Consider the following 57,671-nt stretch of genomic DNA (forward strand, 5'->3'; position numbering starts at 1 on the left):
GCAACACCAATGCAGGGTCGCCGCCGACGAGCACGCCGGCGACGCTGATCCCGGCCGGCTACACGGCGGGCAACGACGGCGACGTTGCCGGTACCGGCTACATCTCGACGGCGTCGAGCGGCAGCGCGCTGGTGACCATCAATCCGGCATTCGGCGCGGACGGTCCGGCGGCGAGCGGCAGCACCAGCTACGCGCTGTCGGCGGTGGCCGGCAACTCCGGCGTGACGCTGACGGACGGCACGCAGGTCAACCTGGTGCAGATCTCCTCGACCCTGGTGCTGGGCGTGGTGGCGGGGCAGCCGACCACGGTCGCGTTCGCGATCTCGATGGACGGCACGACCGGCGTGGTGACGGTCGAGCAGTATCTGTCGCTGCACAACCCGACCGGCGGGACCAGCTACGACGAGACGACGAGCCTGACCAACGGCGCGCTGTCGGTGATCGTGACGGTGACGGACGGCGATGCCGACACGGCCTCGTCGAACGCGGTGAACGTCGGCAGCCAGATCCTGTTCCATGACGACGGTCCGGCGGTGACGGCGTCCGTGAACGCTTCATCGCAGGTCGTGCTGGACGAAGGCAACACCAATGCGGGCTCGCCGCCGACGAGCACGCCGGCGACGCTGATCCCGGCCGGCTACACGGCGGGCAACGACCTCGACGTTGCCGGTACCGGCTACATCTCGACGGCGTCGAGCGGCAGCGCGCTGGTGACCATCAATCCGGCATTCGGCGCGGACGGTCCGGCGGCGAGCGGCAGCACCAGCTACGCGCTGGCAGCGGTGGCCGGCAACTCGGGCGTGACGCTGACGGACGGCACGCAGGTCAACCTGGTGCAGATCTCCTCGACCCTGGTGCTGGGCGTGGTGGCGGGTCAGCCGACCACGGTCGCGTTCGCGATCTCGATGGACAGCACGACCGGCGTGGTGACGGTCGAACAGTATCTGTCGCTGCACAATCCGACCGGCGGGTCGAGCTACGACGAGACGACGAGCCTGACCAACGGCGCGCTGTCGGTGGTCGTGACGGTGACGGACGGCGATGCCGACACGGCCTCGTCGAACGCGGTGAATGTCGGCAGCCAGATCCTGTTCCACGACGACGGCCCGAAGGCCAGCACGGTGACGGCGACGCCAGTGCTGGACGACGATGCGCAAACGCTGTTCCCGGGAAATCCGGGTGGCACGGGCGACGTCACCAACAACACGGTTGCGACGGGAGCTGCGGGCGCGCTGTTTTCGGCAGGCGCCGACGGACTGCAGGCGGTGAGCTTCACCGCGCCCTCGGGGCTGAAGGCGATCTATAAGGACGCCAATGGCCTGGCGGCGCAGGAGACGCTGCATTACACGACGACGACGGCTGCGGGTGGTCACACGATCTACACGGCGATCGGGGATAGTTCGGGCCACACGGTATTCACGCTGGATGTGGGCGCGGACGGCTCGTACACGTTCACGATGTCGGAGCCGCTGGTGTCGCCGACGATCGGCACGACGGAAGAGAATCTGTCGGTCCAGATCGGCTTCACGGTGACAGACGGCGACAATGACACGGCGACGGGCGCGCTGACGGTTCAGGTCAACGACGACACGCCGGGCATCACGGCCGGTTCAATCCAAGACGCGATCTTGAATACTGTTGCGGGTAGCGAGGTGCATGGCACTTGGCAGCCAGTGTTTGGCGCGGATGGACCAAACGCGGCAGCGGCGATAGCGATTGCAATCCCATCGACAGGGTCCGGTTTGACGTATGCTCAAACCGATTTGGGGATCATATCAGGTCATCATGTGTTTCAGATCGACGTTTCCGGTGGAACGTCGCCGTACACTTTCTACGAATATTCACAGTTTAACGCGGCGACACAACAGGCAGAGATGTTTGCCTTTACAGACGTCGGCTTGACGACTTCGTTCTTCACGCTGGATGTCAACGCGAACGGAACCTACGACTTCAATCTCATCAATACGTCCGGATTTGAACATACAGTCCTGGCAAACGCATCCACGGCTAAGCCGGGCAACTACAATCCGGAGATGTTCATCGTCGGAACGAGCTTCTATGACGGCGCTACGCTGCCTGCCGGCACCACGCCTGACATTAGCATCGACGGATTCGACGTCTCCGGCGGCGGTCATGTCGATGAGAACGTCTTTGTGAATGCCAACGGAATCGCGGTCCAAAATGGCAATTTCGAAGCCAACGAGCTGATGACCTTCCATTTCACAGGCGCCCAGACGGAGGTCCAATTTAGTCTCGGCAAGTTCCAGGCGGGCGGTACCTCTGAGTTTACCGTTTCACTGGATGGAGGGGCCACGCATACTTACGTTATCAATGCCAGTTCACCGATCATCGACATCAAAGCTTCGGATTTCGGCCTGACAAGCTTCCATGATATCGATTTAACGAAGATTGCTTCTGCGCTTGCCACCGATGACCCGACTGTGGACATTGAGACCATTCGGTACAACTCGGTAACCACTCTTGACACTACATCGCTTAACTTCGTTCTGACCGTAACTGACGGCGATGGTGATCAGTTCGCCAGCACTGCAGATCCCCTTACGATTTCCCTGATCGGCGGCGGACACACATTGACCGGTACCACCGGGCCGGAAGTGCTTGGAGCAACGAGCTCGATCGAGACGCTCAATGGAGGAACCGGCACCAACGATACGATTGACTATGAACACTCGACTGCCGGCGTGAACGTCAATCTCCAGACAAACGCCGTTAGCGGGGGCTGGGCGGCCGGAGATACCATCAGCAACTTTGAGAACGTGATCGGCTCGGCATTCAATGATACGCTGACGGCTCTGAACACCGGCAGCATATTGGATGGCGGCGCCAACAGCGCGGGCGGCACCGACACTCTAATCGGCGGAAATGGCAATGACGTGCTGATCGCGAGCCGCGCGGGTGTCGACAGCCTGACGGGTGGCGGCGGCAACGACACCTTTGTGCTACATGGGGACGGCGCAACCAATGTGTCGATTGCCGACTTCAATGCTTCCGGTACCGATGGCATCGTGGTCGACGTGGCTGACCAGGCTCTCACCATCAACACAGCCGCTCTCATCAACGCCGCGACGCAGTTTGCTTCTGGCAACGGCGCTCCGACCACTGGTGGAGTTGGCTGGACCGAAAGCACGAGTGCGGACAAGTTCTACCTGAATACCTCGGACAATACTCTGTGGTATTCGGCCAACGGAACTGGCTCTGATCAGGTCCTTCTTGCACACATGTCGACGGGCATCGCGCCTTCTGCGATCCACGTCGCTTGAGGTGTTGGATTGGACAGGTAGCATCAGAGCAAGAGCGGCAGTGAGCCTAGAGCAGGGCCACTGTCGCCCAGGGTGTCTTGGCGAGTCCAATAGCTCTCCTCACCGCTCGCTGCAGCGGGCATACCGCCCATTTCGCCGTCGACCGGCGCAGCCTTCGCGTAAGGCTTGGCGAACAGATGCACGCCGTCGTGATTGATCGCGAACAGCGGCGCGAAGTTCAGCTCGCCGTTGTCTTCACGCAGGCCCGCCCACCGGTTGTCCAGGATCAGCCAGCGGCCGTCGAGGCGAGCCGCGAGCACCGCGTGGTCCTGCCGGACGGTACGGTCGCGGACGAGGAGCAGGCGCATGTCGGCGTCCGGGAAACCCGCTTCGCGCAACGCGGCGTATTTGGCGATCGCATAGTCTTCGCAATCGCCTTTGCCCGTCGCAAAGCTCGCCAGTGGCGAACTCCAGCGGTCGAGCTCCCGATGCTGGACGAGATCGCTGACATAGCGGATCGCGGTGTTAACGCCGAGATTGGCCTCCTCGAGCTGAGCTCGCCCGGACTTCGCCTTGACCGCCCCGACGAGCCTAAGGAACTGCGCAGCGTTAGGCGGGCAGCTCGCGGCATCGGACCGGCAGCGTTCGAGTAGGGCCTGCTCGTTGGCGATCTCTGCTTCAACGGTGCGCCATTTGTGCCAGATGGCATTGTCGGGGGCCCGGAACGCGAAGAGGCCGAAGGGTTCATGACCGAGCGGCGGTGCGCCGGCAGGAGAGGCGGCCTCTGATTGGGCATCCGTCGCCGTGGGGGAGGGAGGCGTCAGCGCTGCCAGACGCATGGCATTTGGCCCGCGGCCACGCTCGCGGTCGAGCTTTGCCAGCACCGCGTTGATCGTGAAGAACGTCGCGGGCGCCTGAATAGTGTCCGCCCCGGGCGCGATCTCACGCGGCCCGGCTGGCCCGACATCGGTTGCAAACGCCACCGAGGTCGCAGCACCGCTGAGCGAAACCAGCATGGCCGCCGCAAACGCCAGAATGCCCTGCCGTCGCTGTCCACAACGCGACTTCATTGACCGTCCCCATATTTCGGGACGGCGCCGGCGTCTTTACGCGCCTGATCATCATCCCGACCTGTTTATCGGGAACCAGCGTGCGCGTGGGCGCGCTTAAGTCGGGTTAAGACCGGGGAGGGGACGGCCAGGAATGAGCCGGTGGGATGAACCGCGCCCCACCGGCAATGCTAAAGCTTGCGATCGCGTATTAAGGACGCATTAAGCAAGGCGGTCGAGGGACGGATCTAGTGCATGATCCGGAAAAGTGCGAAGCGGTTTTCCGATAAGATCATGCTGAAACAACAACCTAAAGCGCGATGACGATTCATCCCAATCTCATCGCGCTTTAGTGCTCGCGCAGGGCCTCGTCGCGCAAGGTGCGAGCCGGCTTCATGATGTAATCCAGAACGCTCTTCTTGCCGGTCAGGATCTCGACGGTCGTGATCATGCCCGGAATGATCGGAAGCGGAGTTTCCTCCGTGCCGAGATGGTTTTTGTCGGTGCGAACCATCACGCGATAGTAGGTCTCCGGCCGCTGCGCCGCCTCTCCCTTGTCGTCGAGGATCGTGTCAGCGCTGATCCGCTCGACCTTGCCGGCGAGATGACCATAAACCGAGGAGTCGTAGGCGGAGATCTTGACGACGGCATCCTGGCCAGGGCGGATGAAGGCGATGTCCTGCGGCCTTATCTTGCCTTCGACCAGCAAGGTATCGTCGAGCGGAACGATGTCCATGAGGTTCGCGCCGGGCTGAACGACCGCGCCGATCGTCGTGACGTTCAGCTTGTTGACGATGCCGCGAACCGGCGAACGCAGGTCCGTCCTGCGCACCCTGTCCTGGGCGGACTTGATGTTCTCGTCGAGCACGGCGAGGTCGGCCCTCGACTTGGCGAGGTCCTCGTCCGCCTGCGCCCGGAAGGTCGAGATCGTGGTCGCAATCTTCGCCTTGGCCTCGGCGATCTGGCCTTTGGCTTCTGCGGATTGACGCTCCAGCCGAAGCATTTCGATCTCGGGAACGACCTTCTGCTCGTACAGCTTGCGCGTCAACGCGAGCTCGCGATCGAGCAGGCCTGATGTTTGGGTCAGCCTGGCGATCTGTTGATTGAGAACGTCCACATCCTGCGCCACCTTGAGGGCGCGGGTCTTGAAGACGCTCCGTTCCGTCGCGACGGCAGCAGGAGCGACCTCCTCGATCTTGTCAGGGAAGACAATCTCGCTACGGCCCTTCGCTTCGGCGTCGAGCCGCGCGAGGCGGGCCGCCATCGAGGCACGGCGCTCCCGTATCTCGCCGAACTCGGAAGCGAACTTGGTGTCGTCGATCCGCATCAGGGACTGCCCCTGCTGAACCACGGCTCCCTCCTGGACCAGGATGTCGCCGACGATGCCGCCTTCCAGGGATTGCACGACCTGAATCTGCCGCGAGGGCACCACCTTGCCATTTCCGCGCTTGACCTCTTCGAGCACGGCGAAATGAGCCCAGATCAGGAATGTGGAGAGGAGGGCGAGAAACGCCCACAGCAGCATGCGGGAGGTCCGCGGCGTTCTCAATCGGACGGCCGCGCGGATATCGTTGGCGTAAGCGAAATCAGCTGACATTGGACTTCTGCGCCGGCGGGACTTGTTGAACCACTCTGGGATTGACGACCGGCTCGGCCGACGGAGTCTTGCCTTGCAGCAGGCTCAAGACGTGGTCGCGTGGCCCGTCGGCGACCAGCCGGCCGTTGTCGAACAGCAGCAGCCGGTCGACCATGGTCAGCAGTGAGAGACGATGAGTGGAGATGATGATGGTCATCTGCGCATCGTCGAGTTTCTTCAGCCGTTCGAGGAACTCGCTTTCGCTGCGGACGTCGAAATGGGCGGTTGGCTCGTCCAGAAACAGGATCTTGGGCTTGCGGATCAATACGCGCGCAAGGCCGATGGCTTGCTTCTGACCGCCCGAGAGGCTGCGGCCGCCCTCCGCGATGGGCATGTCGTAGCCCATGGGATGGCCTGCGATGAAGCTTTCGACGCCGGCCAGGCGCGAGGCCGCGAGCACTTCTTCGTCGGTCGCGGCCGGATAGCCCAAGGTGATGTTGTCGCGCAGCTTGCCGAAGAACAGATCGGTGTCCTGCATCGCAAAGCCGATGCCGGCGCGCAGGTCGGCGGGATCATACTGGCGCGAGTCGACGCCATCGACCAGGATGCGGCCATCCTGTGCCTCGTAGAAGGAGAGCAACAGGCGTCCAACGGTCGTCTTTCCCGAACCAACCCGGCCGATGATTCCAACGCGCTCGCCGCTCTGAATCTTGAAGGTGACCTTGTCCAGCGCCTTTCCGGGCGCATTGGGGTAGGTGAACGAGACGTTCTCGAAACTGATGGTGCCTTGTTCGATCTTCCTGGCGAGATAGGTTCGTTCCGGCGAACGTTCCCGCTCCAGAGTCATGAGTCGATCGATGGATTTGAGCGCCGAGAAAGTCTGAGTGCCGCGGGTGATCACGGATGCGATGCCCGCAATCGGCGCCAAGACCCGGCCGGCGAGCATGTTCGCCGCGACCAGGGCGCCGACGGTCAGGGTGCCGTTCTGGATCAGAAAGACGCCGATCACGATCAGGAGCAGGCTGGTCAACATCTGCGCCGAGTTTGCCGCCGTCAGCGCCAGGGATGACCAGAAGTGCACGGCCTCGCCGGAGCGGGCTGTCGCTGCAACCGAACGCTCCCAGGCCGTCTGCATCCGCGCTTCACCGCCCGAGGCGCGCACGGTTTCGAGGCCGGCGAGCGATTCCACCAGCACGCCATGGCGGGCCGCCGATTCGGCTTGCAAGCGCTTCATCGCCCGATTGAGCGGGCGTTGCAGCACGAGGCCAATTCCGATCATGACCGGCAGCATCAAGAGCGGCACCCAGGCCAGCGGCCCCGCGACAAGGAAGAGGACCGCAACAAACAGGATGGCAAACAGCAGATCGGTTGCCGAGACGACGCTGCCCGAGGTGAAGAACTCGCGAACGGAATCGAAATCCCGAAGCTGGTTGGCAACAATGCCGACGGATGTCGGCCGCTGCGACATCTTCACGGCCATGACGTGTTCGAAAATGTTGGCGGCTAGGACGACATCGATCGTCTTGCCCGTCACGTCGATCATCTTGCTCCGGACCATCCGCAGGATCAGATCAAAGACGATCGCAAGGCCCATGCCGATCGAGAGCGCAACGAGTGAGGGGATCGCTCCGTTCGGGATGACGCGGTCATAGACGCTCATCGTGAAGAGCGGCATGGCCAGGGCGAGGATGTTGATGAGCAGCGCCGCCAGCGCGATGTGTCCGTAGTTGCGCCAATGGGCCTTTACGACGGACCAGAACCAGTGCTGCCGGGGAAGACTGCCGGCCGCGACGGCTCGCGGGTCCGACTCGGCGGCTGCCCGGACCAGAAACGCGTAACCCGTATATCCCGCAGCGATGGTGTCGAAGGTCAGCATCTGCGGCACATACGGCCGGTTGCTTGGATCGATCACCCTGGCGGTACGCTTGGTTTCGTCGATGCTCAGCAGGACCAGCGTCGTTCCGTTCTTCATGATCAGAACGACCGGAAGAACGAGAGACGGGATATCCAGCAGCTTGCGTTTGGTGGCCTCGGTCTCGAGGCCCGCACGGCGCGCCGCGCGTTCGTAGAGCGAAACCGTCAGACGCCCATCGAGGATGGGCAGGCCGCCGAGCAAGCCATCGCGTGTCACGGCTCTGCCGTGATGTCCGGCCAGAAAGATGAGCGAGTCCAGCAGGGGATCGCTTTGTTTCGCTTCCATCCTCTCGGCCCGGGCCGACGCCGCGGACTCTTCGCCGATGTTGTTCGGGCGCGCACCTTGGGCCGAAGCCGTCTTTGTTTGACGAAACAGCAAGCTGATATGCCTTAAATGAAAAGCGATGACGCGAACTTGGCAAAGTCGTCGAAAGACTACGACAAACTGCGAGTTAATTCATTTACTTATTTGAGCGGTCGAGATTAACGATTAACAACCGCGCGCCCGGAAGGCTATCCGTGCGTTATCGGGGGTGGCCGAAATCAAAAAAGCCCGCACAAAGTGCGGGCTTTCCAATGGTCGTTCGACCGACGTTGCTATTTTGTAATCGGCGAGAATGCGGTCAGCAGCCAATGGGGCTTCTCGGCCGCGGCATATGAGCTGCGCTGGCCGGCCGAGCTGTCGAGCGCGATCGGCCCGCCGGAGCCTTGGCGCTGCGCAAACCAGGCCGACACGCCGGCAACCTTGGCGGACGAAGCCGGCTCCCCGGACCAGCGATCGCCGAAAGCCGACGTGGCAGGCTCGGTCGCAGCATAGGACAGCCGGACGGGCGCTGCCGTCGGCGCCGGGACAGCAGTCCGCAGCGGCTCCGAGCCGCTCTGCGGCAGCGTCCAGCGGAACGTGGGCGCCTTGTAATCGGGCAGGCCGAACAGGTTGAGATCGGTCGGAGCAGCGTCAACGGGGGGAGGGGCCTTCAGATATTCGATCAGGGTTCCCGTCGCAGCGAGCAACTGATAGTCGGCAAACACCACAACCGCGCGCGCCGAGGTCAGCGAAACCTGCGCATTGAAGAACTGGTTCTGGGCGTTCAGGAGGTCGATGAGCGAGCGCTGGCCGAGCTCATATTCCTTCTGGAAGGCGGCGATGGTCTTCCGGGCCGCCTCCAGCTCGCCGGTCAGCGCGGCAATGCGGGTCTGCGTGACCGTGCGGGCGTTCCAGGCCTTGTCGATCGACTCATAGGCATCCCGCTGCAGGCGGGCGTGCCGTGCGGTCGCTTCCGTGAACCGTTCGGCCTTTTCCGAGCGGTTCCAGGCGTCCTGGCCGCCGCGGAAGATGTCCCAGGACATCACCACCTTGCCGCTGTAGTCCTCATGGGTGACGGCGGGCGAGCCGGCGGCCGCAACATAGGGGAACGCGTTGTCGTAATGCGTCGCCCGACCCTCGAGATAGAATTTCGGGGCAAACAGGCCGTCCGTGGACTTGAAAGCGTGCTTGGCGGCGTCGACGTCGGACTGGGCCGCCGAGATCGTGGAGTTGAACCGCAGCGTGACCGCGAGCGCCTCATCCCGGCTGGCCGGCAGCCCCCTCAACGGGCCCGGGAAACGCACATTGTAAGGCTCTATGCCGACCACCTTGCGGTACTTCGCCCGTGCGTCCTCGAGACTGCGGCGGAATTCGGCGAGCGCCGCGCGAGCACTTTCGACGCGCTCCCTCGACTGCTCGAGGTCGCCTTCGCCGGCCCGGCCGCCCGAAAACCGGGAGTTCACGTTCGAGAAGATCTTCTCGTGATTGGCGACGTTCTGCTGGGCCCAGGTCACCAGGCGCATATAACGCACGACGTCGATGTAAGCTTCGGCGGCGTCGAGGGCGATGAGCTCGGTGCGTTCCTTGACGCGTGCCGCGGCGGCGTTCACGCGCGCATTTTGACGCCACACCTCGTGGATCGAGGTGAAACCATCAAAAAGAAGCTGACGGACGACGACGGATTCCTGGCTTCCGTTTCGCCACGGCCCTGATCCGGTCGTTGGAACCGCAATGCTCGGCGCTATGAAGCCGGGCGACTGGTCGAACTTTTCCGGTCCATAGCTGGCGTCGATGCGGACCTGCGGTAACAGCGTACTCTGGGTCTGGCGGAGCTCGCTCTCGGTTGCGCGGCGGTTTGCCGAGGCCTCACCCACCCCCGGGTTGGTCTGCATCGCCTGTTTCAAGGCATCATTGATTGAAAATTGCTCGGCTTTCGCGGGGGCGACGGCCAGGATGATCGTTGCGAAGGCTAAATGCGCCGGCTTCATGGTCCCCACCATAAACGTCTTTTAACAAATATTATTGCCTAGGAAGAATTAGCAAAATGCTACGGCACTACCTATGACATTTCAGTCACAGCTTGCAGCAATCGATCCGACGTCCGTTGCGCGAGCAACACGGGCCGGCTCAGGCGGCCCAACCAATACCCCCTCATCGACAACGATAACGGCCTGCTGCGTTGCACAAATTGTGCGTGTAACCTGCCCCTTAGCAGCCTGATTTTACTAATCAATTGCGCTGCCGCTGTGCTGCGATGTGAGGGTCGCTCCAGGCCCCCGGTTCCGGATATGGGCGGGAAGGGCAGGCAGAGCGGGGAATTTTGCCGCGGGTTGAATGCTTTCCCCGACTTCGGCGTTGGAGGCCGCCCCGGGTCGGCCGGCATCATCCGGCCTTTGCCGATTCGGATACCAGGGTGCGTAAACGGCCGACAGGTTGGACCTGCAATCGGCTTGCCTTCAATCGCCGGTCATCAACGCGTGGCCCGGACCTGCTCGCATACGTTTGGGCGATGTCCCGGGTCCATCCTCATGATACCTCGGGCAGCAGGCCTTCCGGAATAAACGGACGCGCATTCAAATTAAGGAGGGACAGGCAGCCATCGGGATGCAAACTTTGCTTAAGGTCTCAGACACATAGTGGATGCATTTCAGCGTGAGATTGAAAGGCATGAATTGTGAATCCAGATCTTCGAACCGAGCTCGAGGGCCTCATGGAAGATATCCACAAGCGCCAACGGCATATTGAGGACCAGGTTTTTCTCATCAACATTCTCGAGCGCGAGGGGCACATCACGCTCGACCAACAGGCCGCTCTTAGATTTGAACGCAAGCAGCTGGCGCTTCAAATGGAGCGGCAGACGGGCCTGCTTTTGAAAGCGCGGATCCGAGCTTAGCGCCATTCGTTCTCGGGCAACGTTCCCGGCGGAGGCTTGAGTTGCTCGAGCCCCTCGTCGATCGCCCGAATGTCGTCTTCCAGCCGTTCGATGGTCCGGATCGGATCGATGCCCGACACGGTCCGGAGTTGATCGAGCAACTGGCGCCGATGCTCGCGCAGCTCTTCGAGTCCGCGCCGGTCCTTGAGTGCCACGTGAGAGGCAACGATCAATTCGATGGATGATGGCAAGGCAATACCTATCGATTAAATGCGTCGATTAAAGAGTTTATTATAGAGCTTTATGTGGACCGGAAAAGATCGCCCTCATCCACACTTCGACGGTAGAGGCTGCCGGCGCGAGATTTGCCGGAGATCCTCAGCACCGATGCCCGCCTGCAATTGCGACTTGCCGGGAGCGGGCTGCCGTCACGTCGGGTTGGGCGCACAAATCACCTGTTCTTCTTGAGAGGGCGCCATGGCCTGACGGCAAAAGCCGCTCGATCTTGCTCTCCGCCGAAGCGCGGCCATGTCGCAGGACGTACATCGTGAGTCCACCGCGCGCGGCCTTTACGGCCGGCGTTACGATCATTAATTTCAGCTCGATATTTTTTGATTTGCTTGCCGAGTCAGCAGCCATTTCGCCAGGGCAATTGCAGACGATGTGTGATCGTTGCTCGATCTTCGACAGGAAGATTCAAAGATTCAAGGAGCTCGTCGTTCAGCTGTCTGATTTCGACGACGGCTTGGTCGAGCAGATCATGTGGAGAATAGCCAGACTGCGGCGCATGAAGGCTGCGCTTCATCCCGAAGACCGATAGCCCAATCTTCTTTATGACAAGTCTTCTTTAAGACCGGGCTCCGGGCGATGGCCGCCATTTGTTTGGTCCCGGCGCGAAATTCCAACAGCGCCGTCCGCTCGAAATCCAGTGGCGGACGGCGCTGCTCCAGCCCCGGGAGGGAAATGCAAAATCCCGGTTGTTCGAGTCTGCGGTTTCATTGATCTAGGTCAAACCAAAACCGCTTGTTTGGTAAATCACGCCGAGTGTATCGAACCGGCCCGCTGAGCATCAATCATTCGGTTGAGATTGCGGGAAGAAAAGGAAAAAGCGTTCATCTGAACGTCGATGAGTAGGGCCTTCTTTCGAGATTCCGCACAGCAATACCGGACGAGATCATCGGGCACTTATCACTGGGTGCACGCTCGACGGGTACGAAGGGGCTTGGCAAGATCGGGAAAAATAGGCAATATTCAATTTTTGGACTTTGCCATGCCAGCTTATCTCGTCCGCTCAATTGACAGTCATCGGATCGTCGGCCTTTTCTCCGCCGATCATCCCAGAAGTCTCGCCCATTCAGTCCAGGAATGGACCGAACGGGACCGCTGCGAATACGTCGAATTGCCAGCCGGCGGCCTGGTATGGGCGGGGTCGGCGGTTCGAGTGCCTATGCATCCTGGCATCGAGAGAGACGCTGACTGGAACTTGCCCGAATTGCCTTTCACGAGCGCGACGCTGTCGGATACCTGGCTCAATGTGCTCTACGGCTACACGCCCGGACTTCGTTGGACGAAGTTCAGGGCCAAAAAAGCACCGCAATCGACGTCAGCCGAACTTCCGGCGCCGGTGCGCTCGGCGCAGATCATTCCTCTGCGAAGACCGGCCACCTAGCAAACGGCCAAGCGAGGAGATGAGCAATGACGGCAGAGAAGCTGCGTAGCCACGTCACCTATTTGAGCGAATTGGGGCCGGACTCCGAGGGGCGCGACGTCTTCGTGGGCCTGACCTATGGAGAAACCGTCTGGTTGATCGATTATCGGGAGCGGCGTGCGCGCGGTGAGCCGGGATGGAGCCGGGATCAGGCGGCCGCTCGCGAATTGTCGGCAAGGCACCATACGGCACACATCGAGATCGTGATCGCACAGGCGGAAAAGCGTTTCGACAACCCGACCATCAACTAAAGCATGATCCAGACCCGCAGGGCCGCGATAGCGCAAAGTGTGAAGCGGTTTTCCGGAAAGATCATGCGTCAACAACAACCTGAAGCGCGATGACGATTCATCCAAATCTCATCGCGTTTTAGCTGGCTGGGTTCTGCTGCCGCTGCTCATCCCGGCGCTCTGATGACGAAGCCGTTCTGCGGATGCAGGTCATCCGCAGAATTCAACTTCCTCATATCCATTTCGACGATAGTCAGCGGCAGACATACGTCCCGTTGACCAGCACGCGAACGCATGCCGCGCCTGCGGCCGCAGCGCCGACGGCCGCGGTCCCGACGACCGCGCGTCGGGTGGTCCGGCGTGCCACGCCGGCGACCGACACGGGGGTCAGGGGACGTCCGACCCGTGCATCTGCCTGGCTGAAGGATAGTGACGGTCCCTGATTGGGTGACCCGCCAATGGAGACAGACATGCCTGCGCCGACCACGATGGTCGCAGCAAGCAGCTTACCGATCATACCATACGTCATGACGACCTCCGTCTTTGCGGCGATGGTGTCGACTGACCCACGGGCCGGCCGGCGCACCGTTGATCAAGATCAAGGGAAGAGTGGAAATCCACGTCGGGGGTCATCAGGTCAGCTTCAACGCCAAATGAATCGTTTGAGGGTCTCGCTTCGCCGCAGGGCTGAAGCCGAGCCTCTCGAAGACGCGACGCATGGCCGTATTGTCCGACATGACCTCCGCAGTCAGTTCAGTCAGCCCGGCCTCGCGCGCGAGCGCGATGAGATGTCGTGCCAGCAGCGTGCCGACGCCACGTCCCTGCCAGGCATCGACAACGACAAAGGCCATCTCTGCGCAGCCGGGCGTCGCGACGACGTAGCGGCCTCCACCTATGATGGCGTCTCGGCCCGCATCCTCCGCGCAGGCAACCAGCGCCACGTGATTCACGAAGTCGATCTCCATGAAATAGGCGCGCTCGCGGTCCGAGAAATGGCGCTTCGGTGCAAAGAAGCGACGCTGGCGTGTTTGCATGCTCGCCTGATCAAGCGCGGCGAGCATGCCGACCTCATCGTCCGGCCGGAGCGCCCGGATCTCGATCGGGAGGCCGTCAACTAGCGTCTCCCGGCAAGTGAAACTTGCTGGAGTCCCCATCAACGCGCGCCCTTTCTCGTTCAGTCGTTTGCCGATACGTGCTGCCTGACTCGGATCAGGCCTGCCGCGAAAGGCAGCTCGCCAGGCTTCCGCAGGGAACCTCGCACTCCGTCGCTGACCGTTGACCTAAATCAACGTCGGCAGTCCCAGCGCTCCTTGAATGGCTGGACGCGACGGCGAGGACGAACATGGCGATGGACGATCTGAAACTGCCGGATGGCCCGATGTCGGGCCTTGTGGCCTCCGCCGTGGAATACATGGTCGATGCGGGGCAGCGCAGTGTGCTGTTTCTGGACATCATGCGTCAGCGTGGCGACCAGTATCGCGAGCATGTCGCGCAGGTCGCGCCCCATGTGCTGCAATATGCTGCCGAATTGATCGCCGACGGCCGCACGCTGGAAGAGCCGGTCAATTACGCGCTGGTGCGCATCATTCCGCCCAAGGATGTCGAGATCGACATGAGCCGGCGGCCGTTCGTGGTGGTCGATCCGCGTGCCGGCCACGGGCCGGGCATTGGCGGCTTCAAGGCCGACAGCGAGATCGGCGTCGCGATGAAGGCGGGGCATCCCTGCTATTTCATCGGCTTCCTGCCCGAGCCGGTGCCGGGCCAGACCATCGAGCGCATCGCGCGGGCGGAAGCGAAGTTCATCGAGACCGTCATCAGCCGTCATCCCGAAGCCGACGGCAAGCCCTGCGTGATCGGCAATTGCCAGGCCGGCTGGGCCGTCATGATCCTGGCATCGCTGCGCCCGGAGCTGTTCGGGCCCCTGATCATCGCCGGCGCGCCGCTGGCTTATTGGGCAGGCGTGCACGGCCAGTATCCGATGCGCTATTCCGGTGGCCTTTTGGGCGGAAGCTGGCTGACGGCACTGACGAGCGATCTCGGCGCGGGCAAGTTCGACGGCGCCTGGCTGGTGCAGAACTTCGAGAACCAGAATCCCTCCAACACGCTCTGGACCAAGCAGTACAACGTCTACTCCAAGGTCGACACCGAAGCCGAACGCTATCTGGATTTCGAACGCTGGTGGGGCGGCCACGTCAACCTCAATGCCGAAGAGATCCAGTTCATCGTCGACGAGCTGTTCATCGGCAACAATCTCGCCGCCGGCCGCATCGAGATGTCGGACGGACAGAAGGTCGACCTGCGCAATATCCGTTCGCCGATCGTCGTGTTCTGCTCCAAGGGCGACAACGTCACACCGCCGCAGCAGGCGCTCGACTGGATTTTGGACTGCTACGCCGACGTCGACGAGATCAGGGCCTATGGCCAGACCGTCGTCTATACCGTTCACGAGAGCATCGGCCATCTCGGCATCTTCGTGTCCGGCGGCGTCGCCAAGAAGGAGCATGCCGAGTTTTCAAGCAACATCGATTTGATCGACGTGCTTCCGCCCGGACTCTATGAGGCGACGTTCGAGGCGAGGGACAGCGAGACGCTCAACGCCGATCTCGCGGTCGGGCAGTGGGTGATGCGCTGTGAGGCCCGCACGCTTGACGATATCCGCGCGATGGGAGGCAATTCGCCCGAAGACGAGAGGCGGTTTGCCGCCGCCAAGCGCGTCTCGGAACTCAATCTGGCGGCCTATCAAAAGTTCGTCCAGCCCTGGGTCAAGAAGATGGTGACCCCGCAGATCGCGGGCTTGGCGCGCAACATGCATCCGCTGCGAATGCAATATGAGGCCTTCAGCAGCCAGAATCCCTGGATGTCCACCGTGAAGGCGGTCGCCGATCGTGTCGAGGACAACCGCAGGCCGGTCTCGAAGGACAATCCGTTCCTGGCGTTCCAGGAGCAGATGTCGAAGCAGATTGTCCATGCGCTCGACAGCTGGCGCGACGCGCAGGAGGCTCTGAGCGAGACCATCTTCCTCAATGTCTACGGCTCGCCGTTGCTTCAAGCGGCCGTGGGCATCGATCCGAATTCCGCGCCCTCGCAGCGCCGCGAGATGTCGGCGGAGCATCGCGCGATGCTCGAGAAGCGGATCTCCGAGCTGAAATCGCGCATCGGCGAGGGGGGCCTGCGCGAAGCAGCGCTCCGTTCGCTGCTCTATGTCGGTTCCGCCCGCGGCATGGTGGACGAGCGAAGCATCGAGGCACTGCGGCAGGTGCGGCGGGACCATGCCGGCCCCCGGATGACGCTGGCCGAATTCAAGATGCTGGTCCGCGAGCAGTTCTTCATGCTGCTGCTCGATCGGGACGGCGCGCTGGCTGCGATCCCGAAATTGCTGCCCGACGACATGAGCCTGCGGCGCCAGGCCTTCGCGGCGATGCGCGAGGTGCTGTCGGCGAGCGAGGACATCGCCGGCGAGCGCGCCCATCGGCTGAAGCAGATCGCCGGGCTCTTTGGTCTCGACGGAGAGGGGGAGCTGACGTCGAACGTCGCCCCTTTCGACCCCAAGGCAGATTCCAAGGCAAGAGCGTCGTAACGCGGATTGGCGGAAGCGGGAGTGACATGATGTCGGCCGACACGACGGGGGCTCATTCCGGCAGCAAATACGATCGCCTGATCGCGGCGGCGAAGGCGGGGGCGCCGCTACCGACCATCGTCGTCCACCCCTGCGACGAGACCTCGTTGCGCGGCGCCGTCGACAGCGCAAGCGCAGGCATCATCCGGCCGATACTTGTCGGGCCCGAGAGGAAGATCAGGGATACGGCCGCCAAATTCGATTTCGACGTGTCCGGGTTCGAGATTGTCGATGCCGCGCATAGCGAGGACGCCGCGGCCAAGGGCGTCGAGCTCATCCATGCCGCCAAGGGCGACCTGCTGATGAAGGGCAGCCTTCACACCGACGAATTGATGCGCGCCGTCACGGCCAAGACCGGCGGCCTTCGCACCGACCGGCGCATCAGCCACGTCTTCGTCATGGATGTGCCGGCCTACGCCGAGACCATCTTCGTGACGGATGCCGCGATCAACATCTTCCCCGATCTCGACGCCAAGCGCGACATCATCCAGAACGCGATCGACCTCTACAACCAGGCCGGCTTCGGCAAGACCCCGCGGGTCGCGATCCTGTCGGCGGTCGAGACCGTAACCTCGAAAATCCCCTCGACGATCGAGGCCGCCGCGCTCTGCAAGATGGCCGATCGCGGCCAGATCACCGGCGGCATCCTCGATGGACCGCTGGCGTTCGATAATGCGGTCGACGTGGAAGCCGCGCGGATCAAGGGCATCACCTCCGAGGTCGCCGGCCGTGCACAGATACTGGTCGTTCCGGACCTCGAGGCCGGGAACATGCTGGCCAAGAACCTCGCCTACTTCGCCAAGGCGGACGGCGCGGGCATCGTGCTCGGCGCCCGCGTGCCGGTGGTGCTCACCTCGCGGGCGGATTCTCCTCGCGCGCGCATGGCATCCTGCGCGGTTGCCGCTCTCTATGCTCGCGCCCGGCGCCAGAAGGCGCCGACAGTGGCCGCGTGATGCCATGGATACGATCCTCGTCGTCAATGCCGGGTCCTCCAGCGTCAAGTTTCAAGTCTATTCGATCGAGGGCGAGGGGACCCTGCGGCGGCAGATCAAGGGACAGATCGATGGCATCGGCAGCCGGCCGCGTCTGCGGGCCGGCGGCACGAGCAACGGCCCATTGGTCGATCGTGCCTATCCGATCGAGGCCGTGCCGGATGTGCCGGCGGCAATGGCCGTTGCCGGCGACTGGTTGCGGAACGAGCTTCGGGTCACGCCGGTCGCGGTCGGTCACCGCGTCGTGCATGGCGGTCCGGACTATTCGCGGCCGGTCGTGATCGACCACGGCGTCGTGTGCCGGCTCGAGCGCTTGGTCAGTCTGGCGCCGCTGCATCAGCCGCACAACCTGGCGCCGATCCGCTCGCTTCTTGCGGGCTTCCCGACACTGCTCCAGGTCGCCTGTTTCGACACCGCCTTCCACCGCACGCACGATGCGGTCGCAGATCACTATGCCATTCCGCACCAGCTTCATGCCGAGGGCGTGCGGCGCTATGGTTTTCATGGTCTGTCCTATGAATACATCGCCCGAACGCTGCCCCAGGTCGCGCCCGAGATCGCCGGCGGACGCGTGATCGTCGCCCATCTCGGCAGTGGTGCCTCGATGTGCGCATTGAAGGACGGGCGCAGCGTCGAAAGCACCATGGGCTTCACGGCGCTCGATGGCCTGCCGATGGGAACGCGGCCGGGGCAGATCGATCCCGGCGTGGTGCTCTATCTCATTTCGGAGAAGGGCATGCCGGCTTCGAAGGTGCAGGATTTCCTCTATCGCGAGTGCGGACTGAAGGGCCTCTCCGGCGTCAGCAACGACATGCGGGAGCTCGAGGCGAGCACGGATGCCCATGCAAGGCTCGCGATCGATTACTTCGTCTACCGGATCGGGCTCAGTGCCGGCATGTTGGCTGCGGCCTTGCAGGGTCTGGACGCCTTCGTCTTTACCGCCGGCATCGGCGAGAATTCGGCATCGATCCGGGCGCGTGTGGCAGAGCAGCTCGCCTGGCTCGGTGTAACCCTCGATGCCGACGAAAATGCCCGTCATTCACGGCTGATCTCGCATTCCGGCAGTCGCATCCCCGTCTACGTCGTCCCGACCGACGAGGAGCTGATGATCGCGCAGCACACGCTTGCGATGCTGGTCAACGGCTCGTCGCAAAACACACGATCTGAGAGGGTGTCATGATCCCAGTATTCCCGGACAGTAAGGTGGCCCTGAAGGGAAAGAAGGGCCTGATCGTCGGCATCGCCAATGACCAGTCCATCGCCTGGGGCTGTGCGCGGGCGTTTCGTGCGCTCGGCGCCGATCTCGCCGTCACGTACCTGAACGATCGCGCCAAGAAGCATGTCGAGCCCTTGGCGCAGGCGCTGGAGGCGCCGATCTTCATGCCGCTGGACGTGATGGTCGAAGGCCAGACCGAAGCGGTGTTCGAGCGCATCGCCGCCGAGTGGGGCCAGCTCGACTTTCTGCTTCACTCGATCGCCTTCTCGCCCAAGGAGGCGTTGCACGGGCGCGTCGTCGATGTCGGCCGCGACGGTTTCCTCAAGACCATGGATGTCTCGTGCTGGTCGTTCATGCGCATGGCCCATCTCGCCGAGCCGCTCATGAAGAACGGCGGCACGCTGTTCACCATGACCTATTACGGCAGCCAGATGGTGGTGGAGAACTACAACGTCATGGGCGTGGCCAAGGCCGCGCTCGAGGCGTCGGTGCGCTACATCGCGGCCGAGCTGGGCCCGAAGGGCATCCGCGTTCACGCGATCTCGCCGGGCCCGCTGGCGACGCGCGCCGCGTCAGGCATCCCCGAATTCGACGAACTCATGGACAAGGCGCAGTCGAAGGCTCCGTCGCGCAGTCTCGTCAGCATCGACGACGTCGGCAACGCCACTGCCTTTCTGGCGCTTGACGGCGCCAAGCTGATGACCGGCGGCGTGCTCTACATCGACGGCGGGTATCACATCATCGACTGACGCGGCCCGCGTGTTGTCACGCCGAGTTGGCAGTCAGGAGGCTGTGGGCTGATCGTCACATAATGCCAGTGTTTTGCCCGACGGGTCAAACGCTTCGGCCGGCGGAAAAGGTCGGAAGAAAAAGTGCAATGCCGTCAATGCCCCCGCTACTGTGCATGGGGTTGTTTTCGACCTTTTTTGATTCAGCGATAGTGCAGCGCAATCAGCTCGGCGATGCAGGCGGGCTTCTTGCCGCCTTCGATCTCGATCACGAGATGATAGTTGACGCGCAGGCCGTCCGGCGGCACGTCCTCGGCTTCGGCGACCGTGACGCGGCCGCGCAGCTTCGAGCCCGCCGGCACCGGCGCCAGATATCTGATCCGGTCGGCGCCGTAGTTCAGCGTGTTGCGCAGGCCCTTCAGGCCGATCACCGAGCGGATGAAGAGGGGCGCGAGCGCCAGCGACAGCAGGCCGTGGGCGATGGTCTTGCCGCCGGGCATCTCCTTGGCTGCGCGCTCCTGGTCGACATGGATCCATTGCTCGTCGCAGGTCGCCTCCGCGAACTGGTTGATGCGCGCTTGTGACACCTCGACCCAGTCGCTGACGCCGATCTCGGTGCCAACGGCGGATTTGATGTCGTCGAAATCGCTGAATATGCGCATGGTCACTCCGTCAGATCTTCATTTCCGGGACAGTGTCGGGAATGGCGAGCTCGGCCTCCGTCACCGCCAGGACCTCGCCGATGCTGACGCCCGGCGCCGTTTCGAGCAGCGTCGCCTTGCCGTCGGGAAAGCCGATGACGGCCATGTCGGTGACGACGAGGTTCACCGGCCGCGCCGAGGTCAGCGGCAGCGTGCATTTGGCAACGATCTTCGACTTGCCCTTGGCCGCGTGCTGCATGGCGACGATGACGCGCTTGGCACCGCTGACGAGATCCATCGCGCCGCCCATGCCCGGGACCATCTTGCCGGGGATCATCCAGTTGGCGAGCAGGCCGTGCGCATCGACCTGAAGGCCGCCGAGCACGGTGACGTCGACATGGCCGCCGCGGATCAGGCCGAACGACATCGCGCTGTCGAAGGTCGCCGCCCCCGGGAGCGCACTGATCGGCCGTCCACCGGCGTCGGTGAGCAGGGGATGCGCCATTCCCTGCTCCGGTATCGGCCCGGTGCCGATCAGCCCGTTCTCGGACTGGAAGAAGACCTTGAGATCGGACGGAACGTAGTTCGCGACCAGCGTCGGGATGCCGATGCCGAGATTGACGAGATTGCCTTGGCGGAGCTCCTTGGCGACACGCCGGGCGATGATGATCTGCGGATCCATGGGGTCACCCGTTCGCAATGATGTAGTCGACCAGCGGTGCCGGCGTGACGACGTGATCGGGTGCGATGACGCCGACGGGCACGATGTGCTCGGCTGCGACAATGACCGTGTCGGCCGCCATGGCCATGATCGGATTGAAATTGCGCGCGGTCAGCGCATAGGCAAGATTGCCGAGATAGTCGGCGAGGAAGGCGTGGATCAGCGCGAACTGCGCGCGGATGGCGGTCTCCAGCAGAAACGGCTTGCCGTCGACCTCGATCTGGCGCTTGCCCTCCGCAACGAGGGTGCCGACGCCGGTCGGCGTCAGCACGCCGCCCAATCCGCATCCGCCCGCCCTGATGCGTTCGACGAAGGTGCCTTGCGGCACGAGATCGACCGAGATCTGCTTTCCAAGCATCTGCTGCTGGACCTTCGGATTGAGGCCGATATGCGTCGCCGTCAGCTTCGAAACCAGCGTCGCATCGAACAGCTTGCCGACGCCCTTGCCGGGCGTGGCCGCGTCGTTGCAGATCAGGGACAGGCCTGCCTTGTTCTGCCGGACGAGCTCATCCAGCAGACGTTCCGGTGTCCCGACACCCATGAACCCGCCGACCATGACGCTCGCGCCGGACGGGATCATCGCGACGGCTTCTTCGACGGAAACGGCCTTCATGGTCGGACCTCCGGTCGGCAGGCGTAGGTGAATTGTGGGTCGATGTTGGAGGCGGGCGGTCTCGCAGCTTTGATCTGCGTCAAAGCTGCAGGATCATTGCTGCGGGACGACGCCGATGCTTTCCAGCGTCTCGTTCCAGAGCCTGCGCACCTCGGCATGCCGCCGATCGAGCGCTGCGCTCACGGCGTCCCGGAAAGGAAGCAGATCCGGTCCCTTCAGAAACAGGATCTGCGCCTGCAATAGCCGGCCGCTCTCGAACTCGATGCGGCGCAGCGCCGTCACGAAAGGATCGTTGGCATTGGCGTCCGTCGGCAGCAGGGCTGCGGGCCGGATCCCGGCGTGAACGGCGTGCGCGAGGGTGGCGAGTTGGACCGCCTGCGCGCGGGCGTGATCGGCGATGCCTTCGATCGGCGCCGGAAGCCAGGCCATCTCCCAGGACGCGGCCATGGGGCCCAGCGCGAGGTCCGGAACCCAGGCGGTCGCACGCATCAGCAGCGAAACGATCTCGCTCTCGCGATAGAGCTGAGCGTTCAGCTCGGTGTGCCAGGCCGCGTCGAATTTCGCGGGAAGGGCGAGCGCGAATTGCCGCGCCAGCGCGCCATGGGCGGAGAGCAGAAATGCGGAGACCCGCGACTGCTGACGCGGCGGGACGCGGCCGTCGGCCTCCAGCGGTCCGAAGAAGGCGCTCATGTTGCCGCCCTCTGCACCGGGATCGCGCGCAGATGGTCATACCCGTCCGGGAACGGCGAAAAGCCTCCGCCGGCCTCTTCCGGCGCGATCAAGACCTGCTTGTTGCCTTGCCAGCGGCCGGCCATCACGTCTTCGGCAAAGCGCGCCAGCAGGTCGGCGGTGAGGGCCGCCTTTTCGAGCGTGAAGGCGTGATAGGCCCTTGGGATGATCACGAGCGCGCTGTCGGGAATCTCGACGCGCAGGGTCTCGTGCAGTGACCGCGGTGTGAGGAAGTCGAACTCGCCATTCAGGATCATGGTCGGGGCGGTGATGGAGCAGAGCTGCGGCGTCAGCGGCTTGAAGTCGAGAAAGGACTCCATCAGGTTCTGAAGCGCGTAGACGTCGTTCACCAGCCAGCCCTGCCGCTTCACGCCGTCGAGCTTGTCCAGCAGCGGCTTCAGCCATTGGTCCGAGAGGTTCATCGGCAGCAACAGATCCTGGAGATAGCTGGTGCCGCCAAGGATGAGGCCGGTGCGCAGGGCATTGCCGATCAGCAGCAGTTGCGGCGAAAGCTCCGCAAAGCAGCTCATCGGCACGAGCCCCGACAGCCGCGCGCCGTGCTCGATGGCATAGCGCAGCGCGATCAGGCCGCCGAAACTGATGCCACCGAGGAAGACCGGACCATCACCGAGCTCGCCGATCAGGCGATGCAGCACGGCGACGTGGTCGTCCTGATTAATGAACAGCGCGGGTTTGTCGGAAGCGCCCTGGCCGAGCAGATCGAATGTCGCGACGCGAAAGTGCCGTGCGACCAGCGCATCGCGATAGGCGCCCCACAGCTCGGAATATTGCGTGAGACCGTTGACCAGCACATAGGCCGGCGCATCCGCCGGTCCGTCGAGCTCATAGCGGATCCGATATGAGCCATGACTGAGGAAGGGCATTGCGGGCACCGGCCGGCGTGATGATGGCCGCGATCCTCGGCGCCGACGCGGGGATTCCATTGAGCTAAATCAAGCCTCCCGGGGGCACGCAACCTAGCGTGCGCGCAAAACACTGCCAGGAGGGAGGTCGCCATGACCGGGAGAACCGCGCTCGAGCGTTGCATCGTCAGCCTGATCCTGTTGCTGGTCGGGACCGCGCTTGCGGTGGCGCAGCCGTTCACGCGCCGCTCGTCGCAGGTGCAGCATGACGGTCTCAAGAAGACCTATGAGATCGCCAATTTTCGCCTCGGCGGAAAGTACGACCTGGCCGATCCTTCGAAATGGGAGAATGGCGGCGAGGGCGGCGTGACGCTGGAGTCACTCGGCGGCGGCAAGCTGCGCACCGGCTACATCGCGATCGGCAACGCGCGGCGCAATGCCGCCGGCGAGATCACCAATGCCGTCGTGATCAACTCCTATTATTCCGGCGACTCCACCGACATGTATGAGCAGTGGGTCAAAGGCGCCGCCCTGTCAGGCGGCGTCCCGGTCATCGGCCCGGGCCGGCCGATCGACACCGACCGCTACTACGTCATCATGGTCGATCCGCTCGGCACCTGGGGGGCGAGCAAGCCGTCCGACGGACTCGGCATCAAGTTTCCGCAGTACAGCTACTACGACATGGTGCAGGCGAATTACCGCCTGCTGCGCGACGAGCTGAAGGTCGCGCGCGTCGCGCTGGTCACTGGCGTCTCCATGGGCGGCACCCAGACCTATGTCTGGGGTGTGATGCATCCCGAATATATCGGCGCGTTGATGCCGATCGGCGGCACCACGCAGTCCGACGGCGAGGATCCCGTCGGCAACTGGACCTTCCAGATGATGACGGCCGCGATCGAGGGCGATCCGGTCTGGCAGGCGACCAAGGGCGACTATTACAAGCTGCCCAAGGAGAAGCATCCGGTGCCGGGCGTGGCGTTCGGCTGGTCGATCCTCGGCATGACGGGCTATGATTTTGCCTTCCGCACCACCCAGAACTGGGCGGCGGTCCAACCTGAAATCTTCTACTGGGATCCGCCGAACGAGAAGGCCGGATTGAACGTCATCAACCGCGCCAAGCTCTATGACGCGGTGGATCTGGTCTGGCGCAACCGGGTCGGCGAGACGCACAACGTCAATCCCTATCTCGGCCGCATCCAGGCCCGCACGCTGGTGATGCACATCACCAACGACCTCTGGCTGAACTTCAAGCTCGCCCAGAAGGCCGTCGACCGCGTGCCCGGCGCGGATCTGATCGCCGAGGAAAGCCCGGTCGCCCATTACGGCGTGTTCCCGCTGATCAACAATCGAAAGAACGATCCGAAGTTCGTCGCCTTCATGGACGACGTTGCGAGCCTCGATCGCGCGCAGAAATTCGTCGACAAGAATTATCGCGTGGCCGACGTCGCCCAGAACATCGATCCGAAGAAGTCGTTCTGGAAGGCGTATGTGACCTATCCCTATCCGGTCAAGTTCGGCAATGCCAAGGACAAGAGCGGCAATTCATGGGAAATCGGCTACATGGACGAGTATGCCGGCACCGACAAGGACCCGAAGGTGCTCGTCATCATCCACGGCAAGGGCGCATTCGGCGGGCACTACGGCAACATCATGCAGTATGCCTTGCGTAGCGGCCTGCGCGTGATCGTGCCCGACCTGCCGCATTACGGCATGTCCGGTCCCGGCAATCTCGACAAGAACCCGGCGCGCACCATGCAGGACATGCGCGAGGTCATCTACGACCTCGTCGTCAACCAGCTCGGCGTCAAGAAGGCCTATTATCTCGGCCACTCGCTCGGCGGTCAGTTCGTGGTCGGCTACGCGCTGACCTGGCCGGATGCGGTGCAGGGCCTCGCCCTGGAAGCACCCTCCGGCCTCGAGGAGTATCCGCGCGAGATCACGATCGCCAAGGACAAGAAGGCGCCTCTCTTCGCAGACGGCCTCGGTCGCGACTTCGACAAGTGGAAGCAGGTCTGGGACCAGACCGGCATCCTCGCGGCGGAGAAGGCGCGCGACGAGCAGAACATCCGCGACTTCTTCTATTTCAGGAAGCGCGATCCGAGCACCGGGACGGTGTCGGCGGCCAAGAGCGGGTACTTCTTCAGCGACAGCGAATATGCCCGCTTGCACACCGAGCAGCGCGTCGGGCTCACCAAGGGCAACCCGAAAGAGCTCGAGCAATGGTGCAACGTCTTCATCTTCGACATCTACACGATCGGAGCGGAGCTGCAGCAGGATGATCCGAAGAATCTCTATGAGCGCGTCATCCAGATCAAGGCGCCGATATTCCTGTCATTCGGCGACAAGGAGCCGTTCATCCCGACGCCGGCGTTCAACGGGCTGACGGATCTCGGGCGCGACGTCATCACACCCTTCATGTCGCGGATGACCAATGCCGGCAACCGGCCGATCCTCAAGATCTATCCGGAGACCGGACATTTCATCCATACGGATAACCCGGTCGAGTTCTCCGTCGACGTGGTTGATTTCGTCACCAAGGGAACGGTCGACACGTCGTCGCCGCTCGGCACCGACCGCATGATCAGGGGCGCGGTGGTGTCGGCGCTGCCGGTGGCGCCAACGCCTCCCGGCGCGGCGCCGACGGCGGGCCTCAACAAATAGGACGCTCTGATGCCGAGGGTGCAGGCGGGGGAGGTCCAGCTTGGCTGGCGAGCGTGGGGAGAGGGCGACGTCACCGTCGTCTTCATCCATGGCAACCTCGCCAGCAAGGACTGGATCGAGCTTGCAGCACCTCTTTTTCCAACGGGACTGCGCGTCATCGGCCTGGACTGGCGCGGGTGCGGTGACAGCGATCGGCCGAAGCCGAACGCGGACTATTCCAACTATTCCATGCAGCAGCACGCAGAGGACATGCTGGCGGCGCTCGATACGCTGGACATCGGCTATTGCCATCTCGCGACGCATTCGACCGGCGGCATCATCGCTGCACGCATGCTTCTGATGCAGCCGGAGCGCTTCGGACGCGTGTTCGCGCTCGATCCTGTGACGCCGCTCGGCATGGCCTTCAATGCCGACCAGATCGGCCTGTTCCGGTCGATGATGATGAACAAGGAGTTGACTCGCACGATCATGGCAACGGCGGCGTCCTCGCTGTTCGTGCCGGAGAGCATGGCGCCGAACGCCATCCCGCGTTTCCGCGAAGGGCTGGGCGAGATCGAGGCGCTGTTCGACCGCATCATCGACCAGACTTTTGGCGTCTCGGAAGGAATCTGGATCGGCACCCCCGTCAACCTCACGCGCGAAAAGGAAAGTCGCGAGCTCGAGCGCCGCATGCCGGAACTGCGGCACCCGCATATGGTGCTGTGGGGCGAAAGGGACGTCTGGATTGCGCCGGACGATCTTCGCGCGATGGCCAAGGCGATGCCGGATTGCCGTCTCGTGATCGTGCCCGGCATTGGGCATTCGATGAACCTCGAACGCCCCGCGCTCTATGCCGGCTATTTCGGCGCTTGGTTCGGAGGCCTGCCCTCCTAGGTGATCCTAGAACAAGGGAGGTCCTGGCGCCCACTCATGTCGCCAGTGCAAGGCTTGCCATCATCAGACCGATCGCAGCGATCCAGCCGCCGAGTGCGCGGACGGCAATGGCGCGCCAGGATGTTGCACTGTCCGAGCTCGTTCGCTTGAATACCGCGGTCAGCGCCATCGTCAGGGTGATGGCGGCGTAGCCGACGCAAGTCAATCCTGCTGCAAACAGCAGCCGGTCGGTTTCGGGCGCGAGGTCGGCGCCGTTCGCGGCGCCCCGGATCACGGCAACCGCGAAGGCCATCGCGCACAGCAGCACTGTGGGCACCTGCGCCGCGGCTGCGAGCAGCAGGCCGATTGCGAGCATCATTGCCGCATCCGCAAGCTGCGTGGACGCCGCGCCGAAGACCTGCCCGAGGAGCAAGCCGAACAGCAGTCCGAGCGGAAATACGGCGATGAGCCAGCGCCCTTTGGCGGCTCCGAGCGTACCCGCCAGCACGCCGGTCGCGGTCCAGAGCACGACATCCTGAAGGTCGGTGAGGGGATGCACGACACCCATGTAGAAATCGCCAAGGCGAGCCGCGACGATATGCGCCTCGGCGGCACTTCCGCCGGCGAGCAGCATCGCTGTCGCGATCAACAGGCGCGCGGAATTCAGCTTCATGCGAAGGCTCCGACGCCCTGCGCGAGGAAATAGCAGCCGATGGCGGCAATGCCGGCCCCAAGTCCCTGGATGAGGCGCTCGCCGGCGGGCCAGCGCGTCAACGTGCCGATCGCGATGCCGCACAGATGCAACAGGCCGGTGGCGGTGACGAAGCCGACGCCATAGGCCAGCGCATTCGCCGCGCGCGGCAGCTCGGCGCCATGCGCATGGCCGTGAAAGATCGCGAACATCGCGACGACGATCGCGGCCGCGGCAAAGGGCAGGCGCAGCCGGGCGGCAACGGCAATTCCCAGGATCACGGCGGAGACGGCAATCATCACCTCCGGCATCGGCAGCGGCACATGCAGCACACCCAGCACTCCGCCGATCGCCATGACGAGCGGGAAGGTGATCGGCAGGATCCAGATGGCGGGCGCACCGAGCTGCGCGCCCCAGATCCCGACGGCCACCATCGCGATCAGATGGTCGATGCCCGTGACCGGATGGAGCAGGCCGCTGGCGAGGCCGCCCGCCACGCCGGCCTGCTCATGCGCGAAAACCGGTTGCATCAGCGCGGACGAAACGATGGCGGTCATCAGGGGGAGGGGAAGGCGCAAAGACATTGTGTGGACTCTCGCTCAGATCACGGCGAACACGCGCGCCAGACGGCCGAAGAACCAGAACATCGAGACCGACCCGATGAGGTAGGCCGGAAGCGCCTCGCCCCAGCGCGGCACGACGGCATCGAGCCGCCGGTGCGCCCAGATCAAGGCGAGCACGAGCAGCACGAAGGCGAGCTGTCCGATCTCAACGCCGATGTTGAAGAACAGCAACGCTGCGGGAAGCAGGCGACGTTCGAGTCCGAGTCCGGCCAGCGCGCTTGCGAAGCCGATGCCGTGCACCAGGCCGAAGCTGAATGCCACGATCCAGGGATAGCGGGCGGTGAGCCCGATCTCGCCGCGCTGCTGCTTGACGATTTCCACCCCGACGAAGGCGATGCTCAATGCGATGCAGGCGTTGAGCGGGCGTTCCGGCACGCCGATCAGGCCGAAAGCTGCCGCGGCGAGCGAGGCGCTGTGTCCGATCGTGAAGGCCGTGATCGTCTTCACCAGACGCCAGCCGCCGCCGACGATCCAGATCAGGCCCAGCACGAACAGCAGATGATCGGCGCCGAGCAGGATGTGATCGATGCCGTAGTTCACATAGGTCCTGGCCAGCTCGAGCCACACCTCGAGTGTCGGCGCGCCGGTGCCGAGAACGGAGACGACCGGATTGGCCGTCGAGATCGTATAGCTGCGCGGCTCGCCCTCGATCGGAACGACCTTGATCAGGACGACCGACATGTTGGAGCCGAGATTGGTGATGGTGATCGGGCCCACCAGCCCCTTCGCGCCGCAGTTCATCTCGGGCAGGCGGAGAAAGCAGTGCGGCGGCACCCGCAGATCGACCCGCGATGCTCCGATCGAGGGCTCGATGCTCCAGCGGCCGACGAAGGCGCCGGGCCGGACCTCGCGGAATTCGAGCACGCCCATCGCCGCTTCATGCGCACGGAGCGCCGACGGCCGGATGAGTACGGCCAGCGCCAGCGTCAAAGCCAGCAGCGCCAATCGCAGATATTGGATCGCTCTCACGGCTCGTACCGCACTTGATAGGACGCCTTGAGCCGCTTGACCGCTTCCCAGGCTAGCTTGCGGGTCTCATCCGTATGCCAGATCCTGGCGGCCTCATCCCGGACCTTGTCGAGGCTGGCAAGATCCCCCGGGCGCCGGGAATCCAGCCGGGCGACGTGCCAGCCGTCCTTGGATTGCAGCAGCTTCCATTCCCCTTCCGGTATCGCCAGCAGTTGATCGCGGAAATTGTCGCCGAAGCCTGCGGCAAGACTTTCGACCGGCCGGGCCAGGACGGCGCGCGTGAGATGCTGCAGCTCTTCGGATTCGCGCTGCTGGACGATGTCGTCGAGCTGACGCTGCGCCGTCGCCCGGTCCGTAGGCGGGGTGATGTAGAAGGAGACGCGCTCCGGCTCGTCGAAGCGGGCGTGATTTTCCGCAAACCATGCCTGGAGCTGCTCGTCCGTAGGGCGCGGGACGCGGATCTGGTCGAAGATCAGCAACTGCATCTTGAAGGCAATCCGGTCGCGGATCGTCTCGTCGCCGCGGTCGACACCAAGCGCCTTGCCTTCGCGGTAGAGGATCTCGCTTGCGACCCAGCTGTCGATCATCTTCTGGAGCTGCTCACCGGACGGGGCGCGTTCCTTGTCCTCGTCGAAATTGTCGATGAAGGACTGGCGCATCGCCTTGGTGACCGTGATGACCTTTTCGTCCTTGGCGGGGGGATGCAGCACGGCGTCGATGCTGAAAATGATCGCTCCGAGCAGGGTGAAGTGCAGCAAGGGTTCGCGCGACAGCCGCACAAGCGCTGATACAAAGGGGTGCGTGGACTTCGTCGCGCCACGGGCGACATCGGCGCCCGGGTCCGAACCTCCCGCGTGCGATATCGGAAAGGACTGCACTTCAACTGGTGTCGCCGGCATTGACATATGGTTGTCACAAATCTCACAGCACGCGCCGCCGCTTTATGCGGCAGAGCATTTCAACTGTCATCTTCAAGCGGCGCGGAAAATGCAACGGACAAACGCTGGAGGCAAGATGCCTGGCGGAAATTGCCGACCTGCGCGCACCAAACATAAATCCTTCACGAAGCTGTATCGGAACTCTGGTCATCATCGCCGCGCGCAGGGAGTCGCTCACGCCGTTGGATCACATGGTGTTCGAATTCCCAAAGTCTCTGTTGTTGTTTCGCGATATCTGACTTGAATGAGGGGAGATAGATGTTTCCATCTGGCAAGACGATCCTGTTGACCGCCGCATCGGCATCATTGGCGCTGACTCAGAGCGCTGCAGCGGAGGAGTTCGGTCGGGGCGAGCGCCGCGGCAATCCCTATGTCGCCGGCGACATGCACAATCACAACACTTGCACGGATGGTTCGGTTGCCGCCGGCTACGTGATCGACCGCGCGGTCGGGCGGGGCACCGCGTCGGCAGGCGGCAACAATTTCGACCTCGACTGGTTCACGCTCGGCAACCACGGCGGTTCCGGTAATCGCGACTGCCGCTTCAGCGACACCAGCGCCAATATTCCGGGACAGACCACGACGACCTGGAGCCAGACGCTCGGCCAGACCATCGACGGGATCACCATCAGCAGCCTGAAGGGCACCCCGAACGGCTCCGGCACCGGCGCGCAGATGTGGCGCTGGCAGTCGATCCGCGAGGTCGAGTACCCGACCATCGTCAATCGTTCGGCGCGCTACGACAAGGTGCTGATCGAGGGCCTCGAGTGGATCGCGCCCGGCCACGAACACGTCGACGTCGCCGTCATCACCGGGCAGCACCCCGGGCGGCACCCGCACAAGGGGACCGGCAACGCCGACAAGATGGCGGAATTCGAATACCGCTTCGACCGCGCCGACACCGACGCGATCGGCCCCGTCATCGACGCCGGCGGCAACCAGCTCTGGCCGGGCAAGGACAACGTCAACAACACCGGCACGGCCGGCCATCAGAAGGCGCTTTCGGGCATCAAGTGGTTGCAGGCGAACTATCCGCTGCAATCCTACGTCATCCCGACCCACACCGAACGCCAGGGGCCGTTCAACCCGACCGCCAGCAAGGGCTACAACATCGAGCATTTCCGCGACTTCAACAATGCGGGCCCGACGGTGGCGTTCGGCATCGAATCGCCCGGTCACTTCGCCGAAGGCGGCGTCAATGGCGGTTCCGGCTCCTACGGCACAGGCGCGGTCGGCGGCGGCACCTACGGCATGAGCGGCATCTACACCGCGAAGGTCGGCGGCCTATGGGATGGCATGCTCGGCGAAGGCCGCAACTTCTTCATCTATGTGAGCTCCGACTGGCACAGCCGCGGCGCCGGCGGTGCGCGCGATTCCTTCACGACCGCCGACTTTATTCCCGGCGAATACACCAAGCTCTATGTTCCGAACGCCGGACGGTTCTCGTCGCAGCACGTCGTCGACGGCATGCGCTCGGGCAACTCGTACTCGGTCAACGCGGACCTCATCGGTCCGGATCTGGTGTTCCGCGCCAAGACGCGTGGCGACGACTGGAAGACCATGGGTGAGACTCTGGTCGTGCGGCCCGGCGAGAAGATCACGGTCGAGATGGAGCTGACCGTTCCGAACGAGAACAATAGCCCCTACACCTTCAACAACCCGCTGCTGCTGCCGGTGGGGATCAAGCAGCCGCTCAACAAGCCGTCGCTCGACCACGTCGATCTGATCACCGGTCAGATCACCGGCGTCGTTGCGCCTGACGCGCCCAACTATGCGGTGGCGAATGCCGCGGGCACGGCCGGCGCGTCGATTGTGTACAACCCCTCGGCGACCATCGCCCGGCAGATCCCCGCGACGCAGATGCATCGCGAGCATCGGGGCGACCGTGACGGCGTGCGGCTGCGGTTCACGACGACGTTTACCGCGGGCACCAAGCCATTCTACATCCGCGCCCGCGGAACCAACATTCCGAACGGCACCCCGAACGTCAGTGATACCGCCGGAAATCCGCTGCTCGATGCCAACAACGCGCAGGTCAGCTGCATCGACCCGGCATGCCCGACGCATCTGGAGACGGTGAATGGCGCCAAGAAGGTGACCCACGACGTTCAGGCCTACTCGAACGCCTGGTTCTATGCCAACCCGATCTTCGTCAGGCCTGAAGGCTCGCCGAAGCTCCTGGTCGAGACCAATGCCGAGCTGGCGCGTCGGCTCGGGCAGCGGGCTGAGCACGATCACCACGACCACGACGATGATTATCATCATCACGATCACCACTGACGTGATCTGAGGCCATCCGGCGGGGCGCAATTTGCGTCCCGCCGCACTCGTTTTGAAGCGGGCTGTTGCTGCTCGGAATGACCGACATGTATCTGTTTCGTATCACCGTCTGTGCAGTCGGCCTGCTTGCGGGCCTCGGCTGTGCTGTGGCCGCTCCCGATGCTGCCGCGCCCGTCTCGGAGGAGCCAACCCGGGACGATTGCAATGCTGCGGTCGCGGAGGCGCGCACATTGGCGGCGGCTTTGCCGCCCGATCATCTGTCGCGCTACTTCGCCGAGCGGCACTTGCATCAGGCGCTGGTGGAAGCCGGCAATGGCGAGTTCGACGAATGTCTCGACATGGCCGCGCGTGCCTCTGTCGAGGTGCGCGAACGACGCCACGAACTGCGGCCCGGCGAGAAGTTGAAAGTGCTGGGGGCCGACGAGTAGCAGGATCGGAGAATTTTAGAGATCCTTCGCGCTGTCATCGCAGTGTCATCTTAGCCCGCGCATTGTCTGCCCGCGTTTCAAGAACAGGGTGACGTTGCGACATGGATCAGATCGAGCCGCTTTTTCCGATTCCCCTCCTGCGCTCGCCCGGGCTGCTGCCGCCCTCGCTGAATGAAGCCGCCGTGGCCGCGATCCGGAATACCCGGATCGAGGGCAATCTGCGTTCGGGCCAGCTCTTCCACACCGAAGTTGCCGATCCCCGCGACAACGAGCTGTTTCGCCAGATTGCCGAGCTTGCCGTCCCCAAGCTTGTCGATTTCGGTGTCCTGCTGTTCGGCGAAGAGCTGCGCTGGACCGTCAAGGAGATGTGGACCAACATGCTCGAGACCGGCGGAAACCAGACGCTGCATTCCCACGCCAACAGCTTCGTCTCCGGCATCTTTTACCTGACGCCCTCGCATCCGGCCTGCAAGACGGTCTTCGTGCGGCCGCCCGGCGGCTTCGACTTCTCCTTCCGGCATCACACGCGCGAAGCCGCCATCGGGCCGTTCAACGCGGGCAAGTATGCCTTGCCGGAGGCCGAGCCCGGCGATCTCGTGCTGTTTCCAAGCTATCTCTATCACGAGGTGCCGAGGAATCAGGGCGGTCAGAGAATCACGATCGCCTTCAACGCCATTCCCGATCATCTCGACTGCTGGGGTTATCGCGTCAACTTCGCGCCGTAGGGCCGGCGGATCACTCGTTTCTCAGGCCGAATTCGCGCAGCAGCAGCTCCCGCGCTTCCGGCCTCGAGGGCGCCGCCTCATTGATCCTGCGCAACAGGCGCGCCGCCGCCGTGCGGTCCGAGCCGAGCAGGGATTTTGCCATGCCCATCAGCGGTCCATAGGCAGGATCGAACTCGGGGCTCAGGCGAAGCGCGGCGACGAGGCCCGGGGAGGCGGCTTCGATCAGGGCGGCCCCGCGCGGATCGCCGGGCAGCGACGCGCCGGCCTCGAGGAAGCGGTTGCGCGCGCGCCAGTAGGCGGTGAGGCGCGCGCTCAGCGCATCGCGCACGGCGCCGTCAGAAAGGAGCTCTTTCGGATCCGGCTGAATGTCCTTCATAACAGCAAGCAGCAGCGACCAGGGGGCTGCCCGGAGCGCACGGACATTCCGCCGCGCATCGAACGTCACGAACGGATAGTCATCCGTGTTGCGCGGACCTTGGCCGGCGAAGGCGGAGAGGGCGCGCGGACCTCCGACATACTGGCCGAGCAGGTCGATCGATGCCTCGAACCCCAGCGGCCGCACCACCTTCGCGGTCGCGGGATCGTGCAGCCGCGCTTCCAGCGCATCGACATCGAGATGGCCGCCGTCGCGCGTTCCGATCAGGGCAAGCATGGGTGTGCGGACGCTGTAGTGATTGAGCCAGGCCGCGCCGTCGGGATAGACGTCGAGAAAGCCGCGGATGATGGCGCGGAGCGATGGCATGTCGAGCTGGTACAGCGGCAGCCATTGGCAAAAGATGCCGCCGGAAGCCAGCCTGCGTTTTACCGCCTGGAAATGCTCCACCGTATAGAGCGCGCCGCTACCGTCGAGCGCGGGGTGAAACAGGTCGGCAATGATCACGTCGTGCTGGCCCGTATCCGCCGCGACGTAGCGGCGCGCGTCCGCCACGGTCAGCCGCGGCACTGACGCCGCCTGTGGATCGACGAACCAGGGCAGCAGATCCACCACTTCCCGCGAGAGCTCGACGCCGCGCACGCTGACACCGGGCATCTGCGTTCCGCCGACCATGGTGGCGCCCGTGCCGATGCCGAGGAACAAGGCCCGATGCGGTGCCTTGTGAAGCAACAGCGGCAGCATCGCCTGGCGGTAGTCGGACCGCGTCGAGCTCGTTCCGCCCATGCGGAAATGACCGTTGACCTCGAGGTAGCGCGTCCCTGCTGCGTCATCGACGACACTCGCCGTCGCCATCGGCCCTTCACGGACCGCGAGCAGCGCGCCACCCGCGGGCATGCGCGTCAGTGGTGGCGCAGGATCGAGCCACAGCACGAGCGCGAAGGTTGCAGGTAGCGCGGACCACAGCAATGCCGATCGGCTCGGCGGCAGCAGCAGCAGATAGCCCACTGCGACGGCAAGCAGCGCCGTCCAGGCGCCAAAGGCCGGGATCAGGAATTGCGCCGCCAGCAGCGGCGCGATGCAGGCGCCGAGACTGTTGATGCCGACCGCCGCGCCGACCGAGCCGCGCTGATCGCTCACCCGCTGCGCCAGCAGGCCGAACAGTGCGCCCATCGCGGTCGCGGGAACCAGGAAGAGGGCGATCGCCACCGCCAGTTCGCCGAAGACGTCCGCAGGCGATGCAATCTCGACCAGCCGGCCGGCATAGGGCGCAAGCGCGGCGGTCGCGATGCAGGCGAATGCCGTTGCGGCGAGCAGGCCGCGGAGATTTCCGTCAGTCGCCTCTCGCCCGGTCCGCTGCCAGAGCAGGCCGCCTGCCGCGGTGCCGAGCAGATACGCTGCCAGCAATCCTGCGAAGGTGTAGACGGTGTCTTCCATCACCTGTGCAGCAAGCCGGACAACGAGAACCTCGAATGTGATTCCGAGCAGTCCCGTGGCGAACAAGGTGATCGTAAGCCGCACGTCGCGAATTCGTTCGGGCCGCAGCTGTTCGGCATCGGCTTTGCCCGCTCCAGGTCCAAGCGCAAGCGCAGCCAGAGCGCAGAGCGCGTTGACGCCGGCGAGGCAGAGCAACGTTCCCGAAAACCCCAGCGTCGGGATCAGGAGGAATGTGGAGGCGAGTGTGCCGGCCAGAGCCCCGGCCGTATTCGCGCCATACACGCCTGACGTGACGCGTGCCTCGCCGCGCGCGTGCCGCGTCATCCGCTCCAGCGCGGCCAGGGTGCCGCCCATGGCGATCGTTGCGGGGAGCAGTACGAGCGTCGGCAGCGCGAGGCTCCCGGCCCACAGCAGGACCTGCGACGGTTCGGTGCCGAGCAGAGGCGGCAGGGCCCGCCCGGCCGCCGGCAGCAGCCACACGCTGATCAGGCCCCACACGGCGATGGCGGCCTCAAGGACCGCATAGACACGCCATGGCGATGTCGAGCGGCGGATCAGCCGATCAAGTGCGAACGCGCCGAGTGCGAGGCCGCCGAAAAATCCGGCAATGACACCCAGCACCGCCATCATCTCGGTGCCGAGTGCAAGGCTCAACTGGCGCGTCCACACGATCTCGTAGCCGAGGCCCGCAAAGCCCGACGCCGTCACGACGGGGACCAGCGCCCAAGGGCGTGCAGCCTGTCCACGCATCGATGCGGCCTCGTCGTGTGCCGTGCGCGCGAACCGCTCTGCCGAGGCGATCAAAGTGACGTCCGGCTCAGATTGCATTCCCCTTAACTCCTGCCTCGAACACGACCGGCTGGGTGGTCGGAGCCGGGTCTTGCATCAGCCGAACGTGTGCTCTCTCGGCCAATCAAAGCATCCGCTCTATGTCAGATTTTTTCAGGATTTATGACGGCCTGCACCGGTGGCTTCCATGCCGGTTCGGCAAATCGCAGCGATCAGAATTTCGCCGCCACCGTCAGCCGGACCGCAAGCGGCTCGGCCGGATGGACGTGACGGTCCGCGACGCCCTCGATGGGCTCGCCCGGCAGTCGCGACAGATAATAGTACTCGATCTGGTTGGTCTGGGCGTTGAAGAGGTTGAGCACGTCGAGTTGCACCCGAACGCCGTTGTCGAATTTGTAGCCGGCGCGTGCATTGAAGATCAGCGACGATCGCGAACGAACGCTGTCGTCCTCGATCAGGGGGCGTGGACCGAAATAGCGCGCCTTCAGCGCGCCGAACCAGCCGGTGTCGCCGCCAACGGTGATTGCGCCGCTCGCCACCCACGCCGGCGCGCCGGGGATGCGGGCCCCGGCCGGATCGAAATCGGTGAAGCGGGCGTGGGTATGGGCGACGTCGAGATCGACCGTCATCCACGGCAGCGGCTTGTACTGGTTCGTCCACTCGACACCGACGCGGCGGCTGGGGCGGCTCGGCTCTGTGGTGCCGGCGTCGCCGACGAACAGCAGCTCCGAGTCGAAATCGAGCACGAAGACCGCGAGCGAGCTGGTCAGACCCTCGATCGGTTTGGTGCGCAGGCCAAGCTCGGCACCGCGCGAGCGCACCAGCAGCGGCACGCGGTCGAGCGGCGTGACCTTGTCGTTGGGATCGACCGTGATCGTCGCGCCGCGGATATCGTTGCTGTGCAGGCCGTAGCCGGCATTGGCGTAGAACTCGGTCCTGTACCAGGGACCGAGCACGAGACCGGCCTTCGGGCTCGCCATCGACGCCTGAGCGCTACCCGAATTCTGCGGCGTGTCGCTGAAGACGTGTCCGGCGAAGACATCTTCCCGGATGCCGACGGTGGTGCGCAGCCAGTCGGTCCAGCGCGTGGTCGTATCGGTCCAGAGCCCGACATTGCCCTCCTGCACGCGGTCGTCGCGCACGGTCGAGAGCCAATTGCGCTGCTCGGTCTTGAACAGGCCGACATGAATGTCGTCATAGCGGCTCTGCACGCCGACGCGGGTTTGCACCTCGCGCCCGGCGAAGCGCCAATCGAACGCATGCCGGGCATCGACGCCGCCAAAGCTGCGGCGGTCGAGCTGGCTGAACTGGTCGCCATTGACGGGGTTGTCGAGAAAGTAGGTGAAATCGTTGAAGAGCCGCAGATCGGAGCGCACGACATAGGCGCGGACATTGGTTTGTCCGTAGTCGCCTGACTGCGCCCAGCTGCCGGACAGGCTGAACCGGCTGGACGTGCCGCCGTCGGTCGGATCGAGCGTGCCGAGACGATCGATCAGGCCCTGGTCGATCGCGCGTTGCGCAACCTGGTCGGTGGAATTCCAGCCGTTGGAATAGGCCATCGCCGTCAGAGTCAGGCCGTCGGTCGCCGTGCCCTGGCTGTAACGCAGGACGCCGTTCAGCTTGCGCACGTCATCCGGCGATTGCCACGGGCCATCATATTTCGTGGCCTCGAGCGCCGTCAGCAGCGTGCCGGCGCCGACAGAGTTCGACGTTGCCGCCAGGGCGCGGCGATAGCCGAAGCTGCCGAAGGTCATCTCTGCGATGTTGTGCGGCAGCTTGTCGACATAGTCGATCGCCACGGCGCCCGCGGATGCGAAATCGCCCTGGTCGGCGAAATACGGTCCTTTTCGCACATCGACGGACCGGATCAGCTCGGGGATCAGGAAATTGATGTCGGCGTAGCCTTGTCCATGCCCGTGCGTCGGCATGTTGACGGGCATGCCGTCGACGCTGATCGCCAGATCGGTACCGTGATCGAGATTGAAGCCGCGCAGGAAATACTGATTGGCTTTGCCCTCGCCGGAGTGCTGGGTGACGATCAGGCCCGGCACCGCTTCAAGGGCCTCGCCAGGCCGCGAGAACGGGACGGCGTTGACCTCTTTGCCACTGACGCGAACGGCGCTGGCGGCGGTGGGCTGCAAGGCCGACGGACTGGCGGGCGCCGCACCGGCCGCGCCCCCGCCTTCAGTCGTGCTGTCCGTGCGAGCGGCAGTGTGATTGCGCGGACTCGCGCCTTTCGGCGGTTTCTTGCGAGCGAGTCGTTTCGGAGGCTGTTCCTCCGCCGCGACGGTGACCGGCGGCAGCTCGGCGGCCGCGCTGCGTTCCTGGGCCGCAACCGGGAATGCACACAGGGCGGACGATGCGGCGGCCGAAAACATCCGCAACAAGGTCCCACGCACCGCCACGTCTCCGCACCACAGCCATTTCAGCAGCGTCACGCTCTAGCAGGGCAGTATGACGATGCAGCAACAATGTCATACTGGGGCCCGGAGCCGGTGTCGAGGTGTGCAATGATCGCAAGGCGGGGAAACATCGGGAAGGTCGCGGATGTTTCGCACAAGTGTCACATCGGCGGCCGATAAGCCTTGCTCCCGGTGCTCAGTGCCTGGCGAGCCGCTGGTCTTGCCTAAGCTGGCCGCCAGTCTCCGTGACTGAGAATCTTGCGCGTTGCTCCCGACAGGCCGATGACGAGGAACATGAGAGGGCACAAGGCGGCACGGCGGATATCGGTGGGCTTCATGCTCGTGCTGGCGCCTCTGCTCGACGTGTCCGCCGCGACCTCGGCGCTGCCGGCGGATTTTTCGGATATCGATGTCCCAGGCTTCAGCGGTCCGACGTCCAGCCTTGGGGAGTCTCCCGCAACGTTGGCACCGGTCGTTTCCGCGGCGCCATCGCGGTCTCCCGTCAATCGGGAGGCGATGCGCGGCAATCCGCTCTGGGCAGTCCCGCTTGCGGCGCTGTCGGAGACGAACGAACGGCCGATCTTCTCGGCCTCGCGGCGACCGCCGCCGGTGATTTCGGTGCCTGCATCGCAAGCGCCGCCGATACCGTCCGGCCCGCCGCCGGCCGAACTGCGGCTCGTGCTGGTCGGAACCGTCGTCGGCGGTGACCAGAGTGTCGGGATTTTCGTCGACGAGACGAGCAAGGCCACGCTGCGCTTGAAGCTCGACGGAAACTACCAGGGCTGGCGACTGAGTTCGGTGCACCAGCGCGAGGTGACGATGGTGCGCGGTGACCTGAGCGAAACGCTGACATTCCCGAAAGCAGGCGGAGCTACGCCCGCGACAGGACCGGCGGTTGCGGAAAGTGCGGTGAAGCGAGGCAGCTCGCACACGGCTCAGTACGATTGAATGAGTCAAAGGCAGACATCGCTGCGCGGTCGCCAGCCTCAAGAGCCGGCACACTGACTTGGAACTCCCAAACCAACGCAGTCCGGCTTTAGAAGCTCGCGGCCATTGCAGCGAGGCGCTGATAGGCCCTTTCACGGGCGGCATCGATCGGCTGCTGCGGTCCGGTGGTTGGACTGATCAGTATGAAACGGACATTGCTGATTCCAACAAAGCGCAGGATTTCGCGCAGGTAAGGCGTTGCCATGTCGACGCGGCCGCGATTCATGCCGGTGGCAAAATCGCTGCCGCTGGCGATGATCACCAGCGTCGGCCGATCGGTCAGCAGCGGCAAATAGCCCTGCGATGGATCGAAGCCAAAGGTCAGTCCGGGCTGGACGATGACGTCGAACCACTGCTTGAGCTTGTAGGGGATGCCAAAATTCCACATCGGGGTCGAGATCAGCACCCGATCGGCGAGCGAAAAGCGCAGTGCCATTCGCTCGGCCTCGGCGAAGCTTGCGCGTTGCGCCTCGGTGAATGCCTCAGCTTTCATGCGCGCGTATTTGGCCTCTACGATGGAACCCCTGAACTCCGGCATCCGCTCACGCCAGAGGTCCACGACATCGACGTCCCAATCCGGCCGGGCCTGGCGGAAGCGATCGAGGAAGACGCGCGCGCCGGCGGTCGATTCGGACTCGGCGCGGGGCGAGCAGGACAGATGCAGGAGCTTTGCCACGGCTCATCCCAGTGCTCTGATCACGGTATCGGCCCTGGTTACGACCGCGACGTTCTGCATGGCAAAATTGATCGAGGCATTGTGCCAGTCGGCATTCATGGTCGAGCAGCAATCTTCGGGCACGATCATGAAATAGCCCTTGTCGGCGCCGGTCCGCGCCGTGTGTTCGACCGACATGTTGGTCCAGGCGCCGGTATTGATGATCATGTCGCGGCCGGTCGCTTTCAGGATCGTCTCCAGCCGCGTGCCCTCCCAGGCGCTCATCCGCATCTTCTCGACGACGAAGTCACCGGGCCGTGGCTCGAGGCCTGAGACCGGGGCCGCGCCCCAGCTTCCGCGCACCATCGCCTTGCTGTCGACGAGCCCTTCGAACAAAGGGGCGTTGAGCGTGACGCCGGGCGCGCCGGGCTCGACGACGAACCAGACATGGATGATGGCGACGCCGCGGGCGCGTGCGGCTTCCGCCAGGCGCCGGACATTCTCCACGACATGCTGTTGCTTCGCGTGACCCGGTGCGCCTGACTCGGCGAAGGCGCCGCCGTCCATGATGACGTCGTTCTGGAGATCCTGGATGATCATGGCGCAGCGTTGCGGATCGAGCCGCATCTCGTCCTCGGCGAGGACAGGCGAGGCCGGTGGCGAGCTCGGGCCTGCTCCGCTGCCGGCGCGCCGGCCGGTCATATAGGGCTCATGGCGCGGACCGACTTTGGTCGGAATCGCGTACACCGAATGGGTCGAGGTGAGATAGAGCGTGCGGAAATCCGGCCCTCCCCAGGCGAGGTTGGCGACAAGCTCGGGCACGCGGACCTTGCCGAGCAGCTCGCCGCGCGGCGAATAGACCCAGACGCCGCCGGGTGCGGTCACCCAGACATTGCCGTGCTGATCGCACTTCATGCCGTCCGGCAGGCCCGGCTCGAGCTCGGACTTGATGCCGCTCGCGAACACCCGCGCATTCGCCAGCGAACCGTCGCCGTTGACGTCGAACACGCGGATCAGGGCTTGTACGGTGTCGTTGACATAGAGCAGCTTCTCGTCCGGCGAGAAGCAAAGTCCGTTCGGCTGATCGAACAGATTGCGCTCGACCACGAGCTTCGGCTCGCCTCCGGGCACGACCCGGTAGACGCCCTGAAAGCCGAGCTGGCGCGGTCGCTCGACGCCATAGACCGGCATCCGCCCATACCAGGGGTCCGAGAAATAGATTGCACCGGAGGAGTGCACGCAGACATCGTTCGGGCTGTTGAGCTCCTGGCCGCCGAAATGCGAAGCGAGCACCTCCCGCCGTCCGTCAGGACGCTCGCGGACCAGCGACGAGGTCGCGTGCTCGCAGACGATCAGATTGAGCTCGGCATCATAGGTCATGCCGTTGCATTTGTTCGAGGGACGTCTGACCTCGACGACGCCGCGCCGCGCATCCCAGCGCCGTCGCACGTCACCCGGCATGTCCGAGAACAGCAGGTAGTGATCGGCCGGATGCCAGATCGGCCCCTCCGTGAAGTCGAAGCCGGTGCCGATCTGCGCGACAGGCGCGTAGGGGTCGATCAAGTTCTCGAACTCGCTTCGCAGGGTGACATGCGTCATCGGTCGATCCTCGACAACATCAGGCCGGGAACCAGTTACGCGCGGGCAAGGACTGCACGACCGGTCCGGGGACCTGATCGTGCAGTCGGCCGACGACGTTGCCGCCTTCGATCTTGGCGGGGCGGTCATGCACCGGCAGCAGGTAGCGCGAATTGCTGAGCAGCTTCTTGATCGCCGCCTTTTCCGCACGCTTGCTGGTGCCATGGTTGCCGGTGGTGCGCGGCTCCCAATCGTGGATCTCGTGGAAGGGCGTGACGATCTGGTCGTTGAAGTCGTAGATCACGTCGCCGCAGATGGTCGCGATGCCGTCGGCGGTATGGACGATGATGTTCATCGAGCCCTCGGTGTGGGCGTTGGCGGCATCGCAATAGACGCCGGGCATCAGTTCGATCGGGCCGGTGATTTCGAGGTCGAGGAAGCGCAACGCGCTCTTGGTGTGCAGGCGGTCGATCAGGTGCTTGATGTCAGGCGCCGGATATTGCGGGTGCATCAGGCCGGAGACGGAATATTCGAGCTCCCGGCGGTTGACGACGACGGTCGTGTTCATCGGGAACAGATCGTCCTTGCCGGCATGGTCGATGTGCAGATGGGTGTGGCAGACGAAGCGCACGTCGCCCATGCGGACGCCGTGGCGCGCAAGCTGGTTCTCGATCATGTGCTCATGGTATTGCAGACCCCGCATGCCCAGCGTCTCCATGATCTGGTTGGAGCGATAGCCGGTGTCGACCACGACCGGATAGGGGCCGCCGAGGATCAGAAAGCCGAGGGTGAGGACGCGACGGGTACGGCCGCAGTCGCGGCCGAGCACCAGAAAGCTCGATTCCAGCTCGATATCGCCGTAGTCCAGGATCTTGATCTCCAGCGCCATACGTTTCCCTCCTGTCTCGTTTCTTGTCTGTCAAAGCCGATAGACGCGCGACGCCGTCGCCCTGAAGATCGCGTCCTGCTGTTTGGTGCTCAGCGATGCGGCGGCGGTTCGAAAGGCACCGACGAGCTCGCGATAGCTGGTCCACAACTTCTCGATCGGGAAATTGGAGCCGAACAGGCAACGCTCGGCGCCGAAGATCGCGACCGCGTCGGTGAGCACGGCGGCGATATGCGCGGGATCGTTGCGATGGATGAAGGTGCCGAGCCCGGACAGTTTTGAGACCACGTTCGGACGGGCCGCGAGCCGGGCCATCCCGGCGCGCCAGGCCGCGCGTCCCGCAGGCGAGAGATCCTCCAGCATGCCGGCATGCTGGAGAATGAATGTCACTTGGGGACAGGCCTCGGCAAGCGCCGCGGCCTCCGGCATCTGCGGAGTGAAGACCTGCAGGTCGAAGCTCCAGCCGTAATCGGCCAAATGCGCGACGTTGCGGCGGATCGTGGGATCGGCGCAGAGATCCGGACGCGCCGCGAAGCGGTACAGCGGATTCTCGTGCCAGTGCAGCTGCATGCGCACCCCGCGCAGCAGCGGATAGCGTTTCAGGCGGTCGAGCTGCGGGCGCACGTCGTCGGCCGCGAAATTGGCGTAGGCGACGATAGCATGCGGCCAGCCGTATTCCTCGGCCGTGCGCTGCACCCAGGCTGCTTCCTCCTCGAAATGCTCGGGCGCCCAATTGGTCTGCACATAGACGGAGCGGGTAACGCCGGCGTCCTTGAGATCGTCGAGATATTCCTCGATCGGATAGTCGCGGCGGATCGGCTCGTAAGGTCCGAAGATGCGCGGCTGCATGGGGCCGGTCAGCCAGGGCAGGTCGGCCTGCCGCCAGATGTGATGATGGCCGTCGACAATATCGTTCACGCAGCTCTCCTTCGTCCCAGTGCCAGTACATGGGCGACGATCGAGGCGCTCGATCCGCCGTCCACGAGATCGTCGACGAACCGTTCGATCGCGACCAGCGCTTCGGTTTGCGGTCGGAACGCCGGACCTGTCGCGAGCGGCGTCAGCCAGCTCAGGCGCCAGGCCCGCCGCGACAATTTCGCGACGGCATCGCGAAGGGCGTCGGGCTCGCCGCGCTCGAGCCCGTCGGACACGATGACCACGGCGGCGCCGCGGGCATAGCCGCTGAACCGCGGGACCGCCAGGAACGCTTGCAGCGCGTCGCCAATGCGGGTGCCGCCGTCCCAGTCGCTGACGAGATGGGCGGCCGCGCCCAGCGCCTGTTCGCGGCGCTTTAGCCGCAGCGCGCGGGTGACGCGGGTGAGCCGCGTTCCGAAGGTGAAGACCTCGACATTAGGTGCGGCCTGCATCAGCGCATGCGCGAGCTTCATGTTCTCCTCGGTACGGGTCTTCATCGAGCCGGAGACGTCGATCAGCAGCAGGATCTTGCGCGGGCGCTGCCGCCGCTTCATGTGGCCGAGCCGCAAAATCTCGCCGTCGCTGCGGACGCTGTCGCGCAAGGTGCGGCGGAGATCGGCAAAGGGGCCGCGGCGGGTCCGCATGCGGCGGTGCCCGCGCCGCCGCGGCAGGCGCCGCGGGGCCTCGCGTGCCAGGCGCCGGAGCGCATCGGACGTGGAGAGCTGCGCGAAGCGGCGCTCGACCAGCGCCTCGGTGCGCGTCGCGGTCAGGCCGGACTCATTGGCGTCATCGGAGAGCAGGGGCTCTTCGTCGCCGCGACCCTCCTCCTGGAGACGAACGGTTTCGTCGTCCTGGCCCTCGTCATCGCGTGCAATGGCCTCGCTGCCGCGGAAATGAAGGTCGAACAGCCGGTCGAAGGTGGCACGGCGCTCGGGTGGCGGGGCGAGGGTGGCGAGCGCAGACTGCCTGACGTCGTCGAGGTCGCGCGGACCGAGCAACGCGATCGCGACGAGAAAGGCGGTGGTCTGCTCCGGCGCAACCGCGAAATCGTTGGCGCGCAGCAGCGCGACGAAGGAAATGAAGATGCGGGCAGCGCGCGGAAGCAGTGGCTCGGTGCTCATGCGGTCGCCTCCGCGAGCATGGCATCGAGCCGGGGTGCGATGAAATGCAGATCCTCCTCGTCCTTCAGCGCCACGCCGATCGACCGCTTGAAGGCGTCGGGCCAGCGCGCGCCGCCCTTGTTGAGGAGCGTCGCGGCCTCGGCCCAGTCGACAGCTTCGGCGATGCCGGGCGCCTTGCTCAACGGCTCGCGCCGCAATTTCTCGACGGCCGCGACGACGGCGCGGGCCGTGGCTTCGGCGACGCTGGACGCGCGCATCATGATGATCCGTGCTTCCCGCTCGGCGGTGGGATAGTCGATCCAGTGATAGACGCAGCGGCGGCGCAGGGCCTCGTGCAAATCGCGTGTCCGGTTCGAGGTGAGCACGACGACCGGCCGCTCGGCTGCGCGGACCGTGCCGCGCTCGGGAATGGAGATCTGGAAGTCGGAGAGGAATTCGAGCAGGAAGGCTTCGAACTCCTGGTCGGCACGGTCGATTTCGTCGATCAGCAGCACGGTTGAATCAGGCGCACGCAGTGCCGCCAGCATCGGACGCTCGATCAAAAAGGTCTCGCCATAGATGTCGATGCTGTCGTCGCCGGCCTGGCGGATCGCGAGCATCTGGCGCGGATAGTTCCACTCATAGAGCGCAGCGGAAGAGTCGATGCCCTCGTAGCATTGCAGGCGGATGAGACGTCGGCCGAGCACGGCGGCAATGGCTTTTGCGGCTTCCGTCTTGCCGACGCCGGGCGCGCCCTCGAGCAGCAGAGGCTTGCCAAGCGCGAGCCCGAGATAGGCCGCAGTCGCAAGGCCCTCGTCGGCGAGGTAGTAGGCAGCCCGAAGCGCTCTCTCCAGCGACTCCGGACTATCAATGCCGACGATGTTGCTGCGAACCGCCACGGCATTTCCCTCAGCGCCGTGCCTGCGGCCGCGCGCCGCCTTGGGCTTTGATCGCCCTCAGCACCTTTTCTGGCGTGATCGGCAGATCGTCGATGCGCACGCCGACGGCGTTGAAGATCGCGTTGGCAACGGCCGGCAACACCGGATTGGCGCACATCTCGCCGGGGCCCTTGGCGCCGAACGGACCATCAGGGGCAGGGCGCTCCAGCACCGCGATGTCATGTGGGCAGATGTCGCCGGGGCCGGGCATCAGATATTCGACGAAGTCGCGGGGCCCGTGAGCCGGGTCTGGGTAGTAGGGCTCGGGCGTCTCGTAGAGCGCGTGGCTGACGCCCATCCAGGCGCCGCCAACGAGCTGCTGCTCGACCAGGCGCGGGTTGAGCGCGCGGCCGAGCTCATAGGCCGAGTCCATCCGGACCATCGCGACCTCACCGGTCTCGTCGTCGACCTCGACTTCGGCGACGAGGCAGGCATGGGCATAGCAGGTCGCCGGCGACATCTCGCCGGTCTCCGGATCGACGTTGGACAGCGGCACGAGGAAGATGCCGCGGCCGGAGATGGTCTTGCCCTGCTTGAATTGCGCCGCGATCGCGACATCCTTGGTCGAGATCGAGCGGTGCGGCGCACCCTTGACGTGGATGTTGCCGCGGCCGTCGGTTTCGAGATCGGCAGCGTTGACCTCGAGTTCCTCGGCGGCCGCCTCCATCATCACGCCGCGCGCCTCGCGGGCGGCGGCCATCACGGCGTTACCGACGCGATGGGTGCCGCGGGAGGCGAACGAGCCCATGCAGTGCGGACCGGTGTCGGAATCAGCGGTGTCGACATAGACGTCCTCGACCGGCACGCCCAGCGTCTCCGCGCAGATCTGCCGCGTCACCGATTTCATGCCCTGGCCGAGATCGATCGACGACAGCGCCACGGTGAACTTGCCGCTCGGGTTGGAATGCACCAGCGCCTGACTGGGATCGCCGCCGAGATTCATGCCGATGGGATAGTTGATCGACGCCATGCCGCGTCCGCGATGCCGGGTCATCTCAGCGTCTCCTTGTTCCGAACACGGACGAAAAGCGGGTCGCCCCGTGTGACGGAGCGGCCGGGCGGGGCGGCGGAGGCGGCGGTGCGGGCGGGGGAGGATCGCGCGGCGGTTCTCGCGTGACGCTCACCGGCGCGCGGTCATAGCTCGTGCGCTGTTGTGACGGCACGACCGGCCGGGCGCGGGCATCCGTCGGGGTCGGCGGGATCACGGCGCGGCTGCCACCGCCATCCTTGCGCGACGACGCCCGCTTGAACTCCTCGCGGATCGGCCATTTGGCTTTTTCGGCCGCAACCTGCACACATTCGATCAGCGCGGTGTTCTTGGCCTCGCGCCGGTGCGCCTTCATGTCGCCGTCGCGATAGGCGTTGAGGATGCGGAACTCCATCGGATCCATGCCGACGAGGTTGGCCAGCTTGTCCATCTGGCACTCGATGGCGAAATCCATGGCGGTGACGCCGAAGCCGCGCATGGCAGTCGCTGGCGTCCGATTAGTGAAGACGCAATAGACGTCGCCATAGACGTTCGGGATGGTGTAGGGGCCCGGCAGGTGGGCGGCGCATTTCACCGCGGCGTAGCTCGACAGCCGCGTATAGGCGCCGCTGTCGAAATAGGCGCGGATCTTGCGCGCGACGATGCGGCCGTCACGCATCACGCCGTCCTTGATGTAAATGCGCTCGGCGCCGCGCGGCGGGCCGTATTGCATTTCCTCCTCGCGTCCGAACACGTAGCGCACGGGCCGCCCGGTCAGCATCGCGCCGAGGATGGCGAGCGGCTCGGTCAAGGTGTCGACCTTTCCACCGAAGCCGCCGCCGACGGTGCCACCGATGAAATGGAAGGTGTTGGAGGGCACGTCCAGGATTTTGGCGCAGGTATCGACCGAGAAGAACAACGCCTGGGTCGAGGTGTAGACGACGTAGCGGCCGTTGGTGTCGGGGGCTGCGATCGCGCCGTTGGTCTCGGTCGGCGCGTGCTCGATCGGCGACATCTGGTAGTGCTGCTCGAGCACGTGGTCCGCGGTTGCCAGCGCCGCATCGGCATCGCCAAAGCGCAGGCGCTGGTGATCATAGACGTCGTGATAGATGAAGGCGTTCTTCGGATAGGTCTCATTGACCACGGGCGCGCCGGGTTTCAGCGCGTCCTCGACGTCGAACACGGTTGGCAGCGGCTCGTAGTCGATCCGCACCTTTGCGATCGCCTCGAAGGCCTCGCGCTCGCTGTCGGCGACGATGGCGACAATCGGCTCGCCCTTGTAGCGCACCTTGTCGACCGCAAGCGACGGCTCGTCATCCTTGCCGAAGTTGATCAGGCTGAGCAACGTATTGAGATTGCGCGGCACGTCGGCGCCGCGGATGATGCGACGGACGCCGGCCGAGCGCTCGGCCTCGGTGGTGTCGATGCGGCGCAGGCTTGCATGCGCCTGCGTCGAGCGCACGACTTTCAGGTGCAGCATGCCCTGAAGTTTATGGTCGTTGAAATAGCTGGACGTGCCCGTGACATGGCCGAGCATGTCCTGGCGCTGGGTGCCCTTGCCGATTTCCTTCAGATTGTCGTCGCGCTCGTCGGCGAAGATATCCTTGCGCAGTTCCAGCATGGTCGCGTTCCCTTACGCACTGACCCGGCCGCCGGCGGCGGCGAGGATGGCATTGACGATCGGCTCATACCCGGTGCAGCGGCAGATGTTGCCCGAGATGGCTTCGACGACCTCGTCGCGGCTGGGCGAGGGGTTGCGGTCGAGCAGGGCCTTGGCGGCCATCAGCATGCCCGGCGTGCAATAGCCGCACTGGGCGGCGAAATTGTCGGCGAAAGCGCGCTGAAGCGGATGCAGGTTCGGACCCTGCTTCATGCCGTCGAGCGTCTCGACCGAACGGCCCGCGACCGTCTCGGCCAGTGTCAGGCAGGAGAGGTGCAACTCGCCGTCGATCAGCACGCTGCAGGTGCCGCAGCCGCCCTGGCCGCAGCCGAATTTTGGCGTCATGTCCCCGATCAGCTCGCGCAATGCGACGAGCAGATTGGTACCGCCGTCGACGAAGATCGCGACATCTCGGCCGTTGTGACGAAACTGCAGAGGGATCTTCGACATGGCGGTCTATTCCTGTCCCGACAGCAGACGCCGCAGATGCACGCCGACGATCTCGCGGCGGTACCAGGCGCTGCCGAGCGCGTTATCGGATGGCGATGTTCCCTCGGTTGCCGCGGATGCGGCGGCCGCAATGGCCGTGGCATCCAGCGAGCGGCCCTCCAGCGCACGTTCGGCTGCCCTGGCGCGGATCTGTGTCGGCGCCATCGAGCCCAGCGCGACCCGTGCTCCCGCGATCCGGCCGCCACTGATCGGCAGATGCGCGGCAAGCGTGATCACCGCGCCGCCCTTGGGCTTGATGCGGGCGATCTTGCGATAACGGAAGGCGTCGGCGCTCGCCGGCCGGGTGCAGGATACCGACAGCACCAATGTGCCGGCCTGCCGGTCCCGCGCCTGCAAAAATTCCTCGATCGGGATGTCGCGTGCGCCGAAGCCGCCTTGCACCGCGACGGTGGCGTCGAGCGCCAGCAGCGCCACGGTGAAATCGCCGTAGGGACTCGGCGCAAAGAGATTGCCGCCGACCGTCCCCATGTTGCGCACGGCGGGACCGCCGATCGAGCGGGCGGGGGCGTGCAGGAAGGCGAGGTCGCGCTCGGCGAGCACGCGCGCGAAGGTGACACCGGCGCCCAGCGTCACGCGTGGGCCGGAAGCATCGATCCGGGTCAGCGCCTGGTCCTGCGCGCGAACGATCGTCGAGATCGAGACATCGCCCTCGTTCAGCGCCCGCATCACCAGCGTACCGCCGCCGAGATAGCGCGCGCTGCGGTCCGAGGACAGCGCTCCGGCCGCCTCGCTCGCATTCGCAAAGGTCTTTATCGTCACGGCCATGCTATGCGGCCTCCTTCAGATGCCGGCGGATCGCCTCGAACCCGGCCTGATAAATGTCCTCGGCGACCATGTGGGTGATGCGGTCCCGGTCCTCGGACCTTGTCGTGAACCGAGACTCCCAGTGCCAGAAGGTGCGGTCGCCGTCGGTGACCGGCAGCAGGCGGACATGGGCGACGTAGTTGAACATCGGGATCGGCGTATCCAGCAGGCAATAGCTGAAGGTCTGTTCGAGGTCGGACAGCGCCAGCAATTGCTCGCGCAGCTCGGAGCCGTCCTTGAGCTTGAACCGCCTGACGCAGCCGATCTTGTCGGCGGATTGCGCGCGTTCGATCGAAGAGGTCGCGACCGCCGGATGCCAGCGATCGTGCCCGTTGAAATCGCGCAGCACGTTCCACACCGCATCGGTCGGCGCGTTCAGGATCGTGCTCTTGACGACATGCGGCACGGCTAGCCCTCGGCTATTTTCTTCACCTCGCCCCGCTTGCGGGGAGAGGTCGGCGCGCAGCGCCGGGTGAGGGGGAGTCTCCGCGAGTCCAACTGCTCCCGTCCCCGGAGAGGCTCCCCCTCACCCCAACCCTCTCCCCGCAAGCGGGGCGAGGGGGCGCAGTTTGCGTCGATGAGAGCAGTTGCGATCATCATTCAACCTCCAAACACGCGCTTCAGCGCGTCGAAGCCGCCCTGGAACACGCCGCCGCCGATATTGTTGACGAGTTCGGTCTCCCGCTCCGGCGCGCAATCGAATTCCGCGGTCCATTCCACAAAAGTCTGGTCGCCGTCGGTGACAGGCGTGAGCCGCAGGGTCGCGACGTAATTCTCGACGCCCATCGGCGATTCCAGGATCGAATAGGTGCAGAACATGTCGTAGTCGGAGAGGCCGAGCAGCTTCTCGCGGATGCGGTCGCCATTGCGCAGGCGAAAATCTCGCACACAACCGATCTTGTCGGAGGGTTCGCCGCCCTCGATGCGGCTTTCGGCGATTGCGGGGTGCCAGTTCGGCAGTCCGTTGAAGTCGCGCACCCGTGCCCAGACGCGGTCGTTGCGGGCGTTCACGACGGTGGAGACGTAGACGCGGGCCATGAACGCGATCCTCAGCTCTTCTTCCGCGGACTACGCTCGGCGGGTGGTTCGCCTTCGGCAGTGGGTGGGGCGGCAGGCTTGTCGCCACCGCCGCCCTTGCGCGCGGCATCCTTGATGCCCTGCATGTCGCGGGCCTCGCGGATCAGGCCTGGCATTTTCGCGAGACTGCCGCCCTCGACGCCGATGTCCGACAGGATGGAGTCGATCAGCGGCGCCTGGACGCGGTAACGCAGAGCGGAATCGATCACCTCGTCGGTGGCGCTGCGGCCGCCGTTGCCGCCGCCGTGTCCGTTGCCGTTGAGGCCATCGACCTGGAGGATGCGGATGCCCTCGATCTTCTCCATCGGCTTGACGCTTTCGCGCACGATACCCTCGATGCGGTCGAGCAGTTTTCTGCGGAACAGCGAGTACCGCGCCTGGTCGGTGAGCACGTTCTCGGCCTCGTTGAGCATCCGCTGTGCCTCGGCCTCGACTGCGGCGCGCACGCGCTCGGCTTCGGCTGCGATCCGGGTCTCCTCGGCCTGCTTCTCGGCCAGCAGCACCTCGACGGTCTTGCGCCGCTTGGCGATCTCGCTCTCGCGTGCGGTGACGACGCGCTCGGCCGCTTCCGTCGCGCGCATCCGGCCTTCCTCGGCGGCGGCACGCGCGGCCGACTCCTCCAGCGACTTCTGATGGATGGCGATCGCCTTCTCCATCAGCACCGTCTCGACGTCCTTTTCGCGGTTGACTTCGAGCTTGCGCAGCTCGCGTTCGCGGCCGATCCGGGCCTCGTCCAGCCCGCGATCCGAAGCGATGCGTGCGCGCTCGACCTCCTCGCGCGCCGCGATTTCGGCTTCCTGAAGCGACTGGACGCGGGCGACCTCGAGCTGCTCGATCGCACGCCGCCGCTCGATCCGGGCAACCTCGAGCGCCTGCTCACGCGAGACGTCGGTGGTCTCGACCTCCTTGCGCGCGACGATCTCGGCCTGTTTGACCTGGCGATCGGCGTCGATCCGTTCGGAGCGTTTGGTGGAGAGGGCGATGACGCGGTCCTCGTCCGCGATCTCGACGGCCTTCTTCTGCTCGATGTTGAGCACCTCGCGCTTCTTCGATGAATTGATGCGCTCGGCCTCGAGCGCCAGATCGACCGTAATGCGCTGGCGCTCGACGGTGTCGCGCCGCTTCAGCTCGGCTGCCTCCAGAATGCCGGTCCGCTCGATCTCGAGCGAACGGGTGTCGCGGTCGGCCTGGATCCGCTCGGCCGCGACCGCCTTCTCCTGGGCAATGCGGGCCGCCTCGATCGCCTCGCGCGCGGCGATGTCGGCTTCCTCGACGGCGCGATTGCGGGCGATCTCGAGCGAACGAACGCGTTCTTCCTGGGCAATGCGGGTCGCCTCCGTGGTCTCGCGGGCAGCGATGCCGGCGACGTCGAGCGTCTGGTTGCGCTCGATCTCCAGCTGCCGCGTGTTCTGTTCGGCGGCGATGCGCTCGGCGGCCAGCGTCCGCTCGCGGGCGATGCGAGCGGCTTCGACCGCGCGCTGCGCCTCGATCTCGGCCTCCTGGATGGTGCGCACCTGCTGGATCTCCAGCGCGCGGGTGCGCTCGTCGGAAGAGATGCGCTCGACATTGACGATCAGCGTCTGGGCGATGCGGGCCTTCTCGGTGGCCTCGCGTGCGGCGATCTCGGCCTCGTCCACGGCGCGGGTGCGCTCGATCTCGCGGCGGCGCGTCTCCTCCTCATTGGCGATCCGGGCGTCGGTGACGACGCGGTCCTGCTGGATGCGGGCCTTCTCGATGGCTTCGCGCGCGGCAATCTCGGCTTCCTCGACCGTGCGCATCCGCTCGATCTCGCGCTGGCGCACCTCACGTTCGGAGGAAATGCGGGTGGTGTCGATCGAACGCTGGTTGGCGATCCGGGTCTTCTCGATCTCCTCGCGGGCCAGCAGCTCCTTCTCCTCGATAGTCCGGGTCCGCTCGATCTCCTTCTGGCGGGTCTCTCGCTCGGAGGCAATGCGGGCCTCGGCAATCGCCTGGTCGTTGGCGATGCGGGCGCGCTCGATGGCTTCGCGGGCGGAAATCTGTGCCTGCTCGGCCTCCGTCTCGCGGAGTGCCCGCTCGCGGGCGACTTCCGTGCGTTGCAGCGCGCGGCGCATCTCGATGTCGCGCTCCTGCTCGAGGCGCGCGGTCTCGCTCTCGCGTTCGATCTCGAGCGCCTGCCGCTCGGCCTCCAGATTGCGGGAGCGGATCTTGATCATCGAGTCCTGCTCGATGTCGTTGCGCAGCTTCCGCTTGGCCTCGATGTCCTCCATCAGGCGGGTCAAGCCCTCGGCGTCGAAGCGGTTCGACGGGTTGAAGAACTCGAGGTCGGTCTGGTCGAGATCGGTGATCGCGACCGATTCCAGCTCGAGGCCGTTCTGGGCGAGCGCCTCTGCCGCATTGGTCTTGACCCGCGCGACATAGTCGCCGCGTCGCTCGTGCATTTCCTCCATCGTCATTTCGGAGGCGACCGAGCGGATCGCGGAGATGAACTTGCCGGCGAGGAGGGCGTGCAGCTGTTCCGGTTCCATGGTACGGCGGCCGAGCGTTGCGGCCGCGATCGAGACCGCCTCGCGGGTCGGCTGCACACGGACGTAGAAATCGGCCTCGATGTCGACGCGCATGCGGTCGCGGGTGATCACGGCGTCCTGCCGGGAGCGGATGATGCCCATCGGCAACACGTTCATGTTGACCGGCGTATAATCGTGGATGAACGGCAGGACGAAGGCGCCGCCATTGATCACCACGCGCTCGCCGAGGAATCCGGTCCGGACGAACGAGGTCTCCTTGGAGGAGCGGTGGTAGAGCCAGTTCACGATGTAGACGCCGACCACGATCACGATGATCGCGACGATCAGCCAGAGGATCAACTCACCGACCAGCATCCCTGACATCTTTCCCTCCCTCGAACGTTCCGGCGTTACCGCGCACCGATCGCCTTGAATTGGCGGACCTGCTCCGTCAGCGCCCGTTCCACCGGCAGTCGCTCCATCGAGGAGGCGCCGTAGAAGCCGTGGCAATGACAGGTATTCTTCATGATGAAATCGGCGTCGGCGGGATCCGCGATCGGACCGCCATGGGCCAGCACCAGGATGTCCGGATTGACGCTGAGCGCGGCAGAGGCCCAGGTGTCGATATGCGCGGGACAGTCCTTGAGCCTCAAGGCGGTCTGCGCGCCGATCGTGCCGCCGGTCGTCAGGCCCATGTGGCAGACGATGATGTCGGCACCGGCGATCGCCATCGCGGCGGCCTCCTTCTCGCTGAACACGTAAGGGGTCGTCAGCATGTCCTTGTCGTGCGCCTTGGCGATCATGTCGATCTCGAGCGCATAGGACATGCCGGTCTCTTCGAGATTGGCGCGGAAGGTGCCGTCGATCAGGCCGACGGTCGGAAAGTTCTGGACGCCTGCGAAACCAAGTCCCTTGAGCTGGTCGAGAAACACGTCCATGTCGCGGAACGGATCGGTGCCGTTGACGCCCGCAAGCACGGGCGTTCCGGTCACCACGGGCAGCACTTCGCCGGCCATTTCCAGCACGATGGCGTTGGCATCGCCATAGGCCATCAGGCCCGCGAGCGAGCCGCGGCCGGCCATCCGGTAGCGTCCGGAATTGTAGATGACGATGAGATCGACGCCGCCGGCTTCCTCGCACTTGGCTGACAAGCCGGTGCCGGCGCCGCCGCCGACGATCGGCTCGCCGCGCCTCGCCATGTCGCGAAACGTCTTCAGAAGGGCTGCGCGTTCAAACCTTGGCATCGGTCACCTCGCTAGTCTCCGCCGCGCGCCGGTGCGGCCGAACAGGGTTCGGAACGCACTGACGATGGTGGCGGCGAACTCGGGATCGTTGATGTTCTTAGGTGTGCGAATGAGCTGGCGATTGCCGGTCTGGCGCACGTTGTGCTCCAGCGCGCGGAACAGCGCAGCGTCGGCGTCCGGATCCCAGAACGGCTGGCCTCGCGCGTCGAGCGCGGAGACGCCGCCCTCGGGCAGGAAAACGCGCACAGGTCCGTCCATCCGGTTGAGCCGCTCGGCGATCCAGCGGCCCATGCGCTCGTTCTCCTCGGCTGTCGTCCGCATCAACGTCACCTGCGGATTGTGGACGTGGAACTTGCGGCGGCGGTAGCGCTCGGGAATGGTGTCGGGTGCGCCGAAATTGACCATGTCGAGCGCGCCGACCGAGCCGACATAGGGAATCCGGCTGCGGATGATCGCACTGAGGCGATCCTCCGTTGCCGGAAACACGCCGCCCATCAGCAGGTCGCAGATCTCGGTCGTGGTGAGGTCGATGACGCCTGAGAGCTGCCCGGACTCGACGAGTTTTTCCATGGAGCGACCGCCGACGCCGGTGGCATGGAAGACCAGGCATTCGAAATCGTCGCGCAGCTCGGCTGCGATCTTCTGCACCGCCGGCGTGGTGACGCCGAACATGGTGATGCCGACCGAAGGCAGACCGCCGGCCTCGCGCGCTGTCGCGGCACGCGTATCGAGCCGCGCCTTGACCATGCCAGCGAGGGCATTGGCGCCGTTGGCGAGCACCGTACGCGAGATCGCGTTCAGCCCCTGCACGTCGGTGACCGAATACATCATGGTGATGTCGGCGGGGCCGACATAGGGCCCGACGTCGCCCGAGGCGATGGAGGAGATGATCAGTTTTGGCACGCCGACGGGCAGGGCGCGCATGCCCGGCGCAACCAGCGACGCCGCGCCCGAGCCGCCGGCCGAGATCACGCCGGCAACATTGCCCTGGCGCCGCAGCCAGTTGGCGAAGGCATCGGCCATCGCGGTCACGGCGGCGCCGCGATCGGCGCCGAATACGGCGGATCCGCCGCGGCCGTGGTTCAGGGCAATCTCCTGCGCGGAGACATCGCAGCTGGATTGCTTGCCGCTGATCGAGACGTCCACCAGCCGCGTGCGAAGGCCGGTCGCTGCGATGATGTCGCGAATGTAGCGCAACTCCTGGCCCTTGGTATCGAGCGTGCCGACGACCAGCACGACAGGCGGCCCCGCGGTCTGCGCCGCCACCGGCTCGCGCCTGCGCCGCGTCGTCTCCTCCAGCCGCGTGACGTCCGTGGAGCGCGTGCGGGCCGCTGCCTCGATGCGGGCGATCGGCACCGGCTGCGACCATCGCGTCGGCAGCGCCGGGTTGGAGATGTAGATGCGGACCGGTCCGTCGCGGCGTGGCGCCGGCGCGGGTTTCGCCTCGGCGCCGGACGCGGGGATGTCGACATCCGGCTCGAGCTCGGCGTGAAGCCCGACGCCGAGCAGGCGCTGCTGGAGCTCGCGGTCGGCGGCGAGCCGCGCGGAGTCGATGATGCGGTTGATCCGGCCGTTGACCATGATCGCAACGTTGCGGGAGATCGCGGTGGCAACGCCGATATTCTGCTCGATCACGAGCACGGACATGTCACCGTCCTCGCCCAGCCGCAGCAGCATCTCCTCGACCTGCGCCACGATGACGGGCGCGAGGCCTTCGGTTGGCTCGTCCATGATCAGGAGATGCGGATTGGTGAGCAGCGCGCGCGAGATCGCCAGCATCTGCTGTTCGCCGCCGGAGAGCTGGCCGCCACCGTGGCCCTTGCGTTCGGCGAGCCGCGGGAAGGTGTCGTAGATGCGCTCGACGGTCCAGGCGCCGGAGCGCATCCCGCCGGCGAGCTGCAAATGCTCGTCGACACTGAGCGAGCGCCAGAGACGGCGGCCTTGCGGCACATAGCCGACGCCGAGACGCGCGATCTGGGCCGGCGGCCGCCGCGTGACATCCTCGCCGCGCACGCGGATCGATCCGCCGCTCACGCCGACCAGCCCCATGATCGCCCTGCACAGCGTGGTCTTGCCCATGCCGTTGCGGCCGACGACGGAGAACACGCCGCTCTCCAGCGTGAGATCGACGCCTTGCAGCGCGTGGGAGTGACCGTAGTAGACGTCGAGGCCGCGAACCTCGAGCGCGGCGGAAGAGCGGCGGGCTTCATTCATGGCCGCCTCCGAGATAGAGCTCCTGCACCTCGGGATCGGACTGGATCTCCTCGGGCAGTCCCTCCTTGAAGACGCGCCCGTTGTGCATCATCGTGACGCTCTCGACGACGCGTAAGGCCACGTCCATGTCGTGCTCGATGATGATGTAGCCGATATGCGCGGGCAGGGAGGTCAGGATCTCGATCAGCTCTTGCCGCTCCGTCGGCGACAGGCCTGCGGCCGGCTCGTCGAACAGCACGAAGCGCGGGGCGCCGGCCAGCGCCAGCGCGATTTCGAGCTGGCGCTGCTGGCCGTGCGCGAGCTCGGCCACGCGCTGGTCCTTCACGGCGGACAGATGCACGGCCTGGACGAGATTGTCGGCTGCATGCATCAGGGCGTCGTTCTGTCCCGGCCGCAGGAACGAGAAGCGCCCGCGCGAGACGCCGCGGCAGGCGAGATAGACGTTGTCCTGCACGGTGAGACCCGGGAACAGCGCCGAGATCTGGTAGGTGCGGCGCAGCCCGCGGCGGATGCGTTCATAGGGCGGGAAGTGGGTGACGTCCTCGCCGAAGAAGCGGATGGTGCCGGAGGAGGGCGGGAAATCGCCGGTGATGCAGTTGAACAGCGTGGTCTTGCCGGCGCCGTTCGAGCCGAGCACGGCGCGCCGCTCGCCCGGTCTCACCGTGATGGTGACGTCCGTCAGCGCCGCCAGCGCGCCGAACAGCCGCGTCACGCCGCGCAGCTCGAGCGCGGCACTGGCACCGACGGCGGAGAGGCGCTGGGCGACGCTATCCATGGCGATGCCCTCCGCCGGAGCGGCTGACGTCGCGGCGTTGATGCTGACGCCAGCGCTGCCACAGCCCAATGACGCCGTCCGAGGACCAGAACACGATGGCGAGGAAGCCGAGGCCGATCAGCAGGCGGAAACGGTTGCCGTCGAGTCCGAGCCGGACCAGGAAGTCGAGCGCGAAGGTGCGCAGCAACACGAAGATCAGCGCGCCGATGAAGGGTCCGATCGGGCGGGTGATCCCACCGACCACAGCGATGATCAGCACGTCGATGCAGGCGCCGACGCTGACCGAGCCCGGCGAGATCTGGCGATAGTTCCAGACCTGAAGGACGCCGGCGAGCGCGGCGACGAAAGACGCGAAGGCATAGGCGGCGACGCGATGGGCGTTGACGTTGAAGCCCAGCGCAGCCATGCGCCGCGGATTGTCGCGCACGCCCTGGAGCGCGAGGCCGAAGGGGGCGCGCGAGAGATATTCGACCGCGAAGTAGCAGAGCGCGGCAGTCGCGAGCACGACATAGTAGAAGGGAATGTCGGCGCGCCAGTTGACGCCCCAGAAGTGCGGCGTGGCCACGTTGTTGATGCCGGTATGGCCGTTGAAGATCGCCCAGTTCTGGTTGGTGAAATAGTAGAAGGCCGCGCCGATCGCGAGCGTGATCATGATGGTGTAGATGCCTTCGGTGC

The 57,671-nt window shown here is 64.8% G+C and carries 51 protein-coding genes (1 of these 51 running past the window's edge); 16 read left to right on the forward strand and 35 right to left on the reverse strand.

The window, feature by feature from the left end; translation table 11 throughout:
- Positions 1-3,281: DUF5801 repeats-in-toxin domain-containing protein (locus JQ592_RS38615; protein WP_211405974.1), on the forward strand; the 3,281-nt coding region annotated here is incomplete at its 5' end.
- A 23-nt stretch (positions 3,282-3,304) separates the two neighbouring features.
- On the opposite strand, the gene JQ592_RS27815 is transcribed toward JQ592_RS38615, so the two are convergent.
- The 4 genes from JQ592_RS27815 to JQ592_RS27830 all read right to left on the reverse strand — a co-directional run bounded on the left by JQ592_RS27815 (position 3,305) and on the right by JQ592_RS27830 (position 10,091).
- The gene (locus JQ592_RS27815; protein WP_246820714.1) at positions 3,305-4,330 is read right to left on the reverse strand and encodes a transglutaminase-like cysteine peptidase; all 1,026 of its coding nucleotides are present in this window, start codon (positions 4,328-4,330) and stop codon (positions 3,305-3,307) included.
- Between the two features lie 328 nt (positions 4,331-4,658).
- The gene (locus tag JQ592_RS27820; RefSeq protein ID WP_211405975.1) at positions 4,659-5,906 is read right to left on the reverse strand and encodes an HlyD family type I secretion periplasmic adaptor subunit; all 1,248 of its coding nucleotides are present in this window, start codon (positions 5,904-5,906) and stop codon (positions 4,659-4,661) included.
- The gene (locus JQ592_RS27825; protein WP_246820715.1) at positions 5,896-8,085 is read right to left on the reverse strand and encodes a type I secretion system permease/ATPase; all 2,190 of its coding nucleotides are present in this window, start codon (positions 8,083-8,085) and stop codon (positions 5,896-5,898) included. Before JQ592_RS27825 ends, JQ592_RS27820 begins: the two co-directional genes overlap by 11 nt.
- 311 nt (positions 8,086-8,396) lie before the next feature.
- Positions 8,397-10,091 carry a TolC family outer membrane protein gene (locus JQ592_RS27830; protein ID WP_211405976.1) on the reverse strand — a complete coding sequence of 565 codons (1,695 nt, stop codon included), beginning with the start codon at positions 10,089-10,091 and terminating at the stop codon, positions 8,397-8,399.
- Between the two features lie 722 nt (positions 10,092-10,813).
- Between JQ592_RS27830 and JQ592_RS27835 the strand changes: the two genes are divergently transcribed.
- Positions 10,814-10,996: a hypothetical protein gene (locus JQ592_RS27835; RefSeq protein WP_211405977.1), complete on the forward strand. Its 183-nt coding sequence runs from the start codon at positions 10,814-10,816 to the stop codon at positions 10,994-10,996.
- On the opposite strand, the gene JQ592_RS27840 is transcribed toward JQ592_RS27835, so the two are convergent.
- Positions 10,993-11,190 (reverse strand): hypothetical protein, encoded by a 198-nt coding sequence (locus JQ592_RS27840; protein WP_349630503.1) that lies wholly within the window; start codon positions 11,188-11,190, stop codon positions 10,993-10,995. The two genes, JQ592_RS27835 and JQ592_RS27840, sit on opposite strands and share 4 nt — an antisense overlap.
- Before the next feature lie 332 nt (positions 11,191-11,522).
- On the opposite strand from JQ592_RS27840, the gene JQ592_RS27845 reads away from it, so the two are divergent.
- The 3 genes from JQ592_RS27845 (at position 11,523) to JQ592_RS27855 (ending at position 12,934) form a co-directional block, all read left to right on the forward strand.
- Positions 11,523-11,795 carry a hypothetical protein gene (locus JQ592_RS27845; RefSeq protein ID WP_211405979.1) on the forward strand — a complete coding sequence of 91 codons (273 nt, stop codon included), beginning with the start codon at positions 11,523-11,525 and terminating at the stop codon, positions 11,793-11,795.
- Positions 11,796-12,245: 450 nt separating this feature from the next.
- Positions 12,246-12,644 (forward strand): hypothetical protein, encoded by a 399-nt coding sequence (locus JQ592_RS27850; RefSeq protein WP_211405980.1) that lies wholly within the window; start codon positions 12,246-12,248, stop codon positions 12,642-12,644.
- Between the two features lie 26 nt (positions 12,645-12,670).
- Positions 12,671-12,934: a hypothetical protein gene (locus tag JQ592_RS27855; protein ID WP_211405981.1), complete on the forward strand. Its 264-nt coding sequence runs from the start codon at positions 12,671-12,673 to the stop codon at positions 12,932-12,934.
- A 232-nt stretch (positions 12,935-13,166) separates the two neighbouring features.
- On the opposite strand, the gene JQ592_RS27860 is transcribed toward JQ592_RS27855, so the two are convergent.
- Together JQ592_RS27860 and JQ592_RS27865 are read right to left on the reverse strand one after the other, a co-directional pair.
- Positions 13,167-13,442 (reverse strand): hypothetical protein, encoded by a 276-nt coding sequence (locus tag JQ592_RS27860; RefSeq protein ID WP_246820716.1) that lies wholly within the window; start codon positions 13,440-13,442, stop codon positions 13,167-13,169.
- A 103-nt stretch (positions 13,443-13,545) separates the two neighbouring features.
- On the reverse strand, positions 13,546-14,067 hold the full coding sequence (locus JQ592_RS27865) for a GNAT family N-acetyltransferase (RefSeq protein ID WP_211405982.1): 522 nt from the start codon (positions 14,065-14,067) through the stop codon (positions 13,546-13,548).
- Positions 14,068-14,255: 188 nt separating this feature from the next.
- Between JQ592_RS27865 and JQ592_RS27870 the strand changes: the two genes are divergently transcribed.
- The 4 genes from JQ592_RS27870 to fabI are packed head-to-tail and all read left to right on the forward strand — an operon-like array spanning position 14,256 to position 19,486.
- On the forward strand, positions 14,256-16,490 hold the full coding sequence (locus JQ592_RS27870; RefSeq protein WP_211405983.1) for a DUF3141 domain-containing protein: 2,235 nt from the start codon (positions 14,256-14,258) through the stop codon (positions 16,488-16,490).
- Positions 16,491-16,519: 29 nt separating this feature from the next.
- Entirely contained in the window at positions 16,520-17,482 is a 963-nt protein-coding gene (locus JQ592_RS27875) for a phosphate acetyltransferase (RefSeq protein ID WP_211405984.1), read from the forward strand.
- A gap of 4 nt (positions 17,483-17,486) precedes the next feature.
- Positions 17,487-18,701, forward strand: coding sequence for an acetate/propionate family kinase (locus JQ592_RS27880; protein WP_211405985.1), 1,215 nt, complete (start codon positions 17,487-17,489; stop codon positions 18,699-18,701).
- Positions 18,698-19,486 carry an enoyl-ACP reductase FabI gene (gene fabI, locus JQ592_RS27885; RefSeq protein ID WP_211405986.1) on the forward strand — a complete coding sequence of 263 codons (789 nt, stop codon included), beginning with the start codon at positions 18,698-18,700 and terminating at the stop codon, positions 19,484-19,486. Before JQ592_RS27880 ends, fabI begins: the two co-directional genes overlap by 4 nt.
- Positions 19,487-19,668: 182 nt before the next feature.
- Here fabI and JQ592_RS27890 read toward each other — a convergent pair whose 3' ends face one another.
- From JQ592_RS27890 to JQ592_RS27910, 5 genes are all read right to left on the reverse strand, one after another.
- The gene (locus JQ592_RS27890) at positions 19,669-20,127 is read right to left on the reverse strand and encodes a MaoC family dehydratase (RefSeq protein ID WP_211405987.1); all 459 of its coding nucleotides are present in this window, start codon (positions 20,125-20,127) and stop codon (positions 19,669-19,671) included.
- A 10-nt stretch (positions 20,128-20,137) separates the two neighbouring features.
- A complete protein-coding gene (locus JQ592_RS27895; protein ID WP_211405988.1) occupies positions 20,138-20,788 on the reverse strand; it encodes a 3-oxoacid CoA-transferase subunit B in 651 nt (216 codons plus the stop codon).
- A 4-nt stretch (positions 20,789-20,792) separates the two neighbouring features.
- Entirely contained in the window at positions 20,793-21,440 is a 648-nt protein-coding gene (locus JQ592_RS27900) for a CoA transferase subunit A (protein ID WP_211405989.1), read from the reverse strand.
- Positions 21,441-21,533: 93 nt separating this feature from the next.
- Positions 21,534-22,130 (reverse strand): hypothetical protein, encoded by a 597-nt coding sequence (locus tag JQ592_RS27905; RefSeq protein ID WP_211405990.1) that lies wholly within the window; start codon positions 22,128-22,130, stop codon positions 21,534-21,536.
- Positions 22,127-23,053 (reverse strand): alpha/beta fold hydrolase, encoded by a 927-nt coding sequence (locus JQ592_RS27910; protein ID WP_211405991.1) that lies wholly within the window; start codon positions 23,051-23,053, stop codon positions 22,127-22,129. Before JQ592_RS27910 ends, JQ592_RS27905 begins: the two co-directional genes overlap by 4 nt.
- A 132-nt stretch (positions 23,054-23,185) precedes the next feature.
- Between JQ592_RS27910 and JQ592_RS27915 the strand changes: the two genes are divergently transcribed.
- Both JQ592_RS27915 and JQ592_RS27920 read left to right on the forward strand, forming a co-directional pair.
- Positions 23,186-25,693 (forward strand): alpha/beta hydrolase, encoded by a 2,508-nt coding sequence (locus JQ592_RS27915; protein WP_211405992.1) that lies wholly within the window; start codon positions 23,186-23,188, stop codon positions 25,691-25,693.
- Between the two features lie 9 nt (positions 25,694-25,702).
- Positions 25,703-26,566 carry an alpha/beta fold hydrolase gene (locus JQ592_RS27920; protein WP_211405993.1) on the forward strand — a complete coding sequence of 288 codons (864 nt, stop codon included), beginning with the start codon at positions 25,703-25,705 and terminating at the stop codon, positions 26,564-26,566.
- Positions 26,567-26,600: 34 nt separating this feature from the next.
- On the opposite strand, the gene JQ592_RS27925 is transcribed toward JQ592_RS27920, so the two are convergent.
- From JQ592_RS27925 to JQ592_RS27940, 4 genes are read right to left on the reverse strand one after another with little or no spacing between them, the layout of a single operon-like run.
- Positions 26,601-27,218 carry a HupE/UreJ family protein gene (locus JQ592_RS27925; protein WP_211405994.1) on the reverse strand — a complete coding sequence of 206 codons (618 nt, stop codon included), beginning with the start codon at positions 27,216-27,218 and terminating at the stop codon, positions 26,601-26,603.
- On the reverse strand, positions 27,215-27,820 hold the full coding sequence (locus tag JQ592_RS27930; protein ID WP_433996441.1) for a HupE/UreJ family protein: 606 nt from the start codon (positions 27,818-27,820) through the stop codon (positions 27,215-27,217). The genes JQ592_RS27925 and JQ592_RS27930 overlap by 4 nt, the downstream gene beginning before the upstream one ends.
- A 15-nt stretch (positions 27,821-27,835) precedes the next feature.
- Positions 27,836-28,828 carry a HupE/UreJ family protein gene (locus tag JQ592_RS27935; protein WP_349630504.1) on the reverse strand — a complete coding sequence of 331 codons (993 nt, stop codon included), beginning with the start codon at positions 28,826-28,828 and terminating at the stop codon, positions 27,836-27,838.
- The gene (locus tag JQ592_RS27940; RefSeq protein ID WP_246820718.1) at positions 28,825-29,586 is read right to left on the reverse strand and encodes a peptidyl-prolyl cis-trans isomerase; all 762 of its coding nucleotides are present in this window, start codon (positions 29,584-29,586) and stop codon (positions 28,825-28,827) included. The genes JQ592_RS27935 and JQ592_RS27940 overlap by 4 nt, the downstream gene beginning before the upstream one ends.
- Before the next feature lie 128 nt (positions 29,587-29,714).
- On the opposite strand from JQ592_RS27940, the gene JQ592_RS27945 reads away from it, so the two are divergent.
- From JQ592_RS27945 to JQ592_RS27960, 4 genes are all read left to right on the forward strand, one after another.
- Positions 29,715-30,005 (forward strand): hypothetical protein, encoded by a 291-nt coding sequence (locus JQ592_RS27945; RefSeq protein WP_211406116.1) that lies wholly within the window; start codon positions 29,715-29,717, stop codon positions 30,003-30,005.
- Positions 30,006-30,024: 19 nt separating this feature from the next.
- Complete coding sequence (locus tag JQ592_RS27950) at positions 30,025-32,046, forward strand: hypothetical protein (RefSeq protein WP_211405996.1); 2,022 nt, start codon at positions 30,025-30,027, stop codon at positions 32,044-32,046.
- A 65-nt stretch (positions 32,047-32,111) separates the two neighbouring features.
- Positions 32,112-32,474 (forward strand): hypothetical protein, encoded by a 363-nt coding sequence (locus tag JQ592_RS27955; RefSeq protein WP_349630505.1) that lies wholly within the window; start codon positions 32,112-32,114, stop codon positions 32,472-32,474.
- 101 nt (positions 32,475-32,575) lie between these two features.
- Complete coding sequence (locus JQ592_RS27960) at positions 32,576-33,199, forward strand: putative 2OG-Fe(II) oxygenase (protein WP_211405997.1); 624 nt, start codon at positions 32,576-32,578, stop codon at positions 33,197-33,199.
- A 10-nt stretch (positions 33,200-33,209) separates the two neighbouring features.
- On the opposite strand, the gene JQ592_RS27965 is transcribed toward JQ592_RS27960, so the two are convergent.
- Entirely contained in the window at positions 33,210-35,759 is a 2,550-nt protein-coding gene (locus JQ592_RS27965) for a spermidine synthase (RefSeq protein ID WP_246820732.1), read from the reverse strand.
- A 251-nt stretch (positions 35,760-36,010) separates the two neighbouring features.
- The gene (locus JQ592_RS27970) at positions 36,011-38,176 is read right to left on the reverse strand and encodes a TonB-dependent receptor (RefSeq protein WP_211406109.1); all 2,166 of its coding nucleotides are present in this window, start codon (positions 38,174-38,176) and stop codon (positions 36,011-36,013) included.
- 360 nt (positions 38,177-38,536) lie between these two features.
- Between JQ592_RS27970 and JQ592_RS27975 the strand changes: the two genes are divergently transcribed.
- The gene (locus JQ592_RS27975) at positions 38,537-39,148 is read left to right on the forward strand and encodes a general secretion pathway protein GspN (protein ID WP_211405998.1); all 612 of its coding nucleotides are present in this window, start codon (positions 38,537-38,539) and stop codon (positions 39,146-39,148) included.
- 88 nt (positions 39,149-39,236) lie between these two features.
- Here the strand turns inward: JQ592_RS27975 and JQ592_RS27980 are convergent, their stop codons facing one another.
- The 17 genes from JQ592_RS27980 to JQ592_RS28060 form a co-directional block, all read right to left on the reverse strand.
- Positions 39,237-39,863: an FMN-dependent NADH-azoreductase gene (locus tag JQ592_RS27980; protein ID WP_211405999.1), complete on the reverse strand. Its 627-nt coding sequence runs from the start codon at positions 39,861-39,863 to the stop codon at positions 39,237-39,239.
- A 3-nt stretch (positions 39,864-39,866) separates the two neighbouring features.
- The gene (locus JQ592_RS27985; protein WP_211406000.1) at positions 39,867-41,441 is read right to left on the reverse strand and encodes an isochorismatase family protein; all 1,575 of its coding nucleotides are present in this window, start codon (positions 41,439-41,441) and stop codon (positions 39,867-39,869) included.
- 19 nt (positions 41,442-41,460) lie between these two features.
- A complete protein-coding gene (locus JQ592_RS27990) occupies positions 41,461-42,309 on the reverse strand; it encodes an MBL fold metallo-hydrolase (protein WP_211406001.1) in 849 nt (282 codons plus the stop codon).
- Positions 42,310-42,339: 30 nt separating this feature from the next.
- On the reverse strand, positions 42,340-43,224 hold the full coding sequence (locus JQ592_RS27995) for an amidohydrolase family protein (RefSeq protein ID WP_211406002.1): 885 nt from the start codon (positions 43,222-43,224) through the stop codon (positions 42,340-42,342).
- Positions 43,221-44,342: a vWA domain-containing protein gene (locus tag JQ592_RS28000; RefSeq protein WP_211406003.1), complete on the reverse strand. Its 1,122-nt coding sequence runs from the start codon at positions 44,340-44,342 to the stop codon at positions 43,221-43,223. Before JQ592_RS28000 ends, JQ592_RS27995 begins: the two co-directional genes overlap by 4 nt.
- Positions 44,339-45,220 (reverse strand): AAA family ATPase, encoded by an 882-nt coding sequence (locus JQ592_RS28005; RefSeq protein WP_211406004.1) that lies wholly within the window; start codon positions 45,218-45,220, stop codon positions 44,339-44,341. The genes JQ592_RS28000 and JQ592_RS28005 overlap by 4 nt, the downstream gene beginning before the upstream one ends.
- 10 nt (positions 45,221-45,230) lie before the next feature.
- The gene (locus JQ592_RS28010; RefSeq protein WP_061020915.1) at positions 45,231-46,253 is read right to left on the reverse strand and encodes a xanthine dehydrogenase family protein molybdopterin-binding subunit; all 1,023 of its coding nucleotides are present in this window, start codon (positions 46,251-46,253) and stop codon (positions 45,231-45,233) included.
- Position 46,254: 1 nt separating this feature from the next.
- On the reverse strand, positions 46,255-47,847 hold the full coding sequence (locus JQ592_RS28015; protein ID WP_211406005.1) for a xanthine dehydrogenase family protein molybdopterin-binding subunit: 1,593 nt from the start codon (positions 47,845-47,847) through the stop codon (positions 46,255-46,257).
- Between the two features lie 12 nt (positions 47,848-47,859).
- Positions 47,860-48,336, reverse strand: coding sequence for a (2Fe-2S)-binding protein (locus JQ592_RS28020; protein ID WP_211406006.1), 477 nt, complete (start codon positions 48,334-48,336; stop codon positions 47,860-47,862).
- A gap of 6 nt (positions 48,337-48,342) precedes the next feature.
- Positions 48,343-49,161: an FAD binding domain-containing protein gene (locus tag JQ592_RS28025; protein ID WP_211406007.1), complete on the reverse strand. Its 819-nt coding sequence runs from the start codon at positions 49,159-49,161 to the stop codon at positions 48,343-48,345.
- 1 nt (position 49,162) lies between these two features.
- Positions 49,163-49,606 (reverse strand): SRPBCC family protein, encoded by a 444-nt coding sequence (locus JQ592_RS28030; RefSeq protein WP_211406008.1) that lies wholly within the window; start codon positions 49,604-49,606, stop codon positions 49,163-49,165.
- 194 nt (positions 49,607-49,800) lie between these two features.
- Positions 49,801-50,238: an SRPBCC family protein gene (locus JQ592_RS28035; protein WP_097659057.1), complete on the reverse strand. Its 438-nt coding sequence runs from the start codon at positions 50,236-50,238 to the stop codon at positions 49,801-49,803.
- An 11-nt stretch (positions 50,239-50,249) separates the two neighbouring features.
- Entirely contained in the window at positions 50,250-53,147 is a 2,898-nt protein-coding gene (locus tag JQ592_RS28040) for a flotillin family protein (RefSeq protein WP_211406009.1), read from the reverse strand.
- A 26-nt stretch (positions 53,148-53,173) separates the two neighbouring features.
- Positions 53,174-54,007, reverse strand: coding sequence for a phosphoenolpyruvate hydrolase family protein (locus tag JQ592_RS28045; RefSeq protein ID WP_211406010.1), 834 nt, complete (start codon positions 54,005-54,007; stop codon positions 53,174-53,176).
- Between the two features lie 3 nt (positions 54,008-54,010).
- On the reverse strand, positions 54,011-56,221 hold the full coding sequence (locus JQ592_RS28050) for an ABC transporter permease (RefSeq protein ID WP_211406011.1): 2,211 nt from the start codon (positions 56,219-56,221) through the stop codon (positions 54,011-54,013).
- Entirely contained in the window at positions 56,214-56,996 is a 783-nt protein-coding gene (locus JQ592_RS28055) for an ABC transporter ATP-binding protein (protein WP_211406012.1), read from the reverse strand. The genes JQ592_RS28050 and JQ592_RS28055 overlap by 8 nt, the downstream gene beginning before the upstream one ends.
- Positions 56,989-57,671 carry the 3' portion of a branched-chain amino acid ABC transporter permease gene (locus tag JQ592_RS28060; protein WP_211406013.1) on the reverse strand. 400 nt of this gene lie beyond the right edge of the window, so only the last 683 of its 1,083 coding nucleotides appear in the window; the start codon falls outside the window, past its right edge; its stop codon occupies positions 56,989-56,991. Before JQ592_RS28060 ends, JQ592_RS28055 begins: the two co-directional genes overlap by 8 nt.

Source organism: Bradyrhizobium iriomotense, from assembly GCF_018129405.1.
In the GTDB taxonomy this organism is placed as follows: domain Bacteria; phylum Pseudomonadota; class Alphaproteobacteria; order Rhizobiales; family Xanthobacteraceae; genus Bradyrhizobium; species Bradyrhizobium iriomotense_B.

Coding starts and splice junctions, on each gene's coding strand:
- JQ592_RS27865 (WP_211405982.1), bottom strand. CDS start 14,067: ATGGGGACTCCAGCAAGTTTCACTTGCCGGGAGACGCTAGTTGACGGC.
- JQ592_RS28055 (WP_211406012.1), bottom strand. CDS start 56,996: ATGGATAGCGTCGCCCAGCGCCTCTCCGCCGTCGGTGCCAGTGCCGCG.
- JQ592_RS27850 (WP_211405980.1), top strand. CDS start 12,246: ATGCCAGCTTATCTCGTCCGCTCAATTGACAGTCATCGGATCGTCGGC.
- JQ592_RS27905 (WP_211405990.1), bottom strand. CDS start 22,130: ATGAGCGCCTTCTTCGGACCGCTGGAGGCCGACGGCCGCGTCCCGCCG.
- JQ592_RS28015 (WP_211406005.1), bottom strand. CDS start 47,847: ATGCTGGAACTGCGCAAGGATATCTTCGCCGACGAGCGCGACGACAAT.
- JQ592_RS27855 (WP_211405981.1), top strand. CDS start 12,671: ATGACGGCAGAGAAGCTGCGTAGCCACGTCACCTATTTGAGCGAATTG.
- JQ592_RS27975 (WP_211405998.1), top strand. CDS start 38,537: ATGCTCGTGCTGGCGCCTCTGCTCGACGTGTCCGCCGCGACCTCGGCG.
- JQ592_RS27930 (WP_433996441.1), bottom strand. CDS start 27,820: ATGTCTTTGCGCCTTCCCCTCCCCCTGATGACCGCCATCGTTTCGTCC.
- fabI (WP_211405986.1), top strand. CDS start 18,698: ATGATCCCAGTATTCCCGGACAGTAAGGTGGCCCTGAAGGGAAAGAAG.
- JQ592_RS27900 (WP_211405989.1), bottom strand. CDS start 21,440: ATGAAGGCCGTTTCCGTCGAAGAAGCCGTCGCGATGATCCCGTCCGGC.
- JQ592_RS27985 (WP_211406000.1), bottom strand. CDS start 41,441: ATGACGCATGTCACCCTGCGAAGCGAGTTCGAGAACTTGATCGACCCC.
- JQ592_RS27960 (WP_211405997.1), top strand. CDS start 32,576: ATGGATCAGATCGAGCCGCTTTTTCCGATTCCCCTCCTGCGCTCGCCC.
- JQ592_RS27965 (WP_246820732.1), bottom strand. CDS start 35,759: ATGCGTGGACAGGCTGCACGCCCTTGGGCGCTGGTCCCCGTCGTGACG.
- JQ592_RS27990 (WP_211406001.1), bottom strand. CDS start 42,309: ATGGCGCTGGAGATCAAGATCCTGGACTACGGCGATATCGAGCTGGAA.
- JQ592_RS27830 (WP_211405976.1), bottom strand. CDS start 10,091: ATGAAGCCGGCGCATTTAGCCTTCGCAACGATCATCCTGGCCGTCGCC.
- JQ592_RS27875 (WP_211405984.1), top strand. CDS start 16,520: ATGTCGGCCGACACGACGGGGGCTCATTCCGGCAGCAAATACGATCGC.
- JQ592_RS27970 (WP_211406109.1), bottom strand. CDS start 38,176: ATGTTTTCGGCCGCCGCATCGTCCGCCCTGTGTGCATTCCCGGTTGCG.
- JQ592_RS28020 (WP_211406006.1), bottom strand. CDS start 48,336: ATGTCGAAGATCCCTCTGCAGTTTCGTCACAACGGCCGAGATGTCGCG.
- JQ592_RS28045 (WP_211406010.1), bottom strand. CDS start 54,007: ATGCCAAGGTTTGAACGCGCAGCCCTTCTGAAGACGTTTCGCGACATG.
- JQ592_RS27925 (WP_211405994.1), bottom strand. CDS start 27,218: ATGAAGCTGAATTCCGCGCGCCTGTTGATCGCGACAGCGATGCTGCTC.
- JQ592_RS28050 (WP_211406011.1), bottom strand. CDS start 56,221: ATGAATGAAGCCCGCCGCTCTTCCGCCGCGCTCGAGGTTCGCGGCCTC.
- JQ592_RS27895 (WP_211405988.1), bottom strand. CDS start 20,788: ATGGATCCGCAGATCATCATCGCCCGGCGTGTCGCCAAGGAGCTCCGC.
- JQ592_RS28000 (WP_211406003.1), bottom strand. CDS start 44,342: ATGAGCACCGAGCCACTGCTTCCGCGCGCTGCCCGCATCTTCATTTCC.
- JQ592_RS28040 (WP_211406009.1), bottom strand. CDS start 53,147: ATGTCAGGGATGCTGGTCGGTGAGTTGATCCTCTGGCTGATCGTCGCG.
- JQ592_RS27890 (WP_211405987.1), bottom strand. CDS start 20,127: ATGCGCATATTCAGCGATTTCGACGACATCAAATCCGCCGTTGGCACC.
- JQ592_RS27870 (WP_211405983.1), top strand. CDS start 14,256: ATGGCGATGGACGATCTGAAACTGCCGGATGGCCCGATGTCGGGCCTT.
- JQ592_RS27950 (WP_211405996.1), top strand. CDS start 30,025: ATGTTTCCATCTGGCAAGACGATCCTGTTGACCGCCGCATCGGCATCA.
- JQ592_RS27915 (WP_211405992.1), top strand. CDS start 23,186: ATGACCGGGAGAACCGCGCTCGAGCGTTGCATCGTCAGCCTGATCCTG.
- JQ592_RS27820 (WP_211405975.1), bottom strand. CDS start 5,906: ATGTCAGCTGATTTCGCTTACGCCAACGATATCCGCGCGGCCGTCCGA.
- JQ592_RS27825 (WP_246820715.1), bottom strand. CDS start 8,085: ATGGAAGCGAAACAAAGCGATCCCCTGCTGGACTCGCTCATCTTTCTG.
- JQ592_RS28025 (WP_211406007.1), bottom strand. CDS start 49,161: ATGGCCGTGACGATAAAGACCTTTGCGAATGCGAGCGAGGCGGCCGGA.
- JQ592_RS27920 (WP_211405993.1), top strand. CDS start 25,703: ATGCCGAGGGTGCAGGCGGGGGAGGTCCAGCTTGGCTGGCGAGCGTGG.
- JQ592_RS27910 (WP_211405991.1), bottom strand. CDS start 23,053: ATGCCCTTCCTCAGTCATGGCTCATATCGGATCCGCTATGAGCTCGAC.
- JQ592_RS27815 (WP_246820714.1), bottom strand. CDS start 4,330: ATGAAGTCGCGTTGTGGACAGCGACGGCAGGGCATTCTGGCGTTTGCG.
- JQ592_RS27835 (WP_211405977.1), top strand. CDS start 10,814: ATGGAAGATATCCACAAGCGCCAACGGCATATTGAGGACCAGGTTTTT.
- JQ592_RS28035 (WP_097659057.1), bottom strand. CDS start 50,238: ATGGCCCGCGTCTACGTCTCCACCGTCGTGAACGCCCGCAACGACCGC.
- JQ592_RS28010 (WP_061020915.1), bottom strand. CDS start 46,253: ATGACCCGGCATCGCGGACGCGGCATGGCGTCGATCAACTATCCCATC.
- JQ592_RS27860 (WP_246820716.1), bottom strand. CDS start 13,442: ATGACGTATGGTATGATCGGTAAGCTGCTTGCTGCGACCATCGTGGTC.
- JQ592_RS27880 (WP_211405985.1), top strand. CDS start 17,487: ATGGATACGATCCTCGTCGTCAATGCCGGGTCCTCCAGCGTCAAGTTT.